Origin of the sequence: Streptomyces sp. NPDC094147, assembly GCF_044764265.1 — a bacterium.
GTDB lineage: Bacteria > Actinomycetota > Actinomycetes > Streptomycetales > Streptomycetaceae > Streptomyces.
In genome coordinates this window covers 113,326-168,137 of the sequence record NZ_JBIWHT010000004.1, presented here as the reverse complement: position 1 = coordinate 168,137, position 54,812 = coordinate 113,326, and the positions used below count along the sequence as shown (strand labels likewise).

General features: G+C 72.0%; 52 protein-coding genes and 1 tRNA gene (2 of these 53 only partly in view). 24 read left to right on the top strand and 29 right to left on the bottom strand.

Annotated elements, in window-relative coordinates; all coding sequences use genetic code 11:
• The 6 genes from mshC to ACIQ8J_RS09820 form a co-directional block, all read right to left on the bottom strand.
• A protein-coding gene (mshC, locus tag ACIQ8J_RS09845) for a cysteine--1-D-myo-inosityl 2-amino-2-deoxy-alpha-D-glucopyranoside ligase (RefSeq protein ID WP_403265865.1) crosses the window boundary here: on the bottom strand, positions 1-1,025 show its 5' portion. The gene continues 205 nt to the left of window position 1, outside the view; the window shows 1,025 of its 1,230 coding nt (coding positions 1-1,025); its start codon is at positions 1,023-1,025; its stop codon lies beyond the left edge, outside the window.
• Between the two features lie 233 nt (positions 1,026-1,258).
• Positions 1,259-2,080, bottom strand: a complete 822-nt coding sequence (locus tag ACIQ8J_RS09840) for an SCO1664 family protein (protein WP_403265862.1) — start codon at positions 2,078-2,080, stop codon at positions 1,259-1,261.
• Positions 2,044-2,634: a DUF3090 domain-containing protein gene (locus ACIQ8J_RS09835; RefSeq protein WP_344375820.1), complete on the bottom strand. Its 591-nt coding sequence runs from the start codon at positions 2,632-2,634 to the stop codon at positions 2,044-2,046. The genes ACIQ8J_RS09840 and ACIQ8J_RS09835 overlap by 37 nt, the downstream gene beginning before the upstream one ends.
• A gap of 68 nt (positions 2,635-2,702) precedes the next feature.
• Positions 2,703-3,389, bottom strand: coding sequence for a histidine phosphatase family protein (locus ACIQ8J_RS09830; protein ID WP_403265858.1), 687 nt, complete (start codon positions 3,387-3,389; stop codon positions 2,703-2,705).
• A gap of 119 nt (positions 3,390-3,508) precedes the next feature.
• The gene (locus ACIQ8J_RS09825; RefSeq protein ID WP_403265855.1) at positions 3,509-4,288 is read right to left on the bottom strand and encodes a ferritin-like domain-containing protein; all 780 of its coding nucleotides are present in this window, start codon (positions 4,286-4,288) and stop codon (positions 3,509-3,511) included.
• A 219-nt stretch (positions 4,289-4,507) separates the two neighbouring features.
• On the bottom strand, positions 4,508-5,563 hold the full coding sequence (locus tag ACIQ8J_RS09820) for an LLM class F420-dependent oxidoreductase (protein WP_403265852.1): 1,056 nt from the start codon (positions 5,561-5,563) through the stop codon (positions 4,508-4,510).
• Positions 5,564-5,721: 158 nt separating this feature from the next.
• Between ACIQ8J_RS09820 and ACIQ8J_RS09815 the strand changes: the two genes are divergently transcribed.
• Together ACIQ8J_RS09815 and ACIQ8J_RS09810 are read left to right on the top strand one after the other, a co-directional pair.
• A complete protein-coding gene (locus ACIQ8J_RS09815) occupies positions 5,722-6,705 on the top strand; it encodes an aldo/keto reductase (protein WP_403265849.1) in 984 nt (327 codons plus the stop codon).
• A complete protein-coding gene (locus ACIQ8J_RS09810; protein ID WP_403265846.1) occupies positions 6,702-8,963 on the top strand; it encodes a helix-hairpin-helix domain-containing protein in 2,262 nt (753 codons plus the stop codon). The genes ACIQ8J_RS09815 and ACIQ8J_RS09810 overlap by 4 nt, the downstream gene beginning before the upstream one ends.
• A 58-nt stretch (positions 8,964-9,021) precedes the next feature.
• Here ACIQ8J_RS09810 and ACIQ8J_RS09805 read toward each other — a convergent pair whose 3' ends face one another.
• Complete coding sequence (locus ACIQ8J_RS09805; RefSeq protein ID WP_403265843.1) at positions 9,022-9,699, bottom strand: hypothetical protein; 678 nt, start codon at positions 9,697-9,699, stop codon at positions 9,022-9,024.
• A 47-nt stretch (positions 9,700-9,746) separates the two neighbouring features.
• On the opposite strand from ACIQ8J_RS09805, the gene ACIQ8J_RS09800 reads away from it, so the two are divergent.
• Positions 9,747-9,935: a DUF5703 family protein gene (locus ACIQ8J_RS09800; RefSeq protein ID WP_189827295.1), complete on the top strand. Its 189-nt coding sequence runs from the start codon at positions 9,747-9,749 to the stop codon at positions 9,933-9,935.
• An 88-nt stretch (positions 9,936-10,023) separates the two neighbouring features.
• Here ACIQ8J_RS09800 and ACIQ8J_RS09795 read toward each other — a convergent pair whose 3' ends face one another.
• From ACIQ8J_RS09795 to ACIQ8J_RS09785, 3 genes are all read right to left on the bottom strand, one after another.
• The gene (locus tag ACIQ8J_RS09795; RefSeq protein ID WP_403265839.1) at positions 10,024-10,839 is read right to left on the bottom strand and encodes a chaplin; all 816 of its coding nucleotides are present in this window, start codon (positions 10,837-10,839) and stop codon (positions 10,024-10,026) included.
• Positions 10,840-10,979: 140 nt separating this feature from the next.
• Positions 10,980-11,213, bottom strand: a complete 234-nt coding sequence (locus ACIQ8J_RS09790) for a chaplin (RefSeq protein ID WP_403265836.1) — start codon at positions 11,211-11,213, stop codon at positions 10,980-10,982.
• A 200-nt stretch (positions 11,214-11,413) separates the two neighbouring features.
• The gene (locus ACIQ8J_RS09785) at positions 11,414-12,745 is read right to left on the bottom strand and encodes a M20/M25/M40 family metallo-hydrolase (RefSeq protein WP_329466065.1); all 1,332 of its coding nucleotides are present in this window, start codon (positions 12,743-12,745) and stop codon (positions 11,414-11,416) included.
• Positions 12,746-12,931: 186 nt separating this feature from the next.
• On the opposite strand from ACIQ8J_RS09785, the gene ACIQ8J_RS09780 reads away from it, so the two are divergent.
• Positions 12,932-13,019, top strand: a tRNA-Leu gene (locus tag ACIQ8J_RS09780).
• A gap of 68 nt (positions 13,020-13,087) precedes the next feature.
• On the opposite strand, the gene ACIQ8J_RS09775 is transcribed toward ACIQ8J_RS09780, so the two are convergent.
• On the bottom strand, positions 13,088-14,614 hold the full coding sequence (locus tag ACIQ8J_RS09775; RefSeq protein ID WP_403265833.1) for a beta-ketoacyl-[acyl-carrier-protein] synthase family protein: 1,527 nt from the start codon (positions 14,612-14,614) through the stop codon (positions 13,088-13,090).
• 197 nt (positions 14,615-14,811) lie between these two features.
• Between ACIQ8J_RS09775 and ACIQ8J_RS09770 the strand changes: the two genes are divergently transcribed.
• The 4 genes from ACIQ8J_RS09770 (at position 14,812) to ACIQ8J_RS09755 (ending at position 18,041) form a co-directional block, all read left to right on the top strand.
• Complete coding sequence (locus ACIQ8J_RS09770) at positions 14,812-15,762, top strand: pseudouridine synthase (RefSeq protein WP_403265830.1); 951 nt, start codon at positions 14,812-14,814, stop codon at positions 15,760-15,762.
• Between the two features lie 70 nt (positions 15,763-15,832).
• The gene (locus tag ACIQ8J_RS09765; RefSeq protein ID WP_403265827.1) at positions 15,833-16,777 is read left to right on the top strand and encodes an aldo/keto reductase; all 945 of its coding nucleotides are present in this window, start codon (positions 15,833-15,835) and stop codon (positions 16,775-16,777) included.
• Positions 16,774-17,085, top strand: coding sequence for an L-rhamnose mutarotase (locus tag ACIQ8J_RS09760; RefSeq protein WP_403265825.1), 312 nt, complete (start codon positions 16,774-16,776; stop codon positions 17,083-17,085). Before ACIQ8J_RS09765 ends, ACIQ8J_RS09760 begins: the two co-directional genes overlap by 4 nt.
• A 35-nt stretch (positions 17,086-17,120) precedes the next feature.
• Positions 17,121-18,041: an amidohydrolase family protein gene (locus tag ACIQ8J_RS09755; protein ID WP_403607786.1), complete on the top strand. Its 921-nt coding sequence runs from the start codon at positions 17,121-17,123 to the stop codon at positions 18,039-18,041.
• A gap of 91 nt (positions 18,042-18,132) precedes the next feature.
• Here the strand turns inward: ACIQ8J_RS09755 and ACIQ8J_RS09750 are convergent, their stop codons facing one another.
• The 4 genes from ACIQ8J_RS09750 to ACIQ8J_RS09735 are packed head-to-tail and all read right to left on the bottom strand — an operon-like array spanning position 18,133 to position 23,068.
• Positions 18,133-18,768, bottom strand: a complete 636-nt coding sequence (locus tag ACIQ8J_RS09750) for an MBL fold metallo-hydrolase (protein ID WP_403265820.1) — start codon at positions 18,766-18,768, stop codon at positions 18,133-18,135.
• The gene (locus ACIQ8J_RS09745; protein ID WP_403265818.1) at positions 18,768-19,853 is read right to left on the bottom strand and encodes an S-(hydroxymethyl)mycothiol dehydrogenase; all 1,086 of its coding nucleotides are present in this window, start codon (positions 19,851-19,853) and stop codon (positions 18,768-18,770) included. The genes ACIQ8J_RS09750 and ACIQ8J_RS09745 overlap by 1 nt, the downstream gene beginning before the upstream one ends.
• A gap of 46 nt (positions 19,854-19,899) precedes the next feature.
• A complete protein-coding gene (locus tag ACIQ8J_RS09740; RefSeq protein ID WP_403265815.1) occupies positions 19,900-21,543 on the bottom strand; it encodes an amidohydrolase in 1,644 nt (547 codons plus the stop codon).
• Positions 21,544-21,571: 28 nt separating this feature from the next.
• Complete coding sequence (locus ACIQ8J_RS09735; RefSeq protein ID WP_403265812.1) at positions 21,572-23,068, bottom strand: APC family permease; 1,497 nt, start codon at positions 23,066-23,068, stop codon at positions 21,572-21,574.
• Between the two features lie 118 nt (positions 23,069-23,186).
• Here ACIQ8J_RS09735 and ACIQ8J_RS09730 point away from each other — a divergent pair, with 118 nt between their 5' ends.
• Positions 23,187-23,894 (top strand): TetR/AcrR family transcriptional regulator, encoded by a 708-nt coding sequence (locus ACIQ8J_RS09730; RefSeq protein WP_403265809.1) that lies wholly within the window; start codon positions 23,187-23,189, stop codon positions 23,892-23,894.
• A 51-nt stretch (positions 23,895-23,945) separates the two neighbouring features.
• Here ACIQ8J_RS09730 and ACIQ8J_RS09725 read toward each other — a convergent pair whose 3' ends face one another.
• Entirely contained in the window at positions 23,946-25,403 is a 1,458-nt protein-coding gene (locus tag ACIQ8J_RS09725) for an amino acid permease (RefSeq protein ID WP_403265806.1), read from the bottom strand.
• A 208-nt stretch (positions 25,404-25,611) separates the two neighbouring features.
• Positions 25,612-26,313: a FadR/GntR family transcriptional regulator gene (locus tag ACIQ8J_RS09720; RefSeq protein WP_403265803.1), complete on the bottom strand. Its 702-nt coding sequence runs from the start codon at positions 26,311-26,313 to the stop codon at positions 25,612-25,614.
• Positions 26,314-26,451: 138 nt separating this feature from the next.
• Here ACIQ8J_RS09720 and ACIQ8J_RS09715 point away from each other — a divergent pair, with 138 nt between their 5' ends.
• Together ACIQ8J_RS09715 and ACIQ8J_RS09710 are read left to right on the top strand one after the other, a co-directional pair.
• Positions 26,452-26,961, top strand: a complete 510-nt coding sequence (locus ACIQ8J_RS09715; protein ID WP_403265801.1) for a gluconokinase — start codon at positions 26,452-26,454, stop codon at positions 26,959-26,961.
• Between the two features lie 12 nt (positions 26,962-26,973).
• Positions 26,974-28,395, top strand: coding sequence for a GntP family permease (locus ACIQ8J_RS09710; RefSeq protein ID WP_403265798.1), 1,422 nt, complete (start codon positions 26,974-26,976; stop codon positions 28,393-28,395).
• Here the strand turns inward: ACIQ8J_RS09710 and ACIQ8J_RS09705 are convergent.
• From ACIQ8J_RS09705 to ACIQ8J_RS09685, 5 genes are all read right to left on the bottom strand, one after another.
• The gene (locus tag ACIQ8J_RS09705; protein ID WP_403265795.1) at positions 28,381-29,046 is read right to left on the bottom strand and encodes a cytochrome b/b6 domain-containing protein; all 666 of its coding nucleotides are present in this window, start codon (positions 29,044-29,046) and stop codon (positions 28,381-28,383) included. The two genes, ACIQ8J_RS09710 and ACIQ8J_RS09705, sit on opposite strands and share 15 nt — an antisense overlap.
• A complete protein-coding gene (locus tag ACIQ8J_RS09700) occupies positions 28,988-29,731 on the bottom strand; it encodes a molybdopterin-dependent oxidoreductase (protein ID WP_403265792.1) in 744 nt (247 codons plus the stop codon). The genes ACIQ8J_RS09705 and ACIQ8J_RS09700 overlap by 59 nt, the downstream gene beginning before the upstream one ends.
• A gap of 83 nt (positions 29,732-29,814) precedes the next feature.
• Complete coding sequence (locus tag ACIQ8J_RS09695; RefSeq protein WP_403265789.1) at positions 29,815-31,407, bottom strand: APC family permease; 1,593 nt, start codon at positions 31,405-31,407, stop codon at positions 29,815-29,817.
• A gap of 74 nt (positions 31,408-31,481) precedes the next feature.
• A complete protein-coding gene (locus tag ACIQ8J_RS09690) occupies positions 31,482-32,432 on the bottom strand; it encodes a hypothetical protein (RefSeq protein ID WP_403265786.1) in 951 nt (316 codons plus the stop codon).
• Between the two features lie 225 nt (positions 32,433-32,657).
• Positions 32,658-34,313 (bottom strand): FAD-binding dehydrogenase, encoded by a 1,656-nt coding sequence (locus tag ACIQ8J_RS09685; RefSeq protein WP_403265784.1) that lies wholly within the window; start codon positions 34,311-34,313, stop codon positions 32,658-32,660.
• Between the two features lie 166 nt (positions 34,314-34,479).
• On the opposite strand from ACIQ8J_RS09685, the gene ACIQ8J_RS09680 reads away from it, so the two are divergent.
• The 6 genes from ACIQ8J_RS09680 (at position 34,480) to ACIQ8J_RS09655 (ending at position 39,039) form a co-directional block, all read left to right on the top strand.
• A complete protein-coding gene (locus ACIQ8J_RS09680) occupies positions 34,480-35,376 on the top strand; it encodes a DMT family transporter (protein ID WP_403265781.1) in 897 nt (298 codons plus the stop codon).
• A 56-nt stretch (positions 35,377-35,432) separates the two neighbouring features.
• A complete protein-coding gene (locus tag ACIQ8J_RS09675; protein ID WP_403265778.1) occupies positions 35,433-35,948 on the top strand; it encodes an NUDIX hydrolase in 516 nt (171 codons plus the stop codon).
• 37 nt (positions 35,949-35,985) lie between these two features.
• Complete coding sequence (locus tag ACIQ8J_RS09670) at positions 35,986-36,366, top strand: YidH family protein (protein ID WP_403266588.1); 381 nt, start codon at positions 35,986-35,988, stop codon at positions 36,364-36,366.
• The gene (locus ACIQ8J_RS09665; protein ID WP_403265776.1) at positions 36,366-36,680 is read left to right on the top strand and encodes a DUF202 domain-containing protein; all 315 of its coding nucleotides are present in this window, start codon (positions 36,366-36,368) and stop codon (positions 36,678-36,680) included. Before ACIQ8J_RS09670 ends, ACIQ8J_RS09665 begins: the two co-directional genes overlap by 1 nt.
• Before the next feature lie 112 nt (positions 36,681-36,792).
• Positions 36,793-37,815, top strand: coding sequence for a phosphotransferase family protein (locus tag ACIQ8J_RS09660; RefSeq protein WP_403265773.1), 1,023 nt, complete (start codon positions 36,793-36,795; stop codon positions 37,813-37,815).
• Between the two features lie 9 nt (positions 37,816-37,824).
• Positions 37,825-39,039, top strand: coding sequence for an acyl-CoA dehydrogenase family protein (locus ACIQ8J_RS09655; protein WP_403265770.1), 1,215 nt, complete (start codon positions 37,825-37,827; stop codon positions 39,037-39,039).
• Between the two features lie 98 nt (positions 39,040-39,137).
• Here the strand turns inward: ACIQ8J_RS09655 and ACIQ8J_RS09650 are convergent, their stop codons facing one another.
• The 3 genes from ACIQ8J_RS09650 to ACIQ8J_RS09640 form a co-directional block, all read right to left on the bottom strand.
• A complete protein-coding gene (locus ACIQ8J_RS09650; protein ID WP_403265768.1) occupies positions 39,138-39,734 on the bottom strand; it encodes a TetR/AcrR family transcriptional regulator in 597 nt (198 codons plus the stop codon).
• A 68-nt stretch (positions 39,735-39,802) separates the two neighbouring features.
• The gene (locus ACIQ8J_RS09645; protein WP_403265766.1) at positions 39,803-41,458 is read right to left on the bottom strand and encodes a class I adenylate-forming enzyme family protein; all 1,656 of its coding nucleotides are present in this window, start codon (positions 41,456-41,458) and stop codon (positions 39,803-39,805) included.
• Positions 41,455-42,228, bottom strand: coding sequence for an SDR family oxidoreductase (locus ACIQ8J_RS09640; RefSeq protein ID WP_403265763.1), 774 nt, complete (start codon positions 42,226-42,228; stop codon positions 41,455-41,457). The genes ACIQ8J_RS09645 and ACIQ8J_RS09640 overlap by 4 nt, the downstream gene beginning before the upstream one ends.
• Before the next feature lie 255 nt (positions 42,229-42,483).
• Here ACIQ8J_RS09640 and ACIQ8J_RS09635 point away from each other — a divergent pair, with 255 nt between their 5' ends.
• Together ACIQ8J_RS09635 and ACIQ8J_RS09630 are read left to right on the top strand one after the other, a co-directional pair.
• Positions 42,484-43,725, top strand: a complete 1,242-nt coding sequence (locus ACIQ8J_RS09635; RefSeq protein ID WP_403265761.1) for an exo-beta-N-acetylmuramidase NamZ domain-containing protein — start codon at positions 42,484-42,486, stop codon at positions 43,723-43,725.
• 122 nt (positions 43,726-43,847) lie between these two features.
• Positions 43,848-45,158: a serine-threonine protein kinase gene (locus tag ACIQ8J_RS09630; protein ID WP_403265759.1), complete on the top strand. Its 1,311-nt coding sequence runs from the start codon at positions 43,848-43,850 to the stop codon at positions 45,156-45,158.
• Positions 45,159-45,229: 71 nt separating this feature from the next.
• Here ACIQ8J_RS09630 and ACIQ8J_RS09625 read toward each other — a convergent pair whose 3' ends face one another.
• Positions 45,230-48,076: a penicillin acylase family protein gene (locus tag ACIQ8J_RS09625; protein WP_403265756.1), complete on the bottom strand. Its 2,847-nt coding sequence runs from the start codon at positions 48,074-48,076 to the stop codon at positions 45,230-45,232.
• 531 nt (positions 48,077-48,607) lie between these two features.
• Here ACIQ8J_RS09625 and ACIQ8J_RS09620 point away from each other — a divergent pair.
• Positions 48,608-49,219: a hypothetical protein gene (locus ACIQ8J_RS09620; RefSeq protein ID WP_403265752.1), complete on the top strand. Its 612-nt coding sequence runs from the start codon at positions 48,608-48,610 to the stop codon at positions 49,217-49,219.
• 60 nt (positions 49,220-49,279) lie between these two features.
• Here the strand turns inward: ACIQ8J_RS09620 and soxR are convergent, their stop codons facing one another.
• Positions 49,280-49,741, bottom strand: coding sequence for a redox-sensitive transcriptional activator SoxR (gene soxR, locus ACIQ8J_RS09615; protein ID WP_403265750.1), 462 nt, complete (start codon positions 49,739-49,741; stop codon positions 49,280-49,282).
• A 128-nt stretch (positions 49,742-49,869) separates the two neighbouring features.
• Here soxR and ACIQ8J_RS09610 point away from each other — a divergent pair, with 128 nt between their 5' ends.
• Positions 49,870-50,331, top strand: coding sequence for a MaoC family dehydratase (locus ACIQ8J_RS09610; RefSeq protein WP_403265747.1), 462 nt, complete (start codon positions 49,870-49,872; stop codon positions 50,329-50,331).
• Here the strand turns inward: ACIQ8J_RS09610 and ACIQ8J_RS09605 are convergent.
• Both ACIQ8J_RS09605 and ACIQ8J_RS09600 read right to left on the bottom strand, forming a co-directional pair.
• Complete coding sequence (locus tag ACIQ8J_RS09605; RefSeq protein WP_403265744.1) at positions 50,319-50,957, bottom strand: TetR/AcrR family transcriptional regulator; 639 nt, start codon at positions 50,955-50,957, stop codon at positions 50,319-50,321. The two genes, ACIQ8J_RS09610 and ACIQ8J_RS09605, sit on opposite strands and share 13 nt — an antisense overlap.
• Before the next feature lie 161 nt (positions 50,958-51,118).
• Positions 51,119-52,270, bottom strand: a complete 1,152-nt coding sequence (locus ACIQ8J_RS09600; RefSeq protein ID WP_403265741.1) for an acyl-CoA dehydrogenase family protein — start codon at positions 52,268-52,270, stop codon at positions 51,119-51,121.
• 66 nt (positions 52,271-52,336) lie between these two features.
• Between ACIQ8J_RS09600 and ACIQ8J_RS09595 the strand changes: the two genes are divergently transcribed.
• The 3 genes from ACIQ8J_RS09595 to ACIQ8J_RS09585 form a co-directional block, all read left to right on the top strand.
• Complete coding sequence (locus ACIQ8J_RS09595) at positions 52,337-52,978, top strand: TetR/AcrR family transcriptional regulator (RefSeq protein WP_403265739.1); 642 nt, start codon at positions 52,337-52,339, stop codon at positions 52,976-52,978.
• 62 nt (positions 52,979-53,040) lie between these two features.
• On the top strand, positions 53,041-53,742 hold the full coding sequence (locus ACIQ8J_RS09590; protein WP_403265736.1) for an ArsR/SmtB family transcription factor: 702 nt from the start codon (positions 53,041-53,043) through the stop codon (positions 53,740-53,742).
• A gap of 100 nt (positions 53,743-53,842) precedes the next feature.
• Positions 53,843-54,812, top strand: the 5' portion of a protein-coding gene (locus tag ACIQ8J_RS09585; RefSeq protein WP_403265733.1) for a DMT family transporter. It continues 29 nt past the right edge of the window; the window shows 970 of its 999 coding nt (coding positions 1-970); it begins with the start codon at positions 53,843-53,845; the stop codon falls past the right edge of the window.

The window sequence follows — 54,812 nt, the reverse complement described above, 5'->3', positions numbered from 1 at the left end:
GCCCGCCAGCGCCCGAGACGCTCGACGGCGTCCTGGAGCACCTGGTCGGTCCACTCCCAGTCGGCCCGGTAGTGGTGGGCGAGCAGCGCGAGGCGGATGGCGGCCGGGTCGGTGCCGTCGCGCCGCAGCTTCGACACGAACACCAGGTTGCCCTTGGACTTGGACATCTTCGCGCCGTCCAGGGCCACCATGCCCGCGTGCACGTACGCCTTGGCGAAGGGGTACTCGCCGGTCAGCGCCTGGGCGTGCGAGGCGCCCATCTCGTGGTGCGGGAAGATCAGGTCGGAGCCGCCGCCCTGCACGTCGAAGCCCATGCCGAGGTGGTCGAGCGCGATGGCGACGCACTCGATGTGCCAGCCGGGACGCCCGCGCCCCAGCGATGCGCCGTCCCAGCTCGGCTCGCCCTCACGGGCGGCCATCCACAGCATCGGGTCGAGCGGGTTCTTCTTGCCGGGACGCTCGGGGTCGCCGCCGCGCTCGGCGGACAGCGCCCGCATGGCCTGGGCGTCGTAGTGCGAGACGCCGCCGAAGTTCGGGTCGCTCTCGACGGAGAAGTAGATGTCCCCTTCGAGCTCGTACGCGGCTCCCGCGTCCCGCAGCCGTTCGACGAGCGGGACGATCCCGGGTATCGACTCGACCGCACCGATGTAGTGCTGGGGCGGCAGCAACCGCAGCGCGGTCATGTCCTCGCGGAACAGCGCGGTCTCGCTCTGCGCGAGCTCCACCCAGTCCTTGCCGTCGCGGATGGCTCGCTCCAGCAACGGATCGTCCACGTCCGTCACGTTCTGGACATAGTGAACCTGCCGCTTGGTGTCGAGCCACACGCGCTGAACGAGGTCGAACGCGTTGTAGGTCGCCGCGTGACCCATGTGGGTCGCGTCGTACGGGGTGATCCCGCAGACGTAGATACGGGCGACGGGACCGGGGTCGAGGGAGACCAGACCGCCGGTCGCGGTGTCGTGGATCCGGAGGTCGCGGCCCTTGCCGGGCAGGGCGGGGACCTCAGAAGCGGGCCAGGCATACATGCCATGAGCGTAACCGGATGCACGTTCCGGATACGAACTGGATCCGGTGCTTGGCCGAATCTGCCCTCTTGCGCGGTGCACCCGGGAGGTGCTAACTGGGGCTCCGCCCCAGCCCCGGACAGACAGGGACGCGGGGAACTGCGCGAGCGACCACGCAAGGTCGGCGGCCGAAGGAGCACCCGCCCCACCCCATCCGCCGGAGGCTTTCGGGAAGGGGCGGGGTGGGGAATTGCTCAGACCGGCGGCCAGGGGATCGCGGGCCACTCCCCCGACGGGCTGGGGTGCACCCCGGCGTCCAGCAGCGCGGCCACCCGGGAGCGCACGGCATCGAGCTCCGCCTGGGTGATCAGCTCCCCCAGCCGGACGCCCAGCGCCCCACCAGGGGCGAGCCCCTCGGCCAGCGCCCCGAGAACGTCCACCGCCTCGGCGGTCAGCGGCTCCCCCGCCCACCCCCACAACAGCGTCCGCAACTTGTCGGCCACGTTGAACGTGACCCCGTGGTCGATCCCGTACAGCCGCCCGCCCGGCGCGGGCAGCAGATGCCCGCCCTTGCGGTCGCCGTTGTTGATCACCGCGTCGAGCACCGCGAGCCGCCGCAGCCGCTCGTCGTCGGCGTGCACCAGCAGCGCGGTGCGCCCCTCGCCGACCTCGGCGAACCCGATCGCCTTCCAGCCCTCGCCCGGTTCCTCGTCCTCGACGAGCGCGAGCAGTCCGGAGTCCCCCTCGACGGGCTCGATCCACAGTTGCACCATGCCCTCGCCGTGGGGCCCGTCGCGCAGCACGGTGGGCGGCACCAGATCCCATCCGGTCGCCAGGGACACCTCGTACGCCGCGACCTCGCGCTGGGCGAGGGTGCCGTCGGGGAAGTCCCACAGGGGCCGTTCACCGGCGACGGGCTTGTAGACGCACTCCGCGCTCTCGTCCCCGTACGCGACCGAGCAGTACAGCACCGCGTTGGACGCCTCGGGGATCCGTCCCAGGACCGTGAGTTCGCCCTTGGCGAGCAGCTCGGCGGTGGTCAGGCTCCGCGACGGTATCCGTTCTGGCGCGGGCATACGTGTCCTTCCGGGTCGAGCGGCAGACTGCACAGCGGGCACGGCGGCCGGCCCGCGTTCACGACGTCCAGGGCCCGCTTGGCGAAGGCGCGGGCCTGGGCTCCGGTCAGACGCACCCGCAGCATCGGCGGGCCGTTCTCCTCGTCCTGGAGCATCCGCTCCTCGGCCTCGGCGAGGTCGTCCTCGGTGTCCGCGTCGAGCTCGACCAGGGCCTGCGCCTCGATGATCATGCGCTGTTCGTCGCCGTCCCAGGCCAGCGCCATGGTGCCGACCCGGAACTCCTCCTCGACGGGTGAGTCGAGCGGTGCGGTGTCCGTGACGTCGGGCGGGGCCACGGCCGGCACAGGAGCGTTTCCTCCGGTCCGGCGCACGACCTCGTCGAGCAGCTCGTCGATCCGCTCGGCGAGGGCCGCGACCTGGGTCTTCTCCAGGGCGACGCTGGTGGTGCGGCTGCCCGCGGACGCCTGGAGGAAGAACGTACGGCGTCCGGGCAGCCCGACCGTGCCGGCCACGAAACGGTCCGGCGGGTCGTAGAAGAACACCTGACGGGACACGTTCTGGTCTCCCTAGTTCGGAGTTGGAGCAGCGGATTTCGGCGCGTCCACCCTACTGCGCCCGGCGATCACGGTGCTCCCGCACCGCCACCGACCTCGGCCTGTTCCGCCGAGGGCGTCCCGCGCGGGACCAGCGACGCGAGGTCGCCGGTGTCCCCGAGGCGCACGAGGAACGGCCGCAGCCGGGTGTAGCGGATCACGGTGAGGGAACACGGTTCGACCGAGACGCGCTGGAAGAGGTCGAGATGCATGCCGAGGGCGTCCGCCACGACGGACTTGATGATGTCGCCGTGCGAACACATGGCGTAGACCGCGTCGGGACCGTGCTCGGCTTCGATCCGCGCGTTCCAGTCCCGTACGGCCTCGACCGCCCGGTTCTGCATGGCGCGCATCGATTCGCCGCCGGGGAACACCGCGTTGGAGGGGTGCTGCTGCACGACCTCCATCAGCGGTTCACCGGCGAGCTCGGAGAGTTTGCCGCCCGACCAGTCGCCGTAGTGGCACTCGCCTATCCGGTCCTCGCTGTGCAGCGGCACCTCGGGACGGGCGTCGAGGAGCGGCTGCACGGTCTCCCGGCAGCGTTGCAGGGGGCTGGTGACGACAGCGGCGAGCGGCACCGCGGCCAGCCGGGCGGGCAGGGCGGCGGCCTGGGCGCTGCCGCGCTCGTCGAGGGCGACACCCGGCGTCCAGCCGGCCAGCACCCCCGCCGTGTTGGCGGTGGAACGTCCGTGGCGTACGAGGATCAGCGTGGCCATGACCGCCAGCCTAGGCGCCCGGTGGACCACGGGTGCGGGCGGCTCCCGGTCAAGGGACGATGCCGGGGAGTTCGAGGAGCGGGGGGTCTGGGGGCAGCGCCCCCGGGCAGGGTGCCGAGCTAGGCGAATTCCACCGCGCGAGCCCCCAGCGCATCGCGGCGCTCCGGCATGGAGAGGCTGACCATCCGCCGCCACCCCCCGAGCCGTTCGTACGCGTACACCGCGTGGATCCCCGCCGCCAGCACCACCGCCCTGCCCCGCGGCCAGCCCAGGATCCGCCCCATGTGGGCCATCACGGCGAGGCTGACGTCGCGGTACACCCGGATCTCGGCGAGCGCGCACTCGCGCAGCACCCGCTGGATCGTGGGGCCGTGCCCGGCGCGGGCGAGGCGCAGCAACTCCTCGTGGCAGTAGGCCAGATGGTTGTTCTCGTCGGCGGAGATCATGCGCACCGCGCGCCCGATGCCGGGGTCGTCCCCGAAGTGCTTACGCAGCAACTCCATCTGCTCGGAGGCGCGCTGCTCGGTGACCCGGCTGTGGGCGAGGTAGACGATGACGTCCCGTTCGGTGAGCGGCTCCTCGCGTCTGAGCCGGCCGTGGCCCAGACCGATGCCGTGCTGTTCGAGCAGCAGCGTGTAGTCGGTCTCGCGCGGTACGCCCACGGGGCTCAGCCCACGCTGCTTCATCAGCGCCTGGAAGATCCGCCCGTGCTTGTCCTCGTCGGCGCCGTGCCGGGCCGCCTTGGGGGCCAGGGCGCGGCAGCTTTCGGGCAGGAGGGCGGCGATCCGGCCGTTCTCCCAGCCGCCCTGCGACTCCCCGCTGGCCGCGATGGAGCAGAAGAGCCGGAACGACTCGTCGTCGCCGAGGATCTCCTGGAACAGGCTCTTGGCCGAGAGCATCGCTGAACCTCCGGGGTGCGCCGCACGCGGACTCTGCAGAAACCGAGTCAAATGCGGCGGACCCGCGGCGGCAACAGGGGTCCTGCTCCGCTGGGCCGAACGAAGGAATGTGCGGTGCCCGCCGCGCCGTAACCACCGGGCGCGGCGTCACGTTGATAGGTGTGACGGCCGTGGCGGGGAAGACCCCCCGAGCCCCCACCACGGCCGCAGAGCCCCCCTTTACGCGAGGCCCGCGCGCTCCAGTGCGTCCGTGCCCGCCCGCAGCGCGGCGAGCCGCTCGTCGAGCGTGAAGCCGGCCGGCGCCAGGGTCAGCGTGGTGACACCGGCCGCGGCGTACGCGCGCATCCGGTCGGCGATCCGCTCCACCGAGCCGAGCAGCGTGGTCGAGTCGATCAGCTGCTGCGGTACGGCGGCGGCCGCACCCGCCTTGTCGCCGGAGAGGTACTTGTCCTGGATCTCGGCGGCCTCCTTCTCGTACCCCATGCGCTGCGCGAGCTGGTTGTAGAAGTTCTGCTTGCGGCTGCCCATGCCGCCGACGTACAGCGCGGTGTACGGGCGGAACATGTCGGCCAGCGCGGAGACGTCCGCGTCGGTTCCGAGCGCGATCGGCAGCGTGGGGCAGACGTCGAAGCCGTCCATGGTGAGGCCGGCCTTCTCGCGGCCCGTGCGGATGTGGGAGATCGCGGTGGCCTCGATGTGCTCGGCGGCCGGGAAGATCAACAGCGCGCCGTCGGCGATCTCGCCGGTCTGCTCCAGGTTCTTCGGGCCGATCGCGGCGATGTAGAGCGGGATGTGCTCGCGCTGCGGGTGCACGGTCAGCTTGATGGGCTTGCCGGGGCCGCCGGGCAGCGGCAGCGTCCAGTGCTCGCCCTCGTAGGAGAGCCGCTCCCGCGTCATCGCCTTGCGTACGATCTCGACGTACTCCCGCGTGCGGGCCAGCGGCTTGTCGAACTTGACGCCGTACCAGCCCTCGGAGACCTGCGGTCCCGAGACGCCGAGGCCGAGGCGGAAGCGGCCGCCGGAGAGGGAGTCGAGGGTGGCGGCCGTCATCGCGGTCATGGCGGGCTGGCGGGCCGGGATCTGGAGGATCGCGGAGCCGACGTCGATGCGCTCGGTCTGGGCGGCGACCCAGGCGAGCACGGTCGGCGCGTCCGAGCCGTAGGCCTCGGCGGCCCAGCAGACGTCGTAGCCGAGCCGGTCCGCTTCCTTGGCGACGGCGAGGTTGTCGCCGTCCATTCCCGCGCCCCAGTAGCCGAGGTTGATGCCGAGCCGCATGGCCGATCCCCTTACTCGTCTTGACCCGTACCCACGCGTCTTACTCATGAGTAATGTCCCTGTGTCCCGGACTCTAGCGCGCGGTGGCGCGATGCGGCAGGGCCGAGTTGTCCACAGGCTCTCTTCCTGTTGGCCCCTGGCCAGTAATCTCAGCGCCCATGGAGCAGAGGCATCTCGGCCGCACGGGCCTGCGCGTATCCCGGATCGGGCTCGGCACCCTCACCTGGGGCCGGGACGTCGGCGAGCAGGATGCCGCCGATCTCCTCAAGGGCTTCTGGGGTGCGGGCGGCACGCTCGTGGACACGGCGGACGTGTACGGCGGCGGGGACGCCGAGTATCTGCTCGGGCAGCTGATGGAGCGGCTCGTGCCGCGCAGGGACCTGGTGATCGCGACCAAGGCGGGCAGCGTGCCCGACCGGGACCACCGCTTCGACGGCTCGCGCGGCCATCTGCTCCATGCCCTCGACGCCTCGCTGGAGCGGCTGGGGACCGATTACGTCGACCTCTGGCAGGTGCACGCCTTCGACCGCGAGACCCCACTGGAGGAGACCCTCCAGGCGCTGGACATCGCGGTCGCCAGCGGGCGGGCGCGGTACGCGGGGATCTCCAACTTCAGCGGCTGGCAGCTCGCCAAGGCCGGGACCTGGCAGCTCGCCGCGCCCGGCACGCGGACCCGGATCGCCAGCACCCAGATGGAGTACTCGCTGCTCCAGCGCGGAGTGGAGCGCGAGGTCCTGCCGGCCGCCCTGGACCTGGGCATCGGCCTGCTGCCCTCGTCGCCGCTCGGGCGGGGGGTGCTCACCGGGAAGTACCGGCAGGGGACACCCGCGGACTCGCGGGGTGCGTCGGAGGGACTCTCGGCGTTCGTCGCGCCCTATCTCGACGACGCGGCGAGCCGGATCGTCGAGGCCCTGTCGATAGCGGCGGACGGGCTCGCCGCGACACCCCTTCAGGTGGCGCTGGCATGGGTGAGGGACCGGCCGGGAGTGGTGGCGCCGATCGTCGGCGCGCGCAACGCGCACCAGCTCGCGGCCGCGTTGTCAGTGGAGGCGCTTAGTCTTCCTGACGAGATCTGCCAGGCGCTGGACGACGTGTCGGCGCCCGTGCACCGCTATCCCGATCAGGACTGGAGCACGCTGTGACTGCGCTTCCCCAGGGCTCGGCCCCTGGATCCACGGCCGACGACACCGCCGAGGCGGAGGTGGCGCCGGACCACACCGAGGCGGCCGCCGACGCGAAGGCCGCGGCCGGCGACGAAACCGCCGTGGATGGCGCCGAACCCGAAACCCCGGCCGAGTCCGCGACGGCGGACACGGAGACGGACGCAGACACGGGGGCGGACGCGCAGACGGACGCGGACGCAGGCGCAGACACGGAGGCGGACGCAGGCGCAGACGCAGACACGGCGACGCACGCGGGAGCGCCCGAAGTCTCCGAGGCGGCGGCCGAGTTGGCCGCTCAGCGCGAACTGCGGGCCAGGATCGAGCAGCGCAAGGCGGAGAAGGAGGCGCCGATCGCGGCCGGCACCAAGCTGAGCGGGCAGGCCGCCGACCTCCTGGCGGCGGTACGGGCGGTGGAGAGCGGCGAGAAGTCGGGGGCCGCGTTCTTCGCGGGCCCGGCGCCCGCCCCCCGCAAGCCCGCGCCCACCCCGGAAGCCGCCCCGGTACGCCCCCGGGCACCCGAACCCGCCCAGCCGCCCACCACTTCGGCCGAGGCCCTCGCCTCCGTACGTGACGTACTGACCCGGGGTGGCGCTCCCGAGGCGCTGGCCGCCCAGGTCACCGGCGCCCTCGGCGAGCAGGCGGCCGAGCTGCTCGGCGCTGACCCCTGGCAGTTGCTGTCCGTGCCCGGCGTGCGGCCCGAGCAGGCCGACGGCTTCGCCAGGGCGCTGCTCGGCGCCGAATGCCGGCCGGACGACGAGCGCAGGGGTGCCGCGCTGGTGGGCTGGATCCTTGAGCAGGCGGCCCTGCAAGGACACACGGCACTGGCGGCCGACGATGTGCGCAAGGCCCTCGCGGCGCGGTCCGTGCCCGATCCGGACGAAGCGGTGCAGCAGGCGGTCGCCGAAGGCGTGGTGCTGGTCTTCCAGGACGGTGTTGCGGACGAGCCGGAGGCCGCGGAGGGCGGCGAGGAGCCCGCGGAACCCGCGGAGCCGGTCGAGGTGCTGCTGGGGCTCGACCGGTACGCACTGGCCGAGGAGAGCCTGGCCGACGGGCTCGCCCGGCTGCTCAACTCGCCGGTGCGGGACGACGGTTCGGCCTGGCCCGAGGGCGGCGAGCTGATCCGCGCGGTCGCGGACAGCGGCCTGGTGGCGCACACCGGCGGCGAGGCCGCGCGCGCCGAGTCGGCGGCCGTGGTGACGGCTGCCGCGGCGGCGGGGCTGCGGGCCGCGGCCGCCGCGCACACGGCGGACGGACAGCGCCGCCTCGCCGAACTGACCGGCCCGCTGGCCGCGTTCACCGTCGCCGGACTGCTCTCCGACGCGGGGCCGGGCCGGGACGCGGAGGGCGCGCTGGCCCTGGACGTCCTGGTGGTGCAGGACGCGCCGCAGCTCGACGTGGAGACCGCTGCCGTGCTGGTGGAGTCGCTGCCCGACGGCTGCCGGCTGGTGCTGAGCGGGGACCCCGGAGTGCTCGGCTCCGCGGGCGCGGGCAGGGTCTTCGCCGATGTCCTGGCCGCCCGGGTCTGCCCGGTGGTCGCCTCCCGGATGCCCGATCCGGGGCCGGTCGGCGAACTGGTCTCGGGCATCGGCGTCGGCGAGCTGAACCAGGTCGAGGCACCCGGCAAGGAGGTCGTCATCGTCCCGGTGCGGGACGCGGGCGAGGCCGTGCACCGCAGCGTGCAGCTCCTCGCCGACTCGATCCCCCGGGCGATCGGCATCCCCGCCGGGCAGACCCAGGTCATCACGGTCGGCCACGGCGGCTCGGCGGGCACCCGCGCGCTGAACGCGGCCCTCAAGCAGCGCCTGAACCCGGGCCCCGGCCGCTTCGGCGGTTTCGACCCGGCCGACCGGGTGGCGTACGCACAGGCCCCCGGCCGGACGGTCACGGGCACGGTCGTCGGGGCGGACGCGGACGGCCTGCGGCTCGACTGCGCCGGCACCCCCGTCCTCGTACCGAAGGAGCGGGTCGAGTCGGCGCTGCGGCACGGCTGGGCGCTGACCGCGCACCAGGCGGCCGGGATGCGCTGGCCCGCGGTGGTCGTGGTGCTGCCGGGAGACGCGGCGCAGGGGCTCAGCAGGGCCTGGGTCTATACGGCGTTCGGCCGCGCCGAGCGGCATCTGTCCGTCGTTCACGGAGTGGACCAGGCGCTGCCGCGGGCGGTCGCGGAGATCCTCCCGGCCCCGCGCACGACCCGCCTCGCCCCGCTCCTGCACGGCCTCCTGAAGACCGGGGAGTAGCCGCACACGGCAAAGGCCGCGCACCCGCTGGTTCCCGGGGTGCGCGGCCTTTGCCGTGTCAGGGGGTGGGCTGGAGGTCGTCCCCGTCGTCGAGGTCGTCCGCCAGTTCCTCCTCGTCGAAGACGGCGCTCACATCGAAGCGGCACACCACCCGCTGCGGATCGGCGTGGTCGAAGGGCGTGCTCAGCCACTCGCCCGGCTCCGGGAGCTCGTCGGCGGCCGCCACCCACAAGGTGGAATCGCCCTCCTCCAGGCCGAACTCCTTGTGCCGGGAGGCGATTTCATCCGGTTCGTACTCGCCGAACAGCACGCCGAGCGCGGCGTGGACGCTGCTCCCGACGACGGCCGCGGTGCGCGCGGCGTCGTCCGTCCCGTCCGCTTCGGGGTCGAGATCGGCGATCCGCTGGGCCTGGGCGAGCAGCCGCTGAGGCTCGGCCACGGCGTAGTCGCGCCGGATCAGGACGCTGAGGGCGTTGGGTTCCTCGGGGCCCGCGTAGGGCGGCAGGGAGTCGTCGGCGCCGGGGATCTCGAAGGGGGTGACCTCGTCGTACCGGTCGTAGAGCCGCTCGTCGTAGGCCTCGGCCGCCGCGGCGAGCGCGTTGAACGCCTCGTACACGGCGGGATCGTCGTCCCCCGTGCGGCGTTCCACCGCATCGAGGTGACGGTCCAGCGCGGCTTTGACCGCCTCGGCGGCGGCACGTACCTCGGCAGCGGTGGGCTGCGCAGCATCAGACATAGTGCAGACGCTATCCGTACCGGGCCTCTGCCCGCACAATAGATGCGATGCCGGAATACGAATTTGTCGACGTGTACGTGCCGCGCGGGGTGTCCCGCAAGGAGGCGACGCGTCTGCTGACCGACCATGCCGAGTACGGACACTGGGAGTTGGACCGACTGAGTCTGCGCCGGGACGGCAGCCGCAGAGTGCGGCTGCGCAGGCGGATCATCCGCCAGCTGCGAGCCACGTGGTGACAGTGGCGAGCGTGCGGCACGAACGGAGCGGGCCCCGCAACTGCGGGGCCCGCTCCGTCATGACCGCGGTACGCCGGGGCTTCGAGGACTACTGCGCGGAGCGTCCGCGGCGGTAGAGGACCGCTCCGCCGAGCAGCAGGCCCGCGGCGGCCGGGGCGGCGAAGCCCAGGCCCTCGGCGCCGGTGTGCGCCAGCGCGGCCGGGGCGTGCGGTGCGGTCACGGCCTGCGTGCCGGGGGCACCGGGCGTGCCGGGAGCGGCGGGCGTCGCGGGCACCGCGGGCTTGGCCGGGTGGTGCGCGATCGGGCTGACCGGGTGCTCCGGGACACCGGGGTGCCCCGGCTGCCCCGGCTGCCCCGGCTGTCCGGGCTGGCACGGCGGCTGGTGCTGCCCCGGCTGCCCGGGGTGCTCGGGCTGGCCCGGGTGCTCGGGGTGGCCCGGGTGACCGGGGTGGCCCGGGTGACCGGGGTGGCCCGGCCGGCCGCCCTCGCCGTTCACGCAGTCGTTGCCGAACGCCGGGTTGCCGACGCCCACGACGCTCACGCTGTTCCCGCAGGCGTTCACCGGTACGTCGATGGGCACCTGGACGGTGTTGCCGGAGCCGATGCCCGGCGAGTCGCTGGTGCGGCCGCCTGCGGTGGCCCCGCCGCCGTGCCCCCCGCCGCCCTTGTTGGCGCAGTGGTTGGCGAACGCCGGGTTGAGCACACCGACCACGTTGACGGTGTTGCCGCAGGCGTTGACCGGCACGTGCACCGGGACCTGCACCGCGTTGCCGGACAGTACGCCCGGCGAGTTCGAGGCACTGCCGTGAGCCGTCGAGTCGGCGTGCGCGGCGCCGCCGCCCATGGCGATGACGCCGGTCGCGGCCGCCATGGTGATCAGTCCCTTGCGGGTGACCTGTCGCATAGATTCGTTCCCTGCCCTCTGCTCTTCCGGAAAGCCCGGCTGCGCCGTTGCGCCCGGGATGAAATGCCGGGCGGCCCCGGAGTGCATGGCGCGCACTCCGGGGCCGCCGGGCTCAAACCCTCACGGGTTGAGGCACAACGTCACTTGTTGACGCAGGTGTTGCCGAAGGCGGGGTTCAGCAGCCCGACCACGGAGATCGTGTTGCCGCACACGTTCACCGGGATGTGGATGGGCGCCTGGACGACGTTGCCCGACACGATGCCCGGGGAGTGCACAGCGGCACCCTCGGCACCCGCGTCGGCGACAGCCAGCCCCGCACCCGCGAGAACCAGACCACCAGTGACAGCCGCAGCAGCGACGACCTTCTTGATCATTACTTCCTCCTTGTTGGCATATGTGCGATCCCAGCCGCGGACCGCACACCCTGTAACGAGGAGAAAGTTATGGAGCTACGAGCGTATGAGTTCATTCACTCTTTTCAGTCAAATACGCACGTTCAAACGATTATTGGAGGGTCGTTTCGGTGCGGCTCCGATGCCCGGGGTGCTCCCGGGGCGCACGCGGCACCCGGGGGTCACGAAGCGTCGATGAAGCGGTCGAGGACCCGTACGCCGAACTTCAGGCCGTCGACCGGCACCCGCTCGTCCACGCCGTGGAACATCCCGGCGAAGTCCAGCTCCGGCGGCAGCTTCAGCGGCGCGAAGCCGAAGCCCCGGATGCCGAGGTCGTCGAAGGACTTGGCGTCGGTTCCGGCCGAGAGCATGTACGGCACGGCGCGCGCGATCGGGTCCTCGGCCTGCAACGCGGTCTGCATCGCGTCGACCAGGGCGCCGTCGAAGGTGGTCTCCAGCGCCTTGTCCGCGTGGACGTCCTCGCGCTTGACGCGCGGCCCGAGGATCCGGTCCAGATCGGCCAGGAACTCCTCCTCGTACCCCGGCAGGAACCGGCCGTCCACGTGCGCGGTGGCCTGGCCCGGGATGACGTTGACCTTGTAACCGGCGCCCAGCTGGGTCGGGTTGGCGGTGTTCTGGAGCGAGGCGCCGATGAGCTTGGCGATGCCGCCGAGCTTGGCGAGCGTCTCGTCCATGTTCTCCGGGTCGAGCTCGGTGCCGAGCGCGTCGCCGAGTTCGTCGAGGAAGTGCCGCAGCGTCTTGGTCACGCGCACCGGGAACTTGTGCCGGCCGAGCCGCGCGACGGCCTCGGACAGCTCGGTGATGGCGTTGTCCTTGTGGATCATCGAGCCGTGCCCGGCGGTGCCGTCCACGGTCAGCTTCATCCAGTGCATGCCCTTCTGGGCCGTCTCCACCAGGTAGAGCCGCAGGTTCTCGTTGACGGTGAAGGAGAACCCGCCGACCTCGCTGATCGCCTCGGTGACGCCCTCGAACAGCTGGGGGTGCTTGTCCACGAGGAAGCGCGCCCCGTAGGTGCCGCCCGCCTCCTCGTCGGCGAGGAAGGCCAGCACGATGTCCCGCGGGGGCTTGCGGCCGCTGCGCAGCCGGTCCCGTACGACCGCGAGGGTCATCGCGTCCATGTCCTTCATGTCGACCGCGCCGCGGCCCCACACGCAGCCGTCGGCGATCTCACCGGCGAAGGGGTGGTGCGTCCAGTCGTCGGCGTTGGCCGGTACGACGTCGGTGTGGCCGTGGATGAGCAGCGCGGGCCGCGACGGGTCCTCGCCCGCGATCCGGGCGACGGTGGAGGCCCGGCCCCGGTGCGATTCGAAGATCTGCGGTTCGAGGCCGACCTCGGCGAGCTTCTCCGCGACGTACTCGGCCGCCGCGCGCTCCCCCGGCCCGGAGTGGTCCCCGTAGTTGCTGGTGTCGATCCTGATCAGATCGCGGCAGAGGTCGACGACCTCGTCCTCACCGGTCACACCGCCGGTCCGGGTCGTGCTCGACTCGCTCACGCTGCTTCCTCCCGCTGTCGCTCCGTGTGGTCCGCCCCCATCCTCCCCCGCCGCTCCCCGGCACCCAAGGGCAGCTTCCCGCCGGCATCCGGTGTTCATGCAGGCCAGGGGGGTGATCGAGCACCCCGAGATGTTTGCTATTGTTTTCCACGTCGGAACGGGCACGGCCCGCGAGACAGACACCTTGTCCGGGTGGCGGAATGGCAGACGCGCTAGCTTGAGGTGCTAGTGCCCTTTATCGGGCGTGGGGGTTCAAGTCCCCCCTCGGACACCAGCAAGTCCCCGTGGTCGCACAGCGATCGCGGGGACTTCTTGTTGTACGGCGGCTCCGCCCCGCGGGGTTCACATCCGGCGGAAGGCAAGCACCGCGTTGTGGCCGCCGAAGCCGAACGAGTTGCTCAGGACTATGTCGCCGCACGGCGGGAGCGGGCGCGGGGTGGACCGCACTATGTCCAGGCCCAGGCCCTCCTCCGGCTCGTCGCAGCCGACGGTCGGCGGGATCAGGCCGTCCCGCAGCGTGAGTACCGCAGCGATGGCCTCGACTCCGCCCGCCGCGCCCTGGAGGTGGCCCAGGGCGCCCTTGTTGGCGGTGACCGGGATGTCGCGGGTGTGGCGGCCGAACAGGCGGCCCAGGGCGCGGGCCTCCGTGCGGTCTCCCTCCACCGTCGCGGTGGCGTGCGCGTTGACGTGCGCCACGTCGGCGGGGGTGGCCCCCGCGTCCGCGAGGGCGGCCCGCAGCGCGGCCTCGATGCCGCGGCCGTGGGGTTCGGGGGCCGCCATGTGGAAGGCGTCCGCGGACAGGCCCCAGCCCGCCGCCTCGCAGTAGACGCGGGCCCCGCGCGCGCGGGCGTGCTCCTCGTCCTCCAGGACGAGTACGCCGGCGCCCTCCCCCAGCACGAACCCGTCGCGCCCGGCGTCGAACGGCCTTGACGCTTCGGCGGGTTGGTCGTTGCGCCTCGACACGGCCCGCAGCGCGGCGAACGAGGCGAGGATCTCCGGGGTGATCACGGCCTCGGCGCCGCCCGCGACGACGAGGTCGACCCGCCCGAAACGGATGGCGTCGATGGCCTGCCCGATCGCCTCCGTACCGGACGCGCAGGCGGACACCACGGTTCTTGCCTCGCCGCGGATGTCGAGGTCCTTGGATATCTGGGCGGCCGACGCGGACGGCGCGGTCATGGGTGTGGTGTACGGGGAGACCGCGCGCGGCCCGCGTTCGATGAGGGTCAGCCTGCTCTCGACCAGGACGGGCGCCCCGCCGATGATCGTGCCGATCGACACTCCGGTACGGGACGGGCGCAGGCCGCTGGCCACGGTCCCCGACAGGTCGAGTCCCGCGTCCCGCCAGGCCTCGCGGGCGGCGAGCACCGCGAACTGGGTGGAGCGGTTCATCCGGCGCGCCACCGGCTTCGGGAACAGCGCGGCGGGCTCGACGGCGGCTCGGGCGGCGAGCCGTACCGGCAGCCCGTCGTAGTCCGGGCCCGTCACCACCGAGACCCCGCAGCGGCCTTCGAGCAGCCCCTGCCACAGCTCCGGCACGTCGCCGCCGAGCGGGCTGACGGCACCCAGGCCGGTCACCACGACCCGCCGGTGCCGGGGGGCCTCGCGCTCCACGGGCTGCGGCAGATCGGCCGGGTCCGCCCGGGACGTACGGACGACCTGGCGTTCATAGCGCGGCAGTACGCGCTCCACGTCGGGGCCGCCGGTCAGTGGGCGCAGGTGCAGCCTGGTCTTCGTCTCGGTCGCGGGCGCGGTGCGCACCACCACGAGCCAGGGGCCGTCCGGATCCGTCTCGATGACGTCTCCGGGCATCAGTTCACCCGTGGTGAGCAGACAGCATTTGCCGCCCATGACCGACTCTTCGTTCATCACTGCCTCTCAGCCTCATGTACGGCATACATGGATATCCGGCTGTTCATCCCCTCTGGCAGCATGCCTCTCCATTGCGCGGAAAGCAGGGCGGGAGAGCCGCCCCACTCCTCCGCCCCGGCCGGTATCCGCCCGGGGAACGCTGCTGACCTGGGATTCCCTTGCTTCTGCGGGCCGGGGTGGGGTTCTCTGGTTCCGTGAGACGCAGATCCAGGACCCCGGCCGCCCCGCTTCCGCAGCGCGACGGCATCGATCCGGTGCGTGTACGGCTGCCCGCCGATCCGGCGGGGGCCTGGGCGACAGTCGGTGATCATCTGGTGGGCCGGTTCGAGGGCGCGATCGGTGCCGAGCGGGTGGCCGCGATGCTGCGCGAGGGGCGGTTCGTCGGGGCCGAGGGGGTGCTCAGCGGGGCGGAGGCGTACCGGGCCGGGACGCATGTGTGGTTCCACCGGGAGTTCGCGCCGGAGCTGCCGGTGCCGTTCGAGGTGGGCATCGTGTACCGCGACGAGCGCATCGTGATCGCGGACAAGCCGCACTTCCTCGCCACCACGCCACGGGGCCGGCACATCACCGAGACGGCGGTGGCCCGGCTGCGGCGGGATCTGGCGCTGCCCGCGCTCCAGCCCGCCCACCGGCTCGACCGGTTGACGGCGGGACTCGCCCTGTTCGTGGTGCGGCCCGAGGACCGGGGCGCCTACCAGAATCTGTTCAGCGGCCGCCGGGTGCGCAAGGAGTACGAGGCGGTGGCGGCGTACGACCCCGATGTGGCGCTGCCCGTGACCGTGCGCAGCCGGATCGTGAAGGAGCGCGGGGTGATCGCCGCCCGCGAGGAGGCGGGCGAGCCGAACGCGGAGAGCCGGATCGAGCTGGCCGAGCGGCGCGGCGGGCTCGGCCGCTACCGCCTGCTGCCCGCCACCGGCCGCACCCATCAGCTGCGGGTCCACATGAGCGGGCTCGGCCTGCCGATCCTCAACGACCCGGTGTATCCGGCGGTTCTGCCGGAGCCCGATCCCGAGGACTTCGGGGCGCCGCTGCAACTGCTCGCCAGAGTCCTGGAGTTCACCGATCCGGTGGACGGCCGGGTCCGCAGGTTTGAGAGCGGGCTGCGGCTGGCGGAATGGCCCAGCACCCAGACATCGGATCAATAGGGCTTTCGCGTACGGAAATTGGGGCCTCGGGGGTGCCTGAACCGCGCAAAGGTCTGATAAATATGCGGGCATGCGTGCTACCTCGCTGGGTGCCGGCGACTGCCCGGTGACCGCTCTGTCCCTCGGCGGCGCCGCACTCGGCAACCTGTTCACCCCGCTCCGCGACGAGGCGGCCCGGGGTGCCGTCGATGCCGCCTGGGACGCGGGCGTCCGCTACTTCGACACCGCCCCGCACTACGGACTCGGGCTCTCCGAGCGCCGGATCGGGGCCGCGCTGCGCGACCGGCCGCGCGACACCTACACGCTCTCCACGAAGGTCGGCCGCGTTCTGGAGCCCCGGGAGGGCGGCGGGGACGATCTCGCGGAGGGCTTCGCGGTCCCCGCCACGCACCGGCGCCGCTGGGACTTCAGCGCGGACGGTGTGCGCCGCAGCATCGCGGCCAGTCTGGAGCGGCTCGGGCTCGACCGGATCGACATCGTCTATCTGCACGATCCGGACGACCACGGCGAGCAGGCGCTCCGCGAGGCCTACCCGGCGCTGGAGCGGCTGCGCGCGGAGGGCGTCGTACGGGCCATAGGGGCCGGGATGAACCGGACGGAGCTGCTCACCCGCTTCCTGCGCGAATCGGATGTGGACGCGGTGCTGTGCGCCGGGCGGTACTCGCTCCTCGACCAGCGTGCGGCGGACGAACTGCTGCCGGAGGCCCTGGCTCGCGGCCGGAGCGTCGTGGTGGGCGGCGTCTTCAACTCCGGGCTGCTGGCCGATCCGCGGCCCGGGGCGACGTACGACTACACCGCCGCTCCCCCGGAGCTCCTCGAACGGGCCCTGAAGATCAAGGCGGTCTGTGCGGGCCACGGCGTTCCCCTGCGGGCCGCCGCGCTGGCCTTTCCGCTGCGGCACCCGGCGGTGGCGAGCGTGCTGGCCGGGGCGCGTTCGGCGGCCGAAGTCCGGGACACCGCCGCCATGTTCGCGACGCCGGTACCGGAGGAACTCTGGGAGGAGCTGGGCATATGAGGGTCGCGCTGCACACCCGGGTCCGGGCCGACCGGATCGAGGAGTACGAGGCCGCGCACCGGGAGGTGCCACCGGAACTCACAGCCGCGATCAAGGCCGCCGGGGCCACCTCCTGGACGATCTGGCGCAGCGGCACCGAGCTGTTCCACGTGATCGAGTGCTCGGATTACGCACATCTGCTGAGCGAGTTGGCAAGACTGCCGGCGAATGCCGCCTGGCAGGCCCGGATGGGCGAACTGCTCGATGTCGTGCACGACTATTCGACCGAAGGGGCGGGGGCGGGGCTTCCGGCGGTGTGGGAGCTGTGAGGGGCGGCCGGAGGGGCGTCGACGCCCCGCACGACATGGGTGAGGCCCTCCTGGATGCCTCGGATGCCCCTCACCCCGCGCGGGAGGCGGGCTTCGTCGATGCCCACCACCATGTGTGGGACCTCGGCGTCCGCGACCAGGACTGGATCAAGGGGCCCGAACTAGCCCCGCTCCGACGGAACTTCACCCTTGACGATCTCCGGCCGGAGACCGCATCCGCCGGGGTCACGGCGGCCGTACTCGTCCAGACCGTGGCCGTGGCCGAGGAGACCCCGGAGTTCCTGGCGCTCGCGGACGGCAGCGATCTCGTCGCCGGGGTAGTCGGCTGGACCGACCTCACCGTGCCCGGCGTCGCCGATGAACTGGCCCGGTTGTGTCAACTGCCCGGTGGTGGACGGCTGGTGGGGATCCGGCACCAGGTGCAGGGGGAGCGGGATCCCGAGTGGCTGCTGCGCGACGACGTGCGGCGCGGGCTCCGGGCGGTCGCGTCGGCGGGGCTCGCGTACGACCTGGTGGTGATGGCCCGGCAGCTGCCCGCCTGTGTGCGGGCCGCCGCGCTGCACCCCGAACTCACCTTTGTACTGGACCACTTGGGGAAGCCGCCCATCGCGTCGGGGACCCTTGAGCCCTGGGCTTCGGCGGTCCGCGCGCTCGCGGCGCTGCCCAACACCGTGTGCAAGCTGTCGGGAATGGTGACGGAGGCGTCGTGGGCGCGGTGGGCCGTGCGGGATCTTCGGCCGTACGCGGAGACGGTGCTCGACGCGTTCGGGGCGGGGCGGTTGATGTGGGGGTCGGACTGGCCGGTGTGCGGGCTGGCCGCGTCGTACGGGGGTGTGCTGGATGCGGCCCGGGAGCTCATGGCGGGGTTGAGCGCGGGCGAACGCGGGGCGGTTTTCGGGGGGACGGCTCGGGGGGTGTACGGGGTGGGTGAGCCTGTTTCGCCGACCAGAGCTTGATGTGCCGCCCGGCACCCCCTAGGGGCTCGGGGAACTGCGCGGCCGGCCGCCGACAGCCCGCAGCCGGCCGACCGCGCAGTCGGCAGAGCGCTCAATGCCCCTTGGCGATCCACTCCTCCAAGTGCGCCGCTTCCGCCCCGATCGTCGTCGCGTCCCCGTGCCCCGTACGCAGCACCGTCTCCGGCGGAAGCGTCAGCAACCGGGACTTGATCGAGTCGATGATCGTCGGGAAGTGGGAGAACGAGCGGCCCGTCGCGCCGGGGCCGCCGGCGAAGAGGGTGTCGCCGGTGAAGACCGTGCCGAGGGACGGGGCGTAGAGGCAGACCGCGCCGGGGGCGTGGCCCGGGGTGTGCAGGATCTCCAGTTCCGCTCCGGCCACCAACACCCGCTGGCCGTCGGCCAGTTCGGTGTCGGGGAGGCGTTCGGGGTGGGTCTGCTTCCACAGCGGGAGGTCGTCCGGGTGCAGCAGGACCGGCGCGCCGGTCGCCTCCGCCAGGGCCGGGGCCGCGTCGATGTGGTCGTTGTGGGCATGGGTGCAGAGGATCGCCCTCAGCGTCCGGCCGCCGAGCGCCGCCAGGATCGCCTCGGCGTCATGGGCCGCGTCGATGACGACGGCCTCCTCGTCGTCGCCGACGATCCACACGTTGTTGTCGACGTCCCACTTACCGCCGTCGAGAGCGAACGTGCCGGACGTGACCAAATGATCGATACGTGCGCGAACGGTCATCAGAACTCCACCACCGAGCGCAGCACATCACCCTCGTGCATCCGCTCAAAGGCCTTCTCGACCTCATCGAGCGCGATCGTTTCGGTGACGAACGCCCCGAGGTCGATCCGGCCCTGCTGGTGCAGATCGACCAGCATCGGGAAGTCCCGGGACGGCAGGCAGTCCCCGTACCAGGAGGACTTCAGGGCGCCGCCGCGGCCGAAGACGTCCAGCAGGGGCAGTTCCAGGGTCATCTCCGGGGTCGGCACGCCGACCAGGACGACCGTGCCCGCCAGATCGCGGGCGTAGAAGGCCTGCTTGTACGTCTCGGGGTGGCCCACCGCCTCGATCACGACGTCCGCGCCGTTGCCGCCGGTGAGCTCGCGGATCGCCTCGACGGCGTCCTGGGTGCGGGAGTTGACGGTGTGCGTGGCGCCCATCGTCCTGGCCGTCGCCAGTTTGCGGTCGTCGATGTCGACGGCGATGATCCGCGCCGCGCCCGCGAGCCGGGCGCCCACGATCGCCGCGTCGCCGACACCGCCGCAGCCGATGACGGCGACCGAGTCGCCCCGGCCGACGTTGCCGGTGTTGATGGCCGCGCCGATCCCGGCCATGACACCGCAGCCGAGCAGGCCCGCCACCGCCGGCGAGACCGCCGGGTCGACCTTGGTGCACTGGCCCGCCGCGACCAGTGTCTTCTCGGCGAACGCGCCGATGCCGAGGGCGGGCGACAGCTCGGTGCTGTCGAGCAGCGTCATCCTCTGCCGCGCGTTGTGGGTGTTGAAGCAGTACTGCGGGCGGCCGCGCAGACAGGCCCGGCAATTGCCGCACACCGCACGCCAGTTGAGGATCACGAAGTCGCCGGGCGCGACATCGGTGACGCCCGCGCCCACCGACTCCACGATCCCGGACGCCTCGTGGCCGAGCAGGAACGGGAAGTCGTCGTTGATGCCGCCCTGCTTGTAGTGCAGATCGGTGTGGCAGACGCCGCAGGCCTGGATCTTCACGACCGCCTCGCCGGGGCCCGGGTCGGGCACCACGATGGTCTCCACCCGTACGGGCTGGTTCTTCCCCGGTGCGATGACCCCTTGGACCTGCTGCGACATGCCGTCACTCCCTGTTCCGTGCCGTCGGGTGTATCAGGGATACACCTTATGAGGTGGCGTCGTGCACCGGTCGGCCGCCGACGTAGGTCCGCAGCACACGGGTCGCGCCGATTTCCTCCGGCGGGCCCGCGTACGGGTCCCGGTCGAGCACCGCCAGGTCGGCGAGGGCGCCCGCCCGGATCGAGCCGGTGTCGTCCAGGTGGTTCACATGGGCCGTGCCCGCCGTGTACGCGGCGAACGCGGCGGTCAGCGTGATCCGCTGCTCGGGCAGGAAGACGGGGCCCTCCTCCTCGGGGGTGATCCGGTTCACGGCGGTGTGGATGCCGTGCATCGGGTCGGGGCTGCTGACCGGCCAGTCGGAGCCGGCGGCGACGGTCGCCCCGGAGCGGAGCAGCGCGCCGAACGGGTACTGCCGGGCGGCCCGTTCCTTGCCGAGGAAGGGGATGGTCAGCTCGTCCATCTGGGGTTCGTGGGCGGCCCACAGGGGCTGGATGTTGGCGGTGGCGCCGAGTCGGCGGAAGCGGTCGATGTCGTCGGGGTGGACGATCTGGAGGTGTGCGAGGTGCGGCCGGGTGTCGGTCCACCCGTTGGCCTCGCGGGCCGCCTGCACCGCGTCCAGCGCCTCGCGCACGGCCCGGTCGCCGAGCGCGTGGAAGTGGGCCTGGAAGCCGAGCGCGTCCAACTGCGTGACGTACGAGCGGAGTTGAGCCGGGTCGACGAAGCTGGTGCCGGAGTTGGCGGTGGCGCAGCCGCAGGCGTCCAGGTACGGGCTGAGCAACGCCGCGGTGCCGGTCTCCGCCACGCCGTCCTGCATGATCTTCACCGATCCGGCGCGGAACCGCCCGTGGCTCAACTCGCGCCGCTTCTCGACCAGTTCGGGAATCTGCTCGGCGCCGCGCTCGCGGTCCCACCACAGGGCGCCGACGACCCGGGCGGTCAGCGAGCCGTCGCGGGCGGCGGCCGCGTAGGCGTCCGCCGGATCGTCCATCGAACCGAAGCTGCCGACGATCGCGTCCTGCCAGGCGGTGATCCCGTACGAGTGGAGGTGCGCCTGGGCGCGCAGCAGGGCCGCGAGGCGTTCGGCGGGGGTGGAGCGGGGGGTGAGCCGGCCGACCAGGTCCATGGCGCCCTCCTGGAGCAGCCCGGTCGGCTCGCCGGAGGTGTCGCGCTCGATGCGGCCGTCGGCGGGGTCGGGGGTGTCACGGGTGATCCCGGCGAGGGCCAGGGCGCGGGTGTTGACCCAGGCTCCGTGGTGGTCGCGGTTGGGGAGGTAGACGGGCCGATCGGACACGACCCGGTCGAGGAGGTCCCGGGTGGGGCTGCCGCCGTCGAAGGCCTCCATGGACCAGCCGCCGCCGGTGATCCACTCCCGGTCGGGGCGGGCGTCGGCGTAGGCCCGTACGGCCGCCAGGGTGTCGGCCGCCGTACGGGTGCCCGTGAGGTCGCAGCGCGCCAGCTCGATGCCCGCCGACACCGGGTGGACGTGGGCGTCCTGGAAGCCGGGGATCAGCAACTTGCCCGCGAGGTCCACGACTTCGGTCCTCGGGCCGATCAGCTCGCGCACCTCGTCGTGGCCGACGGCGGTGATGCGCTCCCCGGTGACGGCCACGGTGGTGGCGCGGGAGCGGGCGGCGTCCAGGGTGAGGACCGGGCCGCCGGTGAAGACGAGGTCGGCGGGGGTGTGGCGCATGTACGGATCCATTCTGTACGGGGGTGGTTCAGGCGGCTTCGGGGGCGCCGAGCGGCGCCGGGTCCGATTCCATGGCCGAAAGGCCGGTGACGAAGTACGGGGATTTCCTTACCCATTTGGCCCAGGCCGCGGCGACGAAGCCGCTGAGCAGCATCACCGCCGGGCAGAACAGCATGAACCACCCGTTGTCGGGGCTGACTTCGAAGTGGTCGGCGGAGGTGTAGAAGGTCCAGCCGAGGTAGCCGCCGAGGCCGAGCAGGAACAGGGCACTGAGGACCGGGACGACGACGGCGCGCACGGCCTCGCCCACGCTCTCCCGCAGCGCCCCGCGGAAGCGGCTCGCGGCGGCCAGCGCGGTCAGCGCGTAGTAGAGGGACACCACGATCCCGATCGCGTTGACGGAGGCCAGGATCAGGTCGCCGATCTTGGAGATGAGGAGCGAGAGGACGGCGATGGCCGCCGCGACGCAGCCGATCGCGATCGTGCCCGCCGCCGGAGTCCCGTACCTGGGGCTGACCTTGAGCCAGAGCGGGCCCAGCGTGCGGTCGCGGCTCATCGCGAACATGCCGCGCACGGTGGGGATGACACCGGACTGGAGCGAGGCGACGGCCGAGAAGGTCAGTGCGACCAGCGGGAGCGCGGCGAGCGGCTGGGAGGCGAGCCGGTCGCCGAAGAAGGTGAGCCCCTGGGCGCCGTGGCCCACCAACTCATCGGCGGAGAGCACCCGTTGGAAGGCGAAGGAGCCGAGCAGGAACAGGCCGAGCATGGTGAACAGGGTGATGAGTCCGGCCTTGGAGGCGTCCTGCGGGTCGCGGATCTCCTCGTTCACGCTGAAGGTCGACTCGAAACCCCAGAAGCAGAAGACGGACAGCAGCAGCCCTTGGGCGAGGGCTTGGCCCGAGGGGATGGTGAACGGGTTCAGCCAGTCGAGGCTGAAGGGGTGCGGGCCCTTGAAGAGTCCGTAGCCGCAGAAGCCGAGCAGTACCGCGTACTCGAAGACCAGGAGCCACTTCTGGAGGGTGGCGGCGGAGTGGGTGCCGACGACGGCGGTGAAGGTGACGGCGACCAGGACGACGATTCCGATGGCGGTGGACTGGGCCGTGGAGTCGGGGTTCAGGCGCAGCCCGCCGAGCTCGTGCAGGCCCGCCTCGCCCGCCAGTTGGATCAGGGCGGAGCCGGTGACGGCGGTGGTGTAGGAGAGGAAGACGACGGTCGAGACGATGGCGATCCAGCCGGTCAGGAAGCCCAGCCAGGGGCTGAGCGAGCGGCCGACCCACACATAGCCGCTGCCCATGTTGGGCTCGACCTTGTTGAGCCGGGTGTAGGCGCTCGCGATGCCGAGGATCGGCATGAACGCGAGCAGCATGACGATCGGCAGGTGCAGGCCCACGGCGCCCGCCGTGACGCCGAGACCGATGCCGATGCTGGTGGTGGCAGCCGTGGAGGAGGCGGCGATGGCGACGCCGTCGAGGACACCGAGGCTCTTGTGTAGAACGGGTGGGTCACTGCCGTAGGGAGTGCGCACGGTCGCTCCTTCGCCGAGGGGCGCTGATCGGCCCCGATGGCGGCACATCGAACTCCCCGTGAACTCACTGCGTCAACGCTGTTGTCATAAAGTGCGGGGCTTCGTAGGGTGGCGGCCCATGAGCGAGCGAGTCGTACCGGACGGGGAGCGGCGGCGGCGCCGGCCCACCAAGCGGGGCACGGTGCTGTCCGAGGAACTGATCGTCCGGACCGCGCTGCGGCTGATCGGCGAGCACGGGGCGGCGGCGCTCACGGTGCGCCGGCTGGGCACGGCCCTCGGCGCGGACCCGAGCGCGCTCTACCGCTACTTCCGCGACACCGACGACCTGCTGCTCGCGGTGGCCGACGAGCTCATCGGCCGTACGCTGCGGTCCTGGCGGCCCACCGGCGAGTGGCGGGCCGACCTGCGCTCGCTAGGGCTGCGCATCAACGCCGACTACCAGGCCCATCCGCAGGCGGCGCTGCTCACCTTCACCCGGGTCACCGGGCGGGTGCACGAGATGCGGTCGGTGGAGACGATCCTCGGGATTCTGCGCGGGGCCGGGTTCCCGGACGCCGAGGCGGTGCGGATCTACCACGTCTTCATCGACCAGGCGCTGTCGTTCGCGGCGATCGACGCGGCGGTGCTCACGCTGAGCGCGGAGTCCCGGGCGCTGGAGGAGCGGGCCTGGCGGGAGCGGTACGCGCGGCTTCCGGCGGACACCCATCCGCATGTGGCCGCGACGGCGCCGGTCCTGGTGGCGGAGATGCGCCGCAGCGCCTACCCGGCGGCCCTTGAGATGGTGCTCGCGGCGGCCGCCGCGCGGTTGCAGCGCCTGCGCACATGAAAAGGGCGGCACCCCCGGACCCGGGGATGCCGCCCTGTCGAGCAGCCGGGGCTACTCGCCCGAGGCGATCGCGGAGACCCGCTTGCGGACCAGGTACCAGCCGCCGACGAGCAGTGCCGCGATGACCGGGAGGCAGTAGATCGTGGTGCGGCCGACTCCGCCGCCGTACCACATCAAGAAGGCCACGGTCGCGAGGAAGACCAGCGTCACGATCTGCGTGTACGGGGCCCACGGCAGCTTGTAGGACGGGCGCTGCACGCCGCCCTGCTGCGCGCGGCGCCAGAACAGCAGCGAGCAGATCATGATCATCGCCCAGGTGCCGAGGATGCCGATGGAGGCGAAGTTCAGCACGATCTCGAACGCGTCGTTGGGCACGAAGCCGTTCAGGGCGACGCCGAGGACGCCGAATCCCGCGGTGAGCAGCACGCCGCCGTAGGGCACCTGGCCCTTGTTCATCAGGCCGGTGAACTTGGGCGCGGAGCCCGCCATCGCCATCGAGCGCAGGATGCGGCCGGTTGAGTACAGGCCCGAGTTGAGGCTGGAGAGGGCCGCGGTGAGGACCACCAGGTTCATCACGCCGGCCGCGGCCGGCACGCCGATCTTGTCGAGGACGGTGACGAACGGGCTCTGGCCCTCGGAGTACTCGGTGTACGGGAGCAGCAGCGCGAGCAGCACCACCGAGCCGACGTAGAAGATGCCGACCCGCCACATGATCGAGTTGATCGCCTTCGGCAGGATCTTCTGCGGGTTCTCGGTCTCACCGGCGGCGACGCCGCACAGCTCGACCGACGCGTACGCGAAGACGACGCCCTGGATGACGAGCAGCATGGGCAGCATGCCCATCGGGAAGATGCCGCCGTGATTGGTGATGTTGGCCAGGCCCGGCGTGGTGCCGTCCACGTTGTGCTGGGTCACCACCAGGAAGATGCCGACCAGCATGAAGGCGACCAGCGCGACGACCTTGATGATCGCGAACCAGAACTCCATCTCGCCGAAGTACTTCACCGAGATGAGGTTGGCGGTGAGGACGACCGCGAGCGCGACGAGCGCGCAGACCCACTGCGGGACGTTGCTGAACATGGCCCAGAAGTGGGCGTAGGTCGCGGCCGCGGTGATGTCGGCGACGGCGGTGGTCGACCAGTTGAGGAAGTACAGCCAGCCCGCCGTGTAGGCGCCCTTCTCACCCATGAACTCACGGGCGTAGGAGACGAAGGCGCCCGAGGAAGGGCGGTAGAGCACGAGCTCGCCGAGGGCCCGTACGACGAAGAACGCGAAGACACCGCAGACCGCGTAGGCGATCGCGAGTGAGGGGCCCGCGCCCGCCATCCGGCCGCCGGCACCGAGGAAGAGGCCGGTGCCTATCGCGCCGCCGATGGCGATCATGTTGATATGGCGGGACTTGAGGTCCTTGCTGTAACCGGCGTCACCGGCGTCGATGTGGGGGGTGCCCGTCGCAGCCCCCGCAGGGGCGCTCTGGGTCTCGGCCGCAGGCATGGTGCGGTCACTCATAAAGTTGTTCGCCTTTGTGAGGGGTCATGCGGTCGTGCGGAACCGGCCGTACCGGTGATGCAACTCGTCACCTTGGCACGGACTGGTGGCCCATAGTCCCGGCTGTCGGCACAGTTTGGCAGTGGCCAATGTCACGTACGGGCAGATTTGAGGTGTTTCTGAGGTAACCGAAAGGTATTCACTGGGGATCTTTTGTTGCCCAGGGTACCTATGGAGCGAGTACGTCCAGTTCCTGGAGGGCGCCGACCGCGATTTCCCGGGTCAGCCGCTCGGCCTCCACGGCGTCGCGTTCGCGCACCGCCTCGGCCACCCGCACATGCAAAGTGACGGCGGCCGGGTCGGGGTCGGGGAACATCACCTGGTGGTGGGTGCGGCCGGTGAGGACCTCGGCCACCACGTCGCCGAGCCGGGCGAACATCTCATTGCCGGACGCGTTGAGCACGATCCGGTGGAAGGCCACGTCGTGCACGAGGTAGGCCTCCAGCCGGCGGCCGCGCGAGGTGGCGACCATACCGAGGGCCTGCTCGGTGAGGTCGGCGCACTGGGCGGGCGTGGCCCTCAGCGCGGCCAGGCCGGCCGCGACCGGTTCCACGGCGGAGCGCAGCACGGTCAGGGAGCGCAGCTGGCGCGGCCGGTCGGCACCCGCCAGGCGCCACCGGATGACCTGCGGGTCGTACACGTTCCACTGCTCCGAGGGCTGTACGGTCACGCCGACCCGGCGCCGGGACTCGACCAGGTACATGGATTCCAGGACCCGCACCACCTCGCGGACCACGGTGCGCGAGACGTCGAAGCGCTCGGCGATCTCGTCGGTGCGCAGCACACTGCCGGGCGGGTACTCCCCCGCGGTGATCGCGAGACCCAGGCTGTCGAGCACATGCGTGTGGAGCCCCCGGGCCTGAGTCGTCATGGGCCAAGCCTACGGGGCACCATCGAGGCCTCAAAAGTATGACTTTTACATCACGAGCTCTTGAATATGTCGTACCTAATGGGTTTGAGTGTGCGCGACGGACATCGATGTCGATGAAGACAGCGAGGCACCACCCGCATGAAATCCCCTTTGACCATCGTCGTGATGGGCGTGGCCGGGACCGGCAAGACCACCATCGGGCCGCTGGTCGCGGACCTGCTCGGCGTCCCCTACGCCGAGGGCGACGACTTCCACCCCGCGGCGAACGTCGCCAAGATGTCCGCGGGCGTCCCGCTGGACGACGACGACCGCCGGCCCTGGCTCGACGCGATCGGCGCCTGGGCGCACGGGCGGGCCGGGCTCGGCGGGGTCGTCAGCAGCTCCGCGCTCAAGCGGAGCTACCGCGACCGGCTGCGGGCGGCCGCCCCCGGGCTCGTCTTCCTGCACCTGACCGGCGACCGCGGGCTCATCGAGCGGCGGATGTCGCAGCGCACGGGGCACTTCATGCCGGCCGCGCTGCTCGATTCGCAGTTCGCCGCCCTCCAGCCGCTGGGGGCCGACGAGGCCGGCGTCGCCGTCGACGTGTCCGGCACCCCCGAGGAAATCGCCGAGCGAGCCGCCGCCGCGCTGCGACCGCTCTCCATCTAAGGAATCACCACCGTGACCAGACTCAGCGTCGAGTTCCTGGCAGCGGGCGCCACGGAGCCGATCACCTCGGCCGGCAGCACCCAGCTGGGCATTGCCGTACTCGCGGGCATCGCCGTCATCGTCCTGCTCATCACCCGGTTCAAACTGCACGCCTTCCTGGCCCTGACCATCGGCTCGCTGGCGCTCGGCGCCTTCGCGGGCGCCCCGCTCGACAAGGCCATCGCCAGCTTCAGCACGGGCCTGGGCAGCACGGTCGCGGGCGTGGGCGTGCTGATCGCGCTCGGCGCCATCCTCGGCAAGCTGCTCGCCGACTCCGGCGGCGCGGACCAGATCGTCGACACCATCCTGGCCAAGGCCGGCCGGTCCGGCGGGCGGGCGATGCCCTGGGCGATGGTGGCCATCGCCTCGATCATCGGGCTTCCGCTCTTCTTCGAGGTCGGCATCGTGCTGCTGATCCCCGTGGTGCTGCTCGTCGCCAAGCGCGGCAACTACTCGCTGATGCGGATCGGCATCCCCGCGCTCGCCGGTCTCTCCGTGATGCACGGGCTGATTCCGCCGCACCCCGGCCCGCTGGTCGCCGTCGACGCGATCGGCGCCAACCTCGGCGTGACGCTCGCGCTCGGTGTGGTGGTCGCCGTTCCGACGGTGATCATCGCGGGGCCGTTGTTCTCCAGGTACGCGGCCCGCTGGGTCGACATCCCGGCCCCCGAGAAGATGCTGTATTCATCGCAAGGGGCAGGGCGCCCCTCGGAGGACCTGGAGCACCGGCCGAGCTTCGGCGCGACGATCACCACCGTGCTGCTGCCGGTCGTCCTGATGCTGGCCAAGGCGCTGGTCGACATCGTGATCGACGATCCGAAGAACCACGTGCAGCGGGTCACCGACGTCGTCGGCTCGCCGCTCATCGCGCTGCTCGCGGCCGTCCTGGTCGCCATCTTCACCCTTGGCCGGGCGGCCGGATTCACCAAGGAGCGGATCTCGGCCACCGTCGAGAAGTCCCTCGCGCCGATCGCGGGCATCCTGCTGATCGTGGGCGCGGGCGGCGGCTTCAAGCAGACGCTGATCGATGTCGGCGTGGGCCGGATGATCCTGGACCTCTCCCGGCACTGGGCGATTCCGGCGCTGCTGCTCGCCTGGCTGATCGCGGTCGCGATCCGGCTCGCGACCGGCTCGGCGACCGTGGCGACCATCTCGGCGGCGGGGCTCGTCGCACCGCTCGCGGCCGACATGTCGACCGCGCACGCGGCCCTGCTCGTACTGGCCGTCGGCGCCGGTTCGCTGTTCTTCAGCCATGTCAACGACGCCGGGTTCTGGCTGGTGAAGGAGTACTTCGGGATGGACGTCGGCCAGACGATCAAGACCTGGTCGGTGATGGAGACCATCATCTCCGTGGTGTCGCTCGGCCTCGTCCTCCTGCTGTCACTTCTCGTCTAGCTCCGGCTCCCACAAAGGGTGTTCCCGCTCGGCCCACGGGCGCTCGACCGACCCGGTGCGCATGCCACGGCGTGCCTCCGGGTCGCCGAGCGCCATCCACACATGCCCGGCGATCACGATGCCGACGGCCAGCGACAGCCAGTCGTGTACGAAGGTGGCGCCGATCCGCACCTCGATGGCCGCGAGATGCGTGAACCACATCAGCAGCCCGGTGCCCAGCATCACCAGGGCCGCCCCCGCGATCCAGCCCGCGTACACCTTCTGCCCGGCGTTGAACTTCCCGGCCGGCCGCGGCTCGCGCTCCCGGCGCAGCGCGCTGCGCAGCCAGGTGCGGTCGTACGGCCAGAAGCGGTTGAGCCGGCCCAGGTCCGCGCGGAACGCCCGGGAGACCAGGCCGAGCAGGACCGGCACGGGCAGCAGCACCCCGCAGATCTCGTGCACCCGCACCACCAGTTCCCGCCGGCCGACCGCCTCGGCGAACTGCGGGACGTAGAGGATCGCCGCGGTGACCACGCAGGCGCCCATCAGCCAGGCCGTGGCCCGGTGCACCCACCGCTCCCCGGCCGTGAACCTCCGTACCCGGTACGGGAGTTCAGCCGGTGGGGGTGTCTTCGCGTCCGTTGGACCGGCCGACCCAGGCGTCGGTGTCATAGCCTCGCTCCTCCCAGAATCCCCGCTGGACCTGCTCCGTCACGGTGATCCCGGAGAGCCATTTCGCCGACTTGTAGAAGTACATGGGCGCCACGTACAGCCGGACGGGCCCGCCGTGGGCGTGGCTGACCGGTTTGTCCTGCATGCTCAGAGCGATCAACACGTCGTCGCGGCGCGCCTGTTCGAGGGTGAGGCTCTCGCTGTACGCGCCGTCGAAGCAGGTGAAGCGGACCGCCCCGGCCCCCGGCCGGACCCCCGCCGCGTCGAGGAGCCTCGACAGCCGCACCCCCGCGAAGGGGGTGCCAGGCACCCGCCACCCGGTCACGCACTGCACATCGCGCACCAGCCGGGTCTGCGGCAGCGCGCGCAGCGAGTCGAGCGTGTACGTCGACGGCCGGGTGACCATGCCGTCGATGGTGAGCCGGTAGTCGGCGGCGCTGCGGTGCGGCACCGAGGCGGCCACCGAGTAGTAGCGGAAGCCGCCGCCGTTGGGCAGCAGACTGGTGAGCCCGGTGGGATCCTTGTCGGCGGCGGCGCCCAGGAACGACTCCAGGCCCTGCTGGACGTAGCGCGCGGAGCCGACCCCGGCCACGCCGAGTCCGAGCATGCCGAGCACGAGCCTGCGCCCGACGGGGGCCCCGCGCGGCTCGGTCCTCGGGGGTGGTTCCGGTTGTTCTGCTGTCACCCGACGATTCGAACACCCGCGGCCCGGTCCTGCCAGGGGTCACGGCCGTACGTCACCGTTCCGTCAGAATTCCCGGAGCCGGCTCACAGCTCGGCGGTGCGGCCGGACTCCTCACTGCTCGGTTCGCGGCGGGCCGGCACACCGCCGTGGGCGCCCCGCTCCGCGACGGCCGTCCGCTCCAGCTGGAAGGCCTCGTTGCCGAGCCCGATCCGGGCGTGCACCTCGGGCTGCTTCGCGCGCAGCACGAGCCCGTAGGCCAGGCCGACGAGCAGTGCCACCACGATGATCGCGGGCAGCACCCAGTTGAGCGCGTCCTCGGGCCCCGCGCCGACCAGTACGTGGAAGTCCTTGACGGTGTACGCGGCGATGCCGAGCAGCGCGATGCCCGCGGCGCCCGCGGCGAGCAGCCGCCACAGCTGCGCCCCGGCCGCTCCCCTGCGGACGAAGAAGACGATCACGGCGAGCGAGGCGGCGGCCATCAGGAGGATCACGCCGAGCGCGCCGACGTTGCCCATCCAGGTGAACAGGTGCATGACCGGGGCGGTCGGGTCGCCGGCCGGCCAGTGGTCGGTGAGCGCGAAGGCGGCCACGACGACCACCGAGATCACGGTCTGCAGGAGCGAGCCGCCCGCGGGGGCGCCGCTGGTGCTGCTGGTGCGGCCGAATCCGGCGGGCAGCAGCCCCTCGCGGCCCATGGCGAAGACGTACCGGGCGACGACGTTGTGGAAGCTGAGCAGCGCCGCGAACATGCCGGTGACGAACAGGACGTGGAGCACGTCGGTGAAGGTGGTGCCGAGGTTCTTCTCGGCCAGCGCGAACAGCAGCGCCGGGCCCTGCTTCTGCGCGGAGTCCACGATGTCGCGCGGGCCGGTCGCCAGCGTCAGCGCCCAGGAGCTGAGCGCGAAGAAGGCGGCGGTGAATCCGACGGCGAGGAACATGACGCGCTTGACGACGACGTTGGGGCGGCTGGTCTCCTCCGCGTACACCGGGGCCTGTTCGAAGCCGGTGAACGCGGCGACGCAGAAGCACAGGGCGATGCCGACGCCGGATCCGGTCAGGGTGTGCGGGTTGAAGGCGTGCAGCGACAGCCCGCCGGTGGCCGGTTTCGCCATCGCGGCGCCGTCGAAGACGACGACGAGCGCGACCTCGATGACCAGCAGCACGCCGAGCACCTTGGCGTTGAGGTCGATCTTCAGCCAGGCGAGCCAGCCGACCAGCGCGACGGCGAGGAGCGCGGGCACCCACCAGTCGATGGTCACGTGGGCGTAGGTGTCGAGGAGCCCGGAGACCTCGAAGCCGAACATGCCGTAGATGCCGACCTGGAGCGCGCTGTAGGCGACCAGCGCCACGTAGGAGGCCGCGGCGCCCGCGGTCGGGCCGAGGCCGCGCGCGATGTACGCGTAGAACGCGCCCGCGTTGTGCACATGGCGGCTCATCTCGGCGTACCCGACGCTGAACAGCGCGAGGACCGCGCCGAGGACGAGGAAGAGCAGCGGCTGTCCGACGACACCCATCGCGGCGTACGCGGTGGGCATCACCCCGGCCACGACCATCAGGGGCGCGCTCGCCGCGAGGACCGAGAGCAGCAGCCCCGGGGTGCCGAGGCGGTCGGCGCGCAGCGCCCGTTCCTGGCCCTTGTACGTACTGATCTCGGTCTCGTCGGTCTGGCTCGGCATGCGGGGTGTGCCCTTTCGGTGCTGCCTTGGGAACGGGGTCGTGGGTGCGGCCGCGGTGGCGGCCGTGGTCCGCGCTACACGGCACCGAGCGCGGCGGTGCGCGCGTCGTGGAAGGCGCGGTACGGGTCGCGGTCAGGGTAGGACCAGGGAGCCGGGGTGAAGTGCCGCCCGATGCGGTGGAAGAGGGCGGCGGCCTCGGCGGGACGGCCCTCGCAGTGCTTGGCGTGGGCGAGGAAGTTGAGGTCGATGCCGGCCCTGGGGTGGTCCTCGCGCTCCCATTCCAGCCACCAGTCGAACGCGGTCCTGATCACCTGGGCGGCCCGTCGGCCGGTCCAGTGCCCGGACGTCGCGGGCTCGGCGGGCCGGCCCCCGGCGGCGGCGAGCACCCGGTAGCGCTCGGTGTGCGCGATCAGCGGGAGCAGGGCGAGCGGGGAGTCGGCGGGGGCGCGGGCCGCCGAGGCGGCGGCGAAGTCGTACACCTCGTGCAGCGGGTCGGGGCCCCCGGCTGGGCGGCGCTCGGCCAGCCGGGCGGCCATCAGGTGGTGGGCGTGGTGGTGGTCGGGGTGGCGGGCCCGCACTTCCTCGAAAGCGCGCGCGGTCTCGTCCTCGGTGCCGAGCGCGCGGGCCAGGGCCAGGAGTGCGAGCCAGGGGGTGGGGTCGGCGGGGGCGCGCCCGGCGGCGGTCAGGCAGGCCTCGCGGGCGCGGTCCTCGGACTCCTTGCCGCGCAGGCAGCGCTGGACGGCGGCGCAGGCGAAGAGGACGGCCGCGTCCGCGCTGTCGGGTTCGGCGAGCAGCCACTCGCGGGCCCAGCCGGCGCTGGTCGCGGGTTCGGCGAGCACGGTGACGCGGTGGCCGCGGCGGTCCCAGTCGTCTCCGGTCGCGCCGAGCAGCGAGCGGGCCCTGGTCCACCGGCCCTGCGCCAACTGGTCCCGGACCGTGGCGAGTTCGGCGTCGTCGAGGGCCGGGTCGAAGGACCGGCTGCCCTTTCGGCGGGGGCGGCCGAGCGGGGGCGGCGGCGGGGACATCCGCGTACTTCCTGTGTGGGCGATGCCTCATGGGCACGAATGTGCGCAGAACCTGTGCGCGATGGTCGCCGACAGCAAAGCGGTACCCGATGCTCCACGTCAAGACGGATCAGCTCTCGCTTGATCGTTTCAACCTGAGCCGCGCTCAAGGGGTTTGACCGCACGGGCAGCGGCACCGGGCCGATGGGCCAGTCCTGGGTCGGGGTCTGCCCCTTCGGCTGCCCCTCAGGACACCGCCTTCGCGGCGGCCCGGCCCGCCGCCCGGCCCGAGAAGATGCAGCCGCCGAGGAAGGTGCCCTCCAGGGAGCGGTAGCCGTGCACGCCTCCGCCGCCGAACCCGGCCGCCTCCCCCGCCGCGTACAGGCCGGGCAGGGGGTCGCCGCCCGCCGTCAGGGCCCGCGAGGAGAGGTCGGTCTCCAGGCCGCCGAGCGATTTGCGGGTGAGGATGTGCAGCTTGACCGCGATCAGCGGGCCCGCCTTCGGGTCGAGGATGCGGTGCGGCGGGGCGGTACGGATGAGTTTGTCGCCGAGGTAGTTGCGGGCCCCGCGAATCGCGGTGATCTGGAGGTCCTTGGTGAACGGGTTGGTGATCTCGCGGTCGCGGGCCACGATCTCGCGGCGCAGCGCGGCCTCGTCGATGAGGGGCTCCTTGGTGAGCGCGTTCATGCCGCGCACCAGCGAGGCGAGGTCCTTCTCCACCACGAAGTCGGCGCCCTGGTCCATGAACGCCTTGACCGGCCCCGGCACATCGGCCCGCGCCCGCCCGATGACACCGCGCACGGACTTGCCGGTGAGGTCGGGGTTCTGCTCGGAGCCCGAAAGGGCGAACTCCTTGCCGATGATCTTCTGGTCGAGCACGAACCAGGTGTAGTCGTACCCCGTCTTCATGATGTGGTCGAGCGTGCCGAGGGTGTCGAAGCCGGGGAAGAGCGGCACGGGCAGCCGGCTGCCCCGCGCGTCCAGCCAGAGCGAGGAGGGGCCGGGCAGGATCCGGATGCCGTGCCGGGCCCAGATCGGGTTCCAGTTCTGGATGCCCTCGGTGTAGTGCCACATCCGGTCGCGGTTGATGTGGTGGGCGCCGGCCTCCTCCGCGATGCCGAGCATCAGGCCGTCCACATGGGCCGGCACACCGGACAGCAGGTGCTCGGGCGGGGTGCCGAGCCGCTGGGGCCACTGGGACCTGACGAGGTCGTGGTTGCCGCCGATGCCGCCGCTGGTCACGATGACCGCCTGCGCCTTAAGCTCGAAGGAGCCGGTGACGGTACGGGTGGAAGCAGTCCCGCGCCGGGCGCCGGACGGCTCCAGGACCTCCCCGGTCACGGTGTCGAGAACCCCGGCACTGCGGCCGAGACCCGTCACGCGGTGCCGGAACGCGAACCGCACGAGTCCGCGGGCGGCGGCCTCCCGCACCCTCCGCTCGAAGGGGGCCACAATGCCCGGTCCGGTACCCCAGGTGATGTGGAAGCGGGGGACGGAGTTCCCATGCCCGTTGGCGTCGTAACCGCCCCGCTCGGCCCAGCCCACCACAGGGAAGAAGCGGACCCCCCGGGCGTGCAGCCACGCCCGCTTCTCGCCGGACGCGAAGTCGACGTACGCCTCGGCCCACTGCCGCGGCCAGTGGTCCTCGGCCCGGTCGAAGCCGGCCGTGCCGTACCAGTCCTGGAGCGCGAGCGCCCGGCTGTCCTTGATCCGCATCCGGCGCTGCTCGGGCGAGTCGACGAGGAAGAGCCCGCCGAACGACCAGTGGGCCTGGCCGCCGATCGACTGCTCGGGCTCCTGGTCGAGCAGGATCACCTTCTTGCCCGCGTCCGCCAATTCGGCGGTGGCCACCAGGCCCGCGAGCCCCGCCCCGATCACGATCACATCGGCGTCGTACGCCATGGGCCGCTCACTCCGCTCGTCCGCCACGTCACCCGTGCGTCAGATCTTCGGTTCGCAGTCCACCCGCGTCAACCGGCCGGGTGCGGGCAGCCAACGGGCGGCCTCGCCCCCGGGGCGCTATCGTCGGCCAAGTCAACGGCCCCCGGCCGTACTTGAGGTGTACGTCGTGTCGGTACTGGTCCTCGTCCTCGCCGTGAGCGCAGCGTGCTGTCTGGGCTCGGGGTTCGTGCTGCAGCAGAACGCGGCGCAGCACGCCCCGATGAGCGACTTCATGTCGCCGCGGCTACTCCTCGACCTGGTGCGGATGCCGCGCTGGCTGGCCGGGATAGGCCTGATGGTGGCCGGCATGGTGCTGAGCGCGCTGGCGCTGGGCTGGGGCGAGGTGTCACTCGTCGAGCCGCTGGTGGCGACCAATCTGTTCTTCGCCATGTGGCTCTCCCGGCTCCAGACCCGCCAGCCGCTGGGCCGCCAGGGCTGGGCGGGGCTCGCGCTGCTCGCGGGCGGGGTGACCGCGTTCATCGTGGCGGGCCAGCCGCACGGCAGCGTCTCGGTGGCGGGCTCCCTGCGGCACTGGCTGATCGTGGGTCTGGTGGTCGGGGTCGCGCTGCTGCTCGCCGCGCTCGCCAAGCACGACCGGCTCAGCGTGGCGGCCCCGGTGCTGCTTGCCGTGGCCGCGGGTCTGCTCTACGGCCTCCAGGACGCGCTGACGCGGGTCAGCGGGCAGCGCCTGTCCAGCGGCGGCTGGCCGGAGCTGACGACGAGCTGGCAGCCGTACGCGGTGATCGCGCTCGGGGTGACCGGCCTCGTCCTGGTGCAGAGCGCCTTCGAGACGGCCCCGCTGCGGATGTCGCTGCCCGCCCTGACGGCGGCCCAGCCGCTGGCGGGGATCGCCTGCGGGGTCGGCTTCCTCGGGGACCGGCTGCGTACGGACGCGGGCGCGCTGGCGTGGGAGGCGGCCGGGCTCGCGGCGATCGTCACCGGCATCGTGCTGCTCGGGCTGCATCCGGCGATGCCGTCGGGCACGGCCGCGAGGGAAGAGGCCCGCGACCTCCAGCCGCACTGAGAACACCGCGTCGGCCGATCGTGGAGCGGTTCACCGGCCGGTGATTTCATGGCGCCATGAATCCGGCTGATGAAATCCTGGACATCGTCGACGAGAACGACACCGTGACCGGGCAGGCGCGGCGCGCCGACGCGTACGCGAAGAACCTGCGCCACCGCTGCGTGTTCGTCCTCGCCCGGGACGCGACGGGACGGATCTTCGTCCACCGCCGCACCCCGGACAAGCTCGTCTTCCCCTCCCTGTACGACATGTTCGTCGGCGGGGTGGTCGGCGCGGGCGAGTCCTACGACACCGCGGCGCTGCGCGAGGCGGAGGAGGAGCTCGGGGTGTCCGGGCTGCCCCGGCCCGTACCGCTGTTCAAGTTCCTCTACGAGAGGGGCGAGCAGACCTGGTGGTCGTCGGTGTACGAAGTGCGCTGCGAGCTCGCGGTGCACCCGCAGGTGGCGGAGGTCGCCTGGCACGACTTCCTCCCGCTGAGCGAGCTGGAGCGCCGGATCGAGGAGTGGGAGTGGGTGCCGGACGGGCTCGCGGCCTGGCATCGGCTGCGGGCGTCGGGGCTCGGCCTGTCCTGAGAGGGTGCCGGGTAGGGTGCGGCGGGTGATCACGATCATGCGGACCCTGCGGCTGTGGTTCACGCCCCAGCGCATCGACGAGGAGGGCGAGACCCCCGACTACCGGTTCTCGCTCGCCAACGAGCGCACCTTCCTGGCCTGGATCAGGACCTCGCTCGCGCTGATCGGGGGCGGTTTCGCGGTCGACCAGTTCCTGCCGCAGCTGCGGTGGGGCGTCCGGGTCGGCCTGGCGCTCGCGCTGCTCGGCGCGGGGGTGCTGTGCGCGCTGCGCGCGGTGAACCACTGGGTGCGCTGCGAGCGGGCCATGCGACGCGGCGAGGACCTGCCGGTGTCGCGGTTCCCGACCCTGCTCGGCCTCGCCGTCGCGGTCGTCGCCGTGGTGATGGTGGTGGTCGTCCTGTTCGGCTGGGCCGGCTGATGCCCGCGCCCGCCCGGGACCCGGGGCTCCAGCCGGAGCGGACCCGGCTCGCCTGGCGGCGTACCACCCTCTCCTGCACGGTGGCCGCGCTGCTCGCCGCCAAACAGGCTCTGCACAAAGGGAGTTCACCGCTCGCGGTCACCGCGGTGTCGCTCAGCGGGCTCGCCTGGCTGGGGTTCCTGACCGTCGCGCACCGCCGCATCCGGGCCCTGAGCGGCGCCGCGCGGCCCGGGGTGCTCGGGGTGCGCGCCGCGATCGGCGCGACCGCCTGCGCGGTGGCCCTGGCCTGCTTCGCCGTCGCCATACTGTTCTGAGCCCCCCCCCGAAAGCGCGACCTCAAATCGATGTCCGCTCTGGACGGCATACCGACTGGTCGGTAGCGTGACCCCGGACAGCGTGACCATCCCCGTTCCGGAGGTGCCGACCATGAGCACAGTCCCCCCGCCAGGCCTCGACCCGGAGCGGCTGCGCGCCCACCTCGACCGCGCGCGGCCGGGACTGGTGAGCGGACCGCTCAGGGCCCGGCTGATCGAGGGGGGCCGGTCGAACCTGACGTACGTCGTCACGGACGGGACCGGGCAGTGGGTCGTACGCAGGCCACCGCTCGGCCATGTGCTCGCCACCGCGCACGACATGAAGCGCGAGCACCGGGTGATCAGCGCGCTGCACCCGACGGCCGTCCCGGTTCCCGAGCCGGTGCTGCTGTGCGAGGACGAGTCGGTGCTCGGCTCGCCCTTCTACGTCATGGAGTACGTGGCCGGGACGCCGTACCGCACCGCCGGGCAGCTCGCCCCGCTCGGCCCCGAGCGCACCCGGGCGGCCGTGCTCGGCCTGGTCGACACGCTCGTGGAGCTGCACGCCGTCGATCCCGAGGCGGTCGGCCTCGGCGACTTCGGGCGGCCCGAGGGCTTCCTCGGCCGGCAGCTGCGCCGCTGGGGCAAGCAGCTCGACGCCTCCCGCAACCGCGAACTGGCCGGCATCGACGAACTGCACGCCGCCCTGGGCCGCGAGCTGCCCGCCTCACCCGCCCCCACCGTCATCCACGGCGACTACCGCCTCGACAACGTCCTGATCGGCGACGACGACCGGATCAAGGCCGTACTCGACTGGGAGATGTCCACCCTTGGCGACCCGCTGACCGACCTCGGCCTGCTCGTGATGTACAGCGCGAGGCTGGAACTCCCCAACTCGCCGATCTCCACCACGGCCGGCGCCGCCGGGCACCCCTCCCCCGCCGAGCTGATCGAGCGGTACGCGGCCCGCTCCGGCCGCGACACCTCCGCCATCGCCTGGTACACGGCGTTCGCCTGGTTCAAGCTCGCCGTGATCCTCGAAGGCATCCACTACCGCTACACCCTCGGGCAGACCGTCGGCGCCGGCTTCGACCGCATCGGCGAGCTGGTCCCGGTCTTCATCGAGCACGGCCTCACGACCCTTCAGGAAGGCTGAACTCCCGTCATGGACTTCGCATTCGACGCCCGCACCGAAGAACTGCGGACCAGGCTCCTCGCCTTCATGGACGACTACGTCCACCCCGCCGAGGCCACCGCCCACGAGCAGCGCGCACGGCTCGCATCCCCCTGGGACACCCCGCAGGTGGTGGCGGACCTCAAGGCGGAGGCACGCAGGCAGGGCCTGTGGAACCTGTTCCTGCCGGACGCGGAGTACGGCGCCGGCCTCACCAACCTCCAGTACGCCCCGCTCGCCGAAATCACCGGCCGCTCCCCGCACTTGGCGCCGACGGCCCTGAACTGCGCGGCCCCGGACACCGGAAACATGGAGGTCCTGGCGCAGTTCGGCTCGGACGACCAGAAGAAGCAGTGGCTGGAGCCGCTGCTCGCCGGTGAGATCCGCTCGGCGTTCGCGATGACCGAGCCGGAGGTGGCCTCCTCCGACGCCACGAACATCGAGACCCGCATCGAGCGCGACGGCGACCAGTACGTCATCACGGGCCGCAAGTGGTACATCTCCGGGGCGATGAACCCCGACTGCAAGATCTTCATCGTGATGGGCAAGACGGATCCGGGCAACGCGGACGTGCGGCGCCAGCAGTCGATGGTCCTGGTCCCGCGCGACACCCCGGGCGTCGAAGTCCGCCGCGCCATGCAGGTGTACGGCTACGAGGACCACTCCCACGGCGGTCACGCCGAGGTCGTCTTCCACGGCGCCCGGGTGCCCGCGGGCCATCTGGTCGGCGAGGCGGGCGGCGGCTTCGCCATCGCCCAGGCCCGGCTCGGCCCCGGCCGGATCCACCACTGCATGCGGCTGATCGGCATGGCCGAGCGGGCGATCGAGCTGATGTGCCGCCGGGCCGTGTCCCGTACGGCCTTCGGCAGGCCCATCGCCCAGCAGGGCGTGGTCCAGGAGTGGATCGCGGACGCCCGCGTGGCGGTCGAGCAGCTGCGACTGCTCGTCCTGAAAACAGCGTGGCTCATGGACACGGTGGGCAACCGCGGGGCCCACACCGAGATCCAGGCCATCAAGATCGCCACCCCGCGCACGGTCGTCGACATCATCGACAAGGCGGTCCAGCTGCACGGCGCGGCGGGCGTGAGCCAGGACACCCCACTGGCCGAACTGTGGGCCGCCGCAAGGACGTTGAAGCTCGCGGACGGCCCGGACGAGGTGCACCAGCGGTCGTTGGCACGCCGGGAACTGAAGAGGTACGTCTAGCAGGGGCCGGCGAGGAAGGCCCCCCGCGGGGTCCGGGGCGCAGCCCCGTGAGGGGGCCGGGGGGCGAAAGCCCCCGGCCCCAACCTTCCAAGAAGCCGCTACGGCCGCAGCGCACGCAGCAGCAGGTCCGCCAAGTGGTCCGCGACCTGCTGCTGGGTCAGCGGGCCACCCGGGCGGTACCACGTCGACAGGTGGTGCACGGAGCCGAAGTGGTAGTCGACCACCAGATCGGCCGGCGTGGCGGTGGAGAACACCCCGGCCGCCTGCCCCTCCTCGATGAGCGCCCGGAACCGCTCGTGGTACCGGCGCCGCTCCGCACGGACCTGCTTGTTCTTCTCCGGGCTGAGGTGATGCATGGACCGGAAGAAGATTGCCGCGTCGTCCAGATTGTCGATGGTGGTCACCACCACGTCCGCGGCCGCCTCGCGCAGCCGCCGCTCCACCGGCTCGTCCGCGTCGGCGAACGCGTCGAGCCGTTCCTGCTGGAGGCGCAGCACCCGCGCGTACACCTCCTGGAGGAGGTCCTCCTTGGAGCCGAAGTAGTGGTAGAGCGCCCCCTTGGTGACACCCGCCGCCTCGACGATCTCCTGTACGGAGGTCCGGTCGTATCCGTTCTCCGCGAAGAGGCGGGTGGCGGCGGCGAGCAGCCGCTGGGGGACGGGGGTGGTGCCGTTTCCGTCCGTCGCCTTGGCCATCGCCGCCACCTTTCTCATACGTGCGCCACGTGCCGCGCACACCGTGCTGTGCTGGTCGTTCCTGCCGGTCAGCGCCCCTGTGAGCGCAGTTCCCGCCTGAGGATCTTCCCACTCGTGGTCTTGGGAAGCTCGGGCAGGATCTCCACCTCGCGCGGGTACTTGTAGGCGGCGAGCCGCTCCTTGCAGTACGCGGCGAGTTCGGCCGGGCCGGTTTCGGCGCCAGGGCGCAGGCTGACGTACGCCTTGACGCTCTCTCCCCGGTAGGCGTCGGGGATGCCCACGACGGCCGCCTCGCGGACCGCCGGGTGGGTGTACAGGACGTCCTCGACCTCGCGCGGCCAGACCTTGAACCCGGACGCGTTGATCATGTCCTTCATCCGGTCGACCACGTAGAGCCAGCCGTCCCGGTCCATGAAGCCGATGTCGCCGGTGCGCAGTTCGCCGTCGGGGAACGCCTCGGCGGTGGCCTCGGGGCGGCGCCAGTAGCCGGGCACGACCTGGGGCCCGCGCACCACGATCTCGCCCTGCTCGCCGAAGGGCACCTCCTCGCCCGCGGGACCGACGATCCGTACCACCGTCTCGGGCCCGGGTACTCCGACGGAGAGCGTGCCGGAGACCGGGTCGACGGGCGCCTCCCTCTCGGGCGGCACCGAGGCACAGGGGGCGGTGCACTCGGTCAGTCCGTAGCCGTTGCGGATGTACGGTCCGAAGCCCTCGCGGAACTTCTCGACCAGCGCGGGCGGCAGCGGGGCGCCGCCCGAGGAGATCACCTCGAAGGAGGCGAAGTGCTCCCGGGTGACGCCGGGGGTGGCCGCGAGCGCCATGAAGGCCGTGGAGGGGCCGACCGTGTAGGCGGGGCGGTGCTCGGCGAAGGCGTCGAGGACGACGCCCGGGTGGAAGCGGTAGGCCAGGACCAGGGTGCCCGCGTTGGCGACACAGGCGGCGAGTTCGCAGACCATGCCGGTGATGTGGAAGAGCGGCGCGAGCGCGAAGTAGCCCGAGCCCTCGGCTATCGGATGTCCGGTGCGCTGCCTCTCCGCGTTGTAGGTGATGCCGCGATGGGTGTTCATCGCGCCTTTGGGGGTCCCGCTGGTGCCGGAGGTGTAACTGATCAACGCCGTGTCGTGGGCCGAGAGTTCCCGCCCCGAGGGGGCCCTCAGACCTTGCCGGGCGACGGCGACGAGGTCGTCGGTGTCGGCGGGGCGCGGCAGCCGCTCGAAGCCGAGGACCCGTTCGTCGTTCCGCGTCTGGAGGTCGAGTTCGCAGGCGGTCAGCGCGATGCGTACCGGGGAGCCGGCCGCGGTGTCGCGCAGGTACTCCTCCCAGGCCCGGTCGGAGCAGATCAGCGCGGCGGCCTCGGAGTCCTTCAGTACGTGGGCGACTTCGGCCGACTTGTACATCGGGTTGAGCGGGACGACGGTGGCCCCGGCCTTCCAGGCGCCGAGCAGGGCGATCACGAAGTGCGGGGTGTTCTGGAGCATCAGCGCGACGCGGTCGCCGCGGACCAGGCCCCGGGCGGCGAGGTGACCGGCCACGGAGTCGGAGAGGACGTCCGTCTCGCGGTAGCTGAGCCGCCCGTCGAAGTAGGCGAGCGCGGTCCGGTCGGGCGCCCGCTCGACGGCCGCCCGGAAGGAGTGCAGCACGGTCTCGGGCGGGCCGATCGGAGCCCGCTGGGCCTCGCTGAGCTGGGCGAGCCAGGGCTTCGCCGCGTAGATCGAGGTCATTCGGCGTCCGCCTCCCACTTCTGCTGGAGGTGGTTCATGCCGGCCAGCCAGCGGTCGGGGGTGGCCGCGCGGGCGGTGGAGTAGTCGGCGACCTCGGGGTGGGGCAGCACCAGGAAGCGGCCGTCGGCCATCGCCGCGAAGAGCGCGTCGGCCACCGCGTCCGGCTCGATCGCGGTGGGCTTGAGCACGAGGTCGCCGGCCGATCCGGTGGCGGCCAGCATGTCGGTGCGCACCCCCTGCGGGCAGATGGCGTGGACCCGGATGCCGCGGTGGCGGTAGGTCAGCGACAGCCATTCGGCGAAGGCGAGCGCGCCGTGCTTGGTGACGCTGTACGGGGCCGCTCCGATCATGGTGAGCAGGCCGGCCGCCGACACGGTGGACACGAAGCGGCCGCTGCCGCGCTCCAGCCAGTCGGGCAGCAGCTCGCGGGCGGCCCGCACATGCGCCATCACATTGACGTCCCAGGCCGCGGCCCACACGTCCTCGGGCGCGGCCTGCGAACCGCCGGAGCCCAGGCCCGCGTTGGCGCAGTAGACGTCGATGCTCCCGCCGAGCGCCTCGCGGGCCGGTGCGACGACGGTCGACGCGTCGCCCGGCACGGCGATGGCGCCGATCTCCTCGGCGGTCCTGCGGGCCTTGTCCGCGTCCAGGTCGTTGACGACGACGCGGGCACCCTCGGCCGCGAATCTGCGGGCGAGGGCGGCGCCGATGCCGCCGCCCGCGCCGGTGACCACCACTGCGGCGCCCTGGAATCCCTGGACCGTACTCATCGAGACCCGCCTCTCTGCGTGCCGAATGCTACGGCAGACTAACCAGTCGGTATGTCGCGAGGGAAGGGGCCCGCCCCGGGCCCGCGCCCCAGCCCCCACCTTTCGGCCCGCGGACCGCGCGTGGCCGCTCGCGCAGTTCCCCGCGCCCCCGGCGGGGCGCGGCCCAAGGCACACCCGGCCGCCTCGTTCCCCGCAGGCCCTCCGCCCGCTAGCGTGCGTGGCCATGACAGCCGGTACGAACGCGGAGGTGTGCGGATGAGCCTGTCCAGACGAGGCCTGCTCGCGGGCACGGTCGCGGCCGGAGCGCTGGCCTCCGCTCCTCCGGCACATGCCGACGACGACCGGAGGCATCCGCTCCGCACCGGCTTCGACCGGCTCGCGGCCGACGGCTACGCCGTCCTGTCCGGCCAGAGGGTCGGGGTGGTCACCAACCCGACCGGGGTGACACCGGACGTACGCCACATCGTGGACGTCATGCACGCCGACCACCGGGTGAACCTGGTGGCCGTCTTCGGCCCCGAGCACGGCTTCCGCGGCACGGCCCAGGCGGGCGGCTCGGAGGGCCGCTCCGTCGATCCGGCGACCGGCCTTCCGGTGTACGACACGTACACGAAGAGCGGGCAGCCCCTCGCCGACATCTTCACCGCGTCGGGCGTGGACACGGTGGTCTTCGACATCCAGGACGTGGGCGCGCGCTTCTACACCTACATCTGGACCCTGTACGACTGCATGGAGGCGGCGGCGCTCGCGGGCAAGCGGTTCGTCGTCCTGGACCGGCCCAATCCGGTGACCGGGCGGGCGGCGTACGGCCCCGTGCTCGACCCGGCGTTCGCGACCTTCGTCGGGCGGCAGCCGATCGCCCAGGCGCACGGGATGACGGCGGCCGAGCTCGCCGGGCTCTTCAACGCCCAATTCCTGGGCGGAAAGGCCGAGTTGACGACGGTGCGCATGACGGGGTGGCGGCGCTCCGACTTCTTCGACGCCACCGGGCTGCCGTGGGTGCCGCCGAGCCCGAACATGCCGACGCCGGACACGGCTCTGGTGTACTCGGGCAGCTGCCTGTTCGAGGGCACGAACCTTTCGGAGGGGCGGGGCACGACGCGGCCGTTCGAACTGCTCGGCGCCGAGGGCATCGACGGCCGGTGGGCGGCCGCGCTCAATGAACTCGCCCCGGCCGGCGTCCGGTTCCGCGAGGCGTACTTCGCGCCGGCGTTCTCCAAGTTCCAGGGGAAGACCGTCGGCGGGGTCCAACTGCACGTCCACGACCGGGAGCCCTACGATCCGGTGCGCACCGGGATCATGCTCCTGGTGACCGCCAAGCAGGTGTGGAGCGGTTTCGCCTGGCGTCCGGACCACTGGATCGACAAGCTCACGGGTTCGGCGCTGGTACGGACGATGATCGACGCGGGCGCCACGACCGACGAGGTGGTGGCCGCCTGGCAGCCCGGCCTGACGACGTTCCGCACGGTGCGCCGGGAGCATCTGCTGTACGGCTGAGGCGGACCGCCGGACGACCGCGGCAGAGCGGCTCCGGTCTTCTCCGTCACGCGTATGGCCGGCTCCCACGGTCCGGCGGGACGATGGGCTCGCTCATCGTCGAGCGGACCGGAGGTCGGGCCATGGCGGACATCGGTGTCGAGCCGTACCAGGAGATCACATTCGACGCGGACGGCGACCCCGATCCCGCACAGCGGGCGGCCCTGATGGGGGTCCGGGCGACGGACCTGGTGATGTTCGCGCACGGCTGGAACAACACCCCCACGGATGCCAGGAACCTGTTCCGCGGCTTCTACGCGGCGTTCCCGGGGCTGCTCGCGAACGCGCCGGGGGTACGGCTGGGATACGGGGGCGTGATCTGGCCGTCGATCCGCTTCACGGACGAGACCATCCCGACCTTTCCGCACACCACCGTGGCCGCCGCGGGCCCCGGCCTGGACGGCGCGACCGTGGACGCGCTCAAGGGGGTCTTCCCCGGGCAGGGGCCGGCCCTCGACCGGATCGCCGCGCTGCTGTCCCAACAGCCGGACTCCGAGGAGGCGTTGAACGAGTTCGGGCGGCTGACCCGGCAGCTGGTGACGGCCTCCGGCGGCGGGTCCGGGGCCGTCGGGGACCTGACGGCGGAAGACGCCCCCGGCGCCTCGCCGACGCTGCTGACGGACGACACCCTGGGTCTGTGCCAGCAGTTCACGGACGCGCTGGCCGACACCGGGACGGCGGCACAGCCGGGGCCGCCCGGTCCCGCGTTCTCCATCGGCGGCTCCCTCAAGCACCTGTGGAACGGCGCGAAGGAGCTCCTGCGGCAGACGACGTACTACGAGATGAAACGCCGGGCCGGAAAGGTCGGACAGCTCGGGCTGGGCCCGCTGATCGGTCAACTGGCCGCTGCACAGCCCCAGTTGAGGATCCACCTCGTCGGACACAGCCAGGGCGCACGGCTGGTCGCCTTCGCGTTGAAGGGGCTGCCCGCCTCGGCGCGCGCGGTGAAGTCGGTGACGCTGCTCGAAGGGGCCTTCTCGCACTACGCCTTCGCCGAACGGCTGCCGGACGGCCTCACGGGCGCGGGCGCGCTGTGCGACGCCCAGCAGCGGGTCGACGGCCCGGTCGTGTCCTGCTACTCGCGTTTCGACACCGCGCTGGGCGTCTTCTACCCGCTGGCGTCGGCGCTGTCCGGGGACTGCGCGAGCGAACTCCCCGGCCTCGAAAGGCGCTGGTGGGCGATCGGCCACGACGGGATCCAGGCCGTCACCCCGTGCACCACGCTGACGCTGGACGAGGCGCTGCGCGACGGGGTTCCGGACTCCGGCTGCGTCAGCGTCGACGCGTCGTCGGTGGTGAAGGACGGCGGGCCGCCGGCCGGCGCGCACAGCGACATCTGCCATGAGCAGCTGGCGCGGGTGGTACTGGCCGCGGGCCGGATCGGCAGGGTCTGACCCGCGGCCGTTCACCGCCAGAAGGTGTCCGATGACCACGGACCGGGGCGCCCCGGTCCACCGGACACCCCCTAGCGGTGGCTCGGGAACTCGACGACCTGCTGGTAGGTCGGCCGGTTCTGCCAGTTGATCGGGGACTGGGTGATGCCGCCGAGCGGGCGCTGCACGATGGTGTCGGCGCACCACTGGTCTCCGGCCCGGCAGCCTCCGTCGCCGGGGTAGACCTGGGCCGGGGTCTTCGCGGCGGCCTGCTTGAGCGTGCCGAGCAGGCTGTCCCGGCAGGCGGCCAGGCTGCCGCCTCCGCAGTAGGCGCGGGCCAGCGGACCCTGCACCGGCCGGCCGAGGACCGTACGCAGATCCTTGTCGACATAGCTCCACCAGCCGTACTGGAAGGCGGAACCGGCGTGCGCCCCGGTCGGGCCGTGTCCGGCCGAGGGGGATTCGTCGGTGCTCAGATTGGCGGTGAGGGCGTTGTAGAGCGGGTCGCCGAGTCCGGGCCTGAACTCGTCCTCAACGAGCAGCGGCCACCAGGCGTCCATGAGCCGCACCGCGTCGGGGTGGGTGTAGGTGTGCGAGCCCCGGGCGCTCTCGCGACGCTGGGCGCCGTCCGCCTTCCAAGACTCCAACTGCTCTACGGCCGCCTCCAGTTGGGGGTCGGCGACGGGCGCGCTGCGCAGGACCTTCAGGACATCGGGCAGGACGTCCTCGCCGCGCAGATCGGTGACGGCGGCCTGGGCCATGGCCCGGGTGAGCGAGGCGCGGGTCACGCCGCCCTGGGCGACCAGTGCCTTCACCCGGTCGTCCAGGAGGTTGGCGCGGTGCACCGAGCCGTCGCCGAATCCGGCCGCCGAGTAGTCCTTGGCCTGCTTGTTGTTCCAGGAGACGTAGTAGTCCTGGCCGGTCGACTGCGGGTGCTGGGCGGGCGGGGTGTAGCTCGCGGTGTTGTACGCGGGGTCGAAGCCCTGCCACTCGTAGGCCCGGTCCGCCTTGACGGGCAGGGCGGGGTCGACGTTCGGGTTGCGGACCGGGTTCAGGCCGCTGTTGTAGTAGGCGGCGGTACGGGAGTCGGCGTAGAACCAGTTGAAGGCGTAGTCGATGGACTGGGCCGCCTGCTGGAAGGACCGGGCGTCCTTGACGTAGGACGGGTCGTTGAACATCTGGAAGCCGATGATCGAATCGGCCTCGTGGCGGTAGGTGGAGCGCAGCGAGGTGTAGGCGACGGGCTTGCCGCCGACGGTGGCGCGGGCGGTGACGATGCCGTAGTCGGTGCGCCAGACCTGCATCCGGTAGGAACCGGCCGCGGTGGTGTCGGCGACCGTCGGCTGCCAGGAGTTGGTCCTCTCCAGCTTCTCCATGGGGGTGCACACGCCCCGGTAGAGGTAGTGGCTGGCGTCCTGGCACAGCTCCACCGCGTAGGTGTCGGTGATGTCCTGGCCGGCCGAGGTGGCGGACCAGGCGTAGTCCTGGCCGCGGCCGAGCTGGACGTACATCCCGACGCCGGCGAAGGAGGCGCCGCGGGCGCTGATGCCGGGGCCCTGGATCTCCTGGAGCATCAGCAACTGCGGTGCGAAATAACCGGTTTGGGGCCCGAACACCGCTACCGGGTTGCCGCTGGCGGTGTGTGAGCCGGACACCAGGAGGGCGTTGGACATGCCGCGCGGCTTGCCGATGTCGAAGCCGGGCAGCACACCGTTGTCGTACACGCCCTTCAACTGCTTGAGCTGCTGGGGAACTGTCACGCTCGCCTTGGCACGGGTGTTCGCCGAGCCCGTACGGTCGTAGACGAGCTGCTCGGGGATGACCGAGCCGGGGTCGGGCAGCGCGGTGCCCCGGGCGTTGGCCGGCTTGCCGGCGTAGGGGAAGCTCGTGCCGTCGTGGACGGTGAGCGCGGCCTCGGGGTCGTTGCGCTCGCGGAAGGACTCCCAGACCTTGGTGCCCTCGGCGACGCCGTACTTGGCCTGGGCCGCCTGGAGGGAGAGCGCGGCCTGCACCTCGCCCCCACCGCCCCCGCCGAAGAGCCCGCCGACCACCGAGGCCAGCGCGATCAGATCGGTGACCTTGAAGGGCTGGATCTCGCCCACGTTCGTAATGGCGTCGATCTTGCCGGTGAGGACGTACTCGCCGGGGAAGTAGCGGCCGTCCTTGGACTGCTTGGCATAGGCGTTGATGCCGTCGACATAGGCCTGCGCGTCGGCCATGGCCTGCTCGCCGCGGGGGCCCTTGGTGGCGCGGATGCGGTCGACCTGCGACTGGAGGTCGGCCTCGGTGTACGGGGCCTGCGGCCAGAACTCCTGCTCAAGGCCCTGGTTGGCGAGGGCGCCGCCCGCGAAGGAGGTGAGCTCGCCGCGACCGATGTGCCTGAAGAGGTCCATGAGCCAGAGCCGGTCCTGACCGGCCGCGTACCCGGCGCCGTATTCGGTTCCGTACCGCGTGGTGCCCTTGATGTGCGGTACGCCGGTCGCCCTGTCGCGGGTGATGGTGACGTCCGGGCGGGGTGAACTGGTCGACTCCGCCTGCCCGTTCGGCACGCCGAAGGAGGCGTCGTCGAAGAAGCTGTTGAGCTTGTCGTCGGTGAGCGAGGACTGCCCGGCCACCAGGGCGTCGTACTTGCCGAGCTGGTCGTCGCTGTGCGCGGGGTGGGTCCCGAACGCCTTGTTGCCGAGGATCTCCACGAGGGTGGCGTTGCCGTTGGCGCCGGGCGGCAGGATGTCGGAGCACTGCCCCTGGCAGTGGTCGCCGTCCGTGGCTTCGGCGGGGGCGGCGGCGCCGGCCGGGATCGCGGGGCCGAGCAGCGCGGCGGCGAGAGCGAGGACGGTGGCGGCGGTGGCGGCAGCCCTGCCCCGCCCAAGGCCCTTGATGAGCGGGAGTGTTCGGGGTTTCCTGCTGCTGGATCTGAGGCTTGCGGTGCGTCGTCGCATGCGAGCTCCTAGTGGGGGGCCGATGCGCGGAGGCTACTCAGGGGTACGGCACAACGTAAGGTGAACATGCGTCACCTTTTCCGAATCGCCACACGCCCGCCCGACCGGCTCCGCGATCACCGTCGCGCCCGCACCCTTTTCGGCCTCGGCCGACGCGAGTAATTCTTCCGGGCCCCGCAGGGATATGTGGTGCGGGCCAATACCGCTCGTGCCCGTGGTGACCGAGTGGCCATGGGAACAAGACCGGTTGAAGAGGTTCCGGATGTGTCGAGCGATCGGATCCCGCCGTGGCCCCAGCACGGCGCTTTCCCCCTCCCCCGCCCGGACCTCGGGCCGTTCCGGCAGGTGGGCGGGGAGGCGGAGCCATTTGGGCCAGCTCCTGAGGAGTTCATGAGAATCGGATTCCCGGGGACCGGACAGGGTAGGCGAATCCCCCGTAATGGACGCCATCGGAATTTCGATGGAGCCGGATGGGCTTCCGGTACGTCCATTCCTCGACGCCGAAGTACGAGCGACGGAGGTGGCAGGGCCATGGCTGGTTTCCGCAGTCTGGCGAGACAGGTGCGCGACCCGGGGAACGATCTCGCGTTGCGGCGGTACTCGCTGCGCAAGTGCCTGGAGCGGTTTGCCCCTTATGGGCACCGGGCGACCTGGGACCATCTGTGCGGCAGGCACCGCATCGGGCCCGAGGACCGGGCACCCGATCCGGCACGGCTGGTGGCCGCACTGGACGAGTTGGAGGCGGCCAGGGCCGTCTGGCTCGCCTACGAAGTGGAGTTCGCCCAGCGCAGGAAGCGCGAGAAGCACGAGGGGCTGCGGCGGCCGGGCTCCTTCGACGACTGGCACCGGCGCACCTGGGGCGGTTTCGGGGTGGCGTGGTGCGACGATCCGGCGGTGCATCCGGACGGACCGATGGCCGAGGTGCTCGGCCGTATGATCTCGGCCCTGAGGGGGGCGCCCGGGACGGTCTGCCCGGCGTGCGGAGGGAGCCTGCTGGTGTGGAAGCAGGACCTGGCCCATGAACCGTGGTTCGGACCGGTCTGCTCGGGGTGCGGGATCCTGGTGCCGCAGCCGGTACTGACCTCCGAGTCGCTGGCCCGTGCCAAGGCGGTACGGCGCGGAGAGCTCGCATCGGTCGCGTGAGCGGCGCGGGGGCGAGCCGGCTCACCCCCGCGTTGTCAGTGCCGCCGCCCGGCGGGGCCGTCAGCCCTTGCGTTCCCCCAGGAGGCGGGAGCCCGTCAGGCTGGTGCCGAACACGTCGTCCGGGTTGGACAGGACGCAGGTGTTCAGCGACAGACAGCCGCAGCCGATGCAGTCCGTGAGGTGGTCTCGCAGGCGGCTCAACTGCGCGATCCGCTGGTCGAGTTCGGCGCGCCAGTTCTCCGAGAGGCGGGCCCAGTCCTCCCGCGTCGGGGTGCGCTCCTCGGGGAGTTCGGCCAAGGCGTCGCGGATCGTGGCCAGCGGAATGCCGACGCGCTGCGCGGCCCGTACGAAGGCGACGCGGCGCAGGGTGTCGCGGCAGTAGCGGCGCTGGTTGCCCGCGGTCCGGCGGCTGGTGATCAGACCCTTGGACTCGTAGAAGTGCAGGGCGGACACGGCGGCCCCGCTGCGCGCGGACAGCTGGCCGACCGTGAGTTCGTGGATCTTCTCTGGAATCTGCGGCACTCCTCGAACCCTACTGGGCCCCGGCCGGTACGTCGTTGACAGGACCGGCGCCCCCAACCATGCTGGCCTCGCTGAGCAAGCGCTTGTACATGACCGCGAGAGCGTCGCGAGAGGCAGGGATCAAGGACATGGCAGAGCCGAGGATCTTCACGTCCGCCGAAGAGCTGAAGTCCGGTGTGGGCGAGCAGCTCGGGCACAGCGACTGGCTGGAGATCGACCAGAAGCGGATCGATCTGTTCGCCGACGCCACCGGCGACCACCAGTGGATCCACGTCGATCCCGAGCGGGCCGCGGCCGGCCCCTTCGGAACGACCATCGCGCACGGCTATCTCACCCTGTCGCTGCTGCCGGCGCTGGTACCGCAGGTCCTGCGCGTCGAGGACATGAAGATGGGCATCAACTACGGCACCGACAAGGTGCGCTTCCCCGCCCCCGTGCCGGTCGGCTCGCGGCTGCGCGCCACCGCGGTGCTGACGGAGGTCGTGGAGGCGGGCGGCGGCGTCCAGGTCACCGCGAAGGTCACCGTCGAACGCGAGGGCGGCGACAAGCCGGTCTGCGTGGCGGAGTCGGTCTCCCGCTACTTCTTCTGAGCCCCCACCATCCGCAGCACGAGGTCGGCGTAGAGCGCGCCGACCTCGTCCGGCGTCCGGCGCCCCTGGGTGTTGAACCAGCGCGCCACGTCGATGCAGAGCGAGAGCACGGCCAGCGTGGTGCCCGGCACGTCCGGGACGTCGAACTCCCCCGTCGCCACCCCGTCGTTGAGGATGCGGCGCACCGCGGCGTCGCTGCGCCTGCGCAGTTCCACGATCTCGGCGCGGTGCTCGTCGCCGAGCGCGTCGAGTTCGTACTGGACCACGCGGGCCGTCATGTGGTGCCCGGCGTGCCAGCGGACGAAGGAGCGCACCGCGTCGGAGAGCCGCTCGACGGCGGTGCCTTCGCCGTTCGCCGCGGACTCCAGGATCTCCAGGGCCTTGTCGTGGCCGATCCTGCTGATCCGGTGGAGCAGCTCTTCCTTCGTCTTGTAGTGGATGTAGAGCGCGGCCGGGCTCATACCGGCCCGGCCCGCGATGTCACGGGTCGTGGTGGCGTGGTAGCCGCGCTCGGCGAAGGCCTCGACGGCGGCGACGAGCAGCCTCCTGGCGGCCTCGGGCGTGACCTCGCCCCACGGCTTCTCCTCGCCGCCGGCCGTCTCCTCAACCACGTCTGCCGTGCCCATCGCTCGCCCCTTCCGTCCGTCCGCGCTTCAGTTCAGCAGGACGAACACCATACCCCGAGGGTGAGCAAGCGCTTAGGGTGTCCGGTGGACGGCGATGGCGAGGATGTGGCGCGCGCCACACCCGTTCCCGTACTCAGTGCGTACTCAAGGCGGCCGAGGGGTCAGAAGGCCGAAACCCCGGTCTCCGCGCGGCCGATGATCAGCTTCTGGATCTGGCTGGTGCCTTCGTACAGGGTCATCACGCGGGCGTCCCGCAGCAGCTTCCCGACCGGGTACTCGTCGATGTAGCCGTAGCCGCCGAAGACCTGGAGGGCGTTGTTGGCGGCGCGCACCGCGGCCTCGGAGGCGAACAGCTTCGCCTTGGAGGCGGCGGTCGCGAACTCCTGGCCCCGGTCGACCAGATCGGCGACCCGCCAGGTCAGCAGCCGGGCCGCGTCCACGTCCACCGAGATGTCGCTGATCAGTTCCTGGACGAGCTGGTAGTGGGCGATCGACTTGCCGAACTGCTCGCGTTCACCGGCGTACTTGACGGCCGCGTCCAGGGCGGCCTGGGCGATGCCGACACAGCCGGCCGCGACCGACATCCGCCCCTTGGCGAGCGCCGACATCGCTATGGAGAAGCCCTTGCCCTCGGGGCCGAGCAGGGCGCCCGCCGGGACCCGTACGTCCTCCAGGACCAGCTCGGCGGTGGCCTGACCGCGCAGGCCGAGCTTGCCGTGGATGGCGCGGCGGGTCAGCCCGGGGGTGTCGGCGGGGACGAGGAACGCGGAGACGCCGCGATGGCCGGGGGCGTCGCCGGTGCGGGCGAAGAGCAGCACCACATCGGCCCACGTGCCGTTGGTGATGAACATCTTGGTGCCGTTGATCACGTACTCGTCGCCGTCCCGGACGGCCCGGGTGGACAGGTTCCCCGCGTCCGATCCGGTGCCCGGCTCGGTGAGGCCGAAGCAGCCGATGGCGTCGCCGGAGGTGAGCCGGGGCAGCCAGGCCCGCTTCTGCTCCTCGTCGCCCCAGGCCGCGATGGTCTTGGTGACCAGGCCGAGCGAGACCGAGACGATGCCGCGGACCGAGGAGTCGCCGCGGCCCAGCTCCTCGGTGACCAGGCAGTAGGCGAGGTGGTCGCCGCCGGAGCCGCCGTACTCCTCGGCGACGGTGAGCCCGAGGAAGCCGAGCGCGCCCAGCTTCTTCACAATCGACTTGTCGATGTTCTCGGAGCGGTCCCACTCGATGACGTGCGGGGTGATCTCGCGGTCCACGAACTCCTCGGCGAGCTGCCGCACCGCCGCCTGCTCCTCGCTCAGCTCCAGGTTCATCTTCCCTGCACCCCAGTTTTAATTACCACTGCTAGTTTTTGGTTGGCAGGCCCTACTATGTGCCGCATGGCCCGACCGCGCAAGCCCCTGCTGAGCACCGACCGCATCGTCTCGGCGGCGAGCGCGCTCGTGGACGCGGAGGGTCTCGCGGCGGTCTCGACCCGCCGGCTCGCCGCCGAACTGGGGGTCAGCGGCCCCTCGCTGTACAACCACTTCCGCACCAAGGACGCGATCCTTGAGGCCGTCGCTGACGCCACCTCCGCCCAGGTCGACCTGTCGATGTTCGACCCGGACGACGGCCGCGACTGGCGCACGTCGCTGCACGACTGGGCGGTCGCCTACCGCGCGGTCCTGACCCGCCACCCCCACATCGTTCCGGTCCTCGCCCAGGGCCCCGGCCGCCGCCCGGCCGGTCTGCGGCTCGCCGACGCGGTGTTCGGGGCGATGGTCGCGGCGGGCTGGCCGCCCGCCCAGGCGACCCGTATCGGCGCGCTGATGCGGTACTTCATCATGGGCTCGGCGCTCGGCTCGTTCGCGCGCGGCTTCGTGGCCGACGAGGCGGCGTACGACCCGGCGGACTATCCGCACCTGGGCCAGGCGCACCTCCTCGCCGAGCGTCAGCAGAAGATCGACGAGGGCGCCTTCGAGACGGGCCTGCGGGCCCTGCTCGACGGCCTGTCGATCCAGTACGAGGCGCTGGCCGGATGACCGGTACCGGTCGCAGTGACCGTTCGGCCGCCGCCGAACGGTGACCGCGCCATCCTGGACGGATGACACCCACCCAAGGAGCCGGTCTCGCCGCCCTGGCGGCGCTGCTCGCCGACGAGACCCGCGCCACCTTCTGCCTCGCCCTGCTCGACGGCCGGGCCTGGACGGCCGGTGAACTCGCCCGGCACGCCCGGGTCGCCCCGTCGACCGCCAGCGAACACCTCGGCAAGCTGATCGCGGGCGGGCTGCTCACCGAGGAGCGGCAGGGGCGGCACCGGTACGTGCGGCTCACCGACGAGCGGACCGCGCATCTCGTGGAGGAGCTCGCCTCGCACGTCACCCCGCTCGCGCCGGCGCCGCGCGGTCTGCGGGCCGCGAGCGCGAGCAGCGCGATGGCGCGGGGGCGCACCTGCTACGACCATCTCGCCGGGCGGATCGGGATCGCCATCACCGACGCCATGACCGCACGGGGACTGCTCAGCCAGGACACCGGCTTCGCGCTCACCGGTCAAGGGGTGTGCTGGTACGGCGAGTTGGGCATCGCCCTGGAGCGCAGGGGGAGGCGGCCGCTGGTGCGCGGCTGCCTGGACTGGACCGAGCGGCGGCAGCACCTGGCCGGGGTGGCGGGCGCGGCGCTGTGCGCGCACGCGCTGGATTCCGGCTGGTGCGTACGGATCGGCTCCGAGCGGGCGGTGAAGGTGACCGGGGCGGGCGAGCGGGCGCTTGCCGATGCGCTCGGCATCGACGCGGCCCGGCTCCGCTGAGCGGCCGGACCCGGGCGACGGAACCGGGCGGCGCGACCGGAGGCGCCCGGCGTCCGATAATTCGGCGAGCGCCGAACCGTACCCGGCCTACTGTCCTCGCATGACGAACTTCTCCCCCGACCGCCGCTCCGCCCGGCTCGCCATCGGCGCGGTGGCGGTCTCCGTCGTGCTGTGGGCCTCGGCCTTCGTGTCGATCCGCAGCGCCGGTGCCGCCTACTCCCCCGGCTCGCTCGCCCTCGGCCGTCTTCTCGCCGGGGCGCTGGTCCTCGGACTCTTCCTGCTCATACGCCGTGAGGGGCTGCCGCCGCGGGCCGCCTGGCCGGGCATCGTGGCTTCCGGCGTGCTGTGGTTCGCCTGCTACATGGTGGCCCTCAACTGGGGCGAGCAGCAGGTCGACGCCGGCACCGCCGCGATGATCGTGAACATCGGCCCGATCCTCATGGCCCTGCTCGCCTCGCGGTTCCTCGGCGAGGCGCTGCCGCCCCGGCTGATCGCCGGCATGGCCGTCTCGTTCGCGGGGGCGGTCACGGTGGGGCTCTCGATGTCGGGCGACGGCCACGCCTCGGTGCTCGGCGTGGCGCTGTGCCTGGTCGCGGCCGCGACGTATGCGGCCGGAGTCGTTCTGCAGAAGCCGGCGCTGCGGCACGGCAGCCCGCTCCAAGTCACCTTCTTCAGCTGCCTGGTGGGGGCGATCGCCTGCCTGCCGTTCAGCGGCCAGCTCGTCTCGGACGCCTCGCACGCGCCCGCTTCGGCGACCCTCAACATGGTCTACCTGGGCGTGTTCCCGACCGCGCTCGCCTTCACCACCTGGGCCTACGCGCTGGCCCGCACCTCGGCGAGCCGGATGGGCGCGACGACGTACGTGGTGCCCGCGATGGTCGTGCTGATGTCCTGGACGCTGCTCGACGAGGTGCCTGCCGCACTCACACTGGTGGGCGGCGCGATCTGCCTCGCGGGTGTGGCGGTGTCCCGCTCCCGCCCCCGGCGCGGTGCGTCGTCCGAGGGCGGGGGCGTCACCGTGGCGGCGGCGTCCCCGGCCGGCGCCGGGGGCGTGCCGCAGGAGACGGGCG

Excerpts from the sequence above, each read along its gene's own strand:
- ACIQ8J_RS09840 (WP_403265862.1), bottom strand. The coding sequence starts at position 2,080 with ATGCCCGCGCCAGAACGGATACCGTCGCGGAGCCTGACCACCGCCGAG.
- ACIQ8J_RS09830 (WP_403265858.1), bottom strand. The coding sequence starts at position 3,389 with ATGGCCACGCTGATCCTCGTACGCCACGGACGTTCCACCGCCAACACG.
- ACIQ8J_RS09825 (WP_403265855.1), bottom strand. The coding sequence starts at position 4,288 with ATGCTCTCGGCCAAGAGCCTGTTCCAGGAGATCCTCGGCGACGACGAG.
- ACIQ8J_RS09820 (WP_403265852.1), bottom strand. The coding sequence starts at position 5,563 with ATGCGGCTCGGCATCAACCTCGGCTACTGGGGCGCGGGAATGGACGGC.
- ACIQ8J_RS09815 (WP_403265849.1), top strand. The coding sequence starts at position 5,722 with ATGGAGCAGAGGCATCTCGGCCGCACGGGCCTGCGCGTATCCCGGATC.
- ACIQ8J_RS09805 (WP_403265843.1), bottom strand. The coding sequence starts at position 9,699 with ATGTCTGATGCTGCGCAGCCCACCGCTGCCGAGGTACGTGCCGCCGCC.
- ACIQ8J_RS09800 (WP_189827295.1), top strand. The coding sequence starts at position 9,747 with ATGCCGGAATACGAATTTGTCGACGTGTACGTGCCGCGCGGGGTGTCC.
- ACIQ8J_RS09795 (WP_403265839.1), bottom strand. The coding sequence starts at position 10,839 with ATGCGACAGGTCACCCGCAAGGGACTGATCACCATGGCGGCCGCGACC.
- ACIQ8J_RS09790 (WP_403265836.1), bottom strand. The coding sequence starts at position 11,213 with ATGATCAAGAAGGTCGTCGCTGCTGCGGCTGTCACTGGTGGTCTGGTT.
- ACIQ8J_RS09775 (WP_403265833.1), bottom strand. The coding sequence starts at position 14,614 with ATGAACGAAGAGTCGGTCATGGGCGGCAAATGCTGTCTGCTCACCACG.
- ACIQ8J_RS09765 (WP_403265827.1), top strand. The coding sequence starts at position 15,833 with ATGCGTGCTACCTCGCTGGGTGCCGGCGACTGCCCGGTGACCGCTCTG.
- ACIQ8J_RS09760 (WP_403265825.1), top strand. The coding sequence starts at position 16,774 with ATGAGGGTCGCGCTGCACACCCGGGTCCGGGCCGACCGGATCGAGGAG.
- ACIQ8J_RS09755 (WP_403607786.1), top strand. The coding sequence starts at position 17,121 with ATGGGTGAGGCCCTCCTGGATGCCTCGGATGCCCCTCACCCCGCGCGG.
- ACIQ8J_RS09750 (WP_403265820.1), bottom strand. The coding sequence starts at position 18,768 with ATGACCGTTCGCGCACGTATCGATCATTTGGTCACGTCCGGCACGTTC.
- ACIQ8J_RS09745 (WP_403265818.1), bottom strand. The coding sequence starts at position 19,853 with ATGTCGCAGCAGGTCCAAGGGGTCATCGCACCGGGGAAGAACCAGCCC.
- ACIQ8J_RS09740 (WP_403265815.1), bottom strand. The coding sequence starts at position 21,543 with ATGCGCCACACCCCCGCCGACCTCGTCTTCACCGGCGGCCCGGTCCTC.
- ACIQ8J_RS09730 (WP_403265809.1), top strand. The coding sequence starts at position 23,187 with ATGAGCGAGCGAGTCGTACCGGACGGGGAGCGGCGGCGGCGCCGGCCC.
- ACIQ8J_RS09725 (WP_403265806.1), bottom strand. The coding sequence starts at position 25,403 with ATGAGTGACCGCACCATGCCTGCGGCCGAGACCCAGAGCGCCCCTGCG.
- ACIQ8J_RS09720 (WP_403265803.1), bottom strand. The coding sequence starts at position 26,313 with ATGACGACTCAGGCCCGGGGGCTCCACACGCATGTGCTCGACAGCCTG.
- ACIQ8J_RS09715 (WP_403265801.1), top strand. The coding sequence starts at position 26,452 with ATGAAATCCCCTTTGACCATCGTCGTGATGGGCGTGGCCGGGACCGGC.
- ACIQ8J_RS09705 (WP_403265795.1), bottom strand. The coding sequence starts at position 29,046 with ATGACACCGACGCCTGGGTCGGCCGGTCCAACGGACGCGAAGACACCC.
- ACIQ8J_RS09695 (WP_403265789.1), bottom strand. The coding sequence starts at position 31,407 with ATGCCGAGCCAGACCGACGAGACCGAGATCAGTACGTACAAGGGCCAG.
- ACIQ8J_RS09690 (WP_403265786.1), bottom strand. The coding sequence starts at position 32,432 with ATGTCCCCGCCGCCGCCCCCGCTCGGCCGCCCCCGCCGAAAGGGCAGC.
- ACIQ8J_RS09685 (WP_403265784.1), bottom strand. The coding sequence starts at position 34,313 with ATGGCGTACGACGCCGATGTGATCGTGATCGGGGCGGGGCTCGCGGGC.
- ACIQ8J_RS09675 (WP_403265778.1), top strand. The coding sequence starts at position 35,433 with ATGAATCCGGCTGATGAAATCCTGGACATCGTCGACGAGAACGACACC.
- ACIQ8J_RS09670 (WP_403266588.1), top strand. The coding sequence starts at position 35,986 with ATGCGGACCCTGCGGCTGTGGTTCACGCCCCAGCGCATCGACGAGGAG.
- ACIQ8J_RS09665 (WP_403265776.1), top strand. The coding sequence starts at position 36,366 with ATGCCCGCGCCCGCCCGGGACCCGGGGCTCCAGCCGGAGCGGACCCGG.
- ACIQ8J_RS09660 (WP_403265773.1), top strand. The coding sequence starts at position 36,793 with ATGAGCACAGTCCCCCCGCCAGGCCTCGACCCGGAGCGGCTGCGCGCC.
- ACIQ8J_RS09655 (WP_403265770.1), top strand. The coding sequence starts at position 37,825 with ATGGACTTCGCATTCGACGCCCGCACCGAAGAACTGCGGACCAGGCTC.
- ACIQ8J_RS09650 (WP_403265768.1), bottom strand. The coding sequence starts at position 39,734 with ATGGCCAAGGCGACGGACGGAAACGGCACCACCCCCGTCCCCCAGCGG.
- ACIQ8J_RS09645 (WP_403265766.1), bottom strand. The coding sequence starts at position 41,458 with ATGACCTCGATCTACGCGGCGAAGCCCTGGCTCGCCCAGCTCAGCGAG.
- ACIQ8J_RS09640 (WP_403265763.1), bottom strand. The coding sequence starts at position 42,228 with ATGAGTACGGTCCAGGGATTCCAGGGCGCCGCAGTGGTGGTCACCGGC.
- ACIQ8J_RS09635 (WP_403265761.1), top strand. The coding sequence starts at position 42,484 with ATGAGCCTGTCCAGACGAGGCCTGCTCGCGGGCACGGTCGCGGCCGGA.
- ACIQ8J_RS09630 (WP_403265759.1), top strand. The coding sequence starts at position 43,848 with ATGGCGGACATCGGTGTCGAGCCGTACCAGGAGATCACATTCGACGCG.
- ACIQ8J_RS09625 (WP_403265756.1), bottom strand. The coding sequence starts at position 48,076 with ATGCGACGACGCACCGCAAGCCTCAGATCCAGCAGCAGGAAACCCCGA.
- ACIQ8J_RS09620 (WP_403265752.1), top strand. The coding sequence starts at position 48,608 with ATGGCTGGTTTCCGCAGTCTGGCGAGACAGGTGCGCGACCCGGGGAAC.
- ACIQ8J_RS09610 (WP_403265747.1), top strand. The coding sequence starts at position 49,870 with ATGGCAGAGCCGAGGATCTTCACGTCCGCCGAAGAGCTGAAGTCCGGT.
- ACIQ8J_RS09605 (WP_403265744.1), bottom strand. The coding sequence starts at position 50,957 with ATGGGCACGGCAGACGTGGTTGAGGAGACGGCCGGCGGCGAGGAGAAG.
- ACIQ8J_RS09600 (WP_403265741.1), bottom strand. The coding sequence starts at position 52,270 with ATGAACCTGGAGCTGAGCGAGGAGCAGGCGGCGGTGCGGCAGCTCGCC.
- ACIQ8J_RS09595 (WP_403265739.1), top strand. The coding sequence starts at position 52,337 with ATGGCCCGACCGCGCAAGCCCCTGCTGAGCACCGACCGCATCGTCTCG.
- ACIQ8J_RS09590 (WP_403265736.1), top strand. The coding sequence starts at position 53,041 with ATGACACCCACCCAAGGAGCCGGTCTCGCCGCCCTGGCGGCGCTGCTC.